Here is a 56,753-nt window from a genome sequence, read left to right on the forward strand (position 1 = left end):
CGGCTTCGTCTCCGCGACGGGACTCGAGCGGCTCCGGCACCTGCCGCGCTACCTCGCCGGCATCACCGAGCGCTTCGGCAAGATCGGCGAGAACGTCGGCCGCGACCGGGTCTGGCTGAACGAGGTGCAGGCGGCGCAGGAGCTCTACCGCTCCGCGGGCGGCACGATCCCGCTGCCGCCGCACGCGCCGGAGCGTCTCGTGCGCGCCCGCTGGCTGATCGAGGAGCTGCGGATCAGCTTCTTCGCGCAGAGCCTGGGCACCGTCGAGAGCGTGTCGCTGCAGCGGATCCGGAAGGTCCTCGCGGGCTGACCGGAGCCGCTGGCGGCCGGTTCGGCGGACGACGCCGGTGGGCCGCCGCGGGCCGCTAGTGTCGTCCGGTGGGCAGCTACACCGAACTCCTGAGAACTCCCGGCGTGGGTCGCATCATCGCGGCCCAGCTCACCGCGCGCTTCCCGTTCGGGATGCTCTCGCTCGCGTTCCTGCTGCATGTGGAGCGCGTGCACGACTCCTACGCCGCGGCCGGCCTGGTGCTCGGCTCGATGTCGATCGGCCAGGCGATCGCCGGCCCGCTGACCAGCCGCCTGATGGGGCGGCTCGGGATGCGGCGGGTGCTCACCGCCACCCTGATCGTCTGCGCGGCCGCGATCATCGCGATGGCGCTGCTGCCGCTGGAGATCTGGCAGTTCGTCGTCATCGGCTTCGTCGCGGGCCTCAGCATGCCGCCCGTGCAGCCGGCGGTCCGGACGATCTACCCGAAGATGGTGCCCAGCTCGCAGCTGACCCCGCTCTTCTCGCTCGACGCCTCGGCGCAGGAGATCATCTGGGTGCTCGGCCCGGTGCTGACGACGTTCGTCTCGATCCAGATCTCGACCGTCGCGGGCATCCTCACCGCCGCGTTCTTCCTCGTCGGCGGCGGCATCTGGTTCATCGCCTCACCCGAGGTGGGTCGGGTGCGCATCCCGCCCTCGCGTCGGAAGCTCGGCGTCGTCCTGACCAAGCCGCCGGTGCTGCTCGCGACCGTCGTCGGCTTCCTGCTGGTCGGCGCCTGCGCCGCGGTCGAGGCCGGTGTCGTCGCCGTCTTCGGCGAGGGCGGCGTGGAGTCGGGCGTCGTCCTGGCGGTCTTCGCGGCCGGCTCGCTCGTCGGCGGCCTCACCCTCGGCCACATCCCGATCAGCCGCTGGGCGACCGCGCGGCGGATGCTGATCGTCACCGTCGGCATGGGCCTCGCGGCGTTCTCGACCGATTTCTGGTGGCTCTCGATCACCCTGTTCCTGGCCGGCGTCGGCATCGCACCGGCCCTGGCCGCGCTCTTCACGATCACGGCCGCGAGCGTGAAGTTTTCGGACACGGCCGAGGCCTACGGCTGGGTCGGCACCGGGCAGCTGATCGGCGCGGCGCTCGGCTCGGCGATCGCGGGCGTGCAGATCGACCGGTCCGGCCCGACGGCCGCGATCGTGGTCGCCGCGGTGTTCGCCTTCGTCGGCTTCGTCGTCCCGGCGCTCGGCCGCCGCTTCCACCCGGACCTCCGCGGCCGCGACGCGAGCCCGCTGCCGGACACCGAGCCGGTGGAGCTGCCGACCTGAGTCGGCGTCCTCTGACGCTCTCGCGCGGAGGCGTCTCCCACTCGGCTCGGACCCCGCTCCCTTGAGGCTCCCAGGCGCGCCCCCCTAGGGTGGGGCTCGCACGAGACGGAGGGGCTGCCGATGGCACTGCGCGACGACGCGGAGGAACTCGTCCGCCAGCATCAGCGCGAGGCGGAGGAGGCGCACGTCCTCGACCCCTGGGCCGACCCCGAGACGCCCGAATGGGCCGGCGAGCTGGCCGCGGCGCTCTGGCAGGGCTCGTTCCGTCCCAGCCCCGTCTACTACCGCGCGGAGGACCCCTCGCACGCCTGGCGCGGACCGCATCCGATCCGGGTGCACCATCTCGGCTTCGGCTGGCAGATCACGGCCCGGCGGCTGCGGGCCGGCGCGATCGTGCCGAGCACCGTCGTCCTGCTCGAGACGGGCACGCTCTGGCTCGGTCTCGGGCCCGCCCGCCGACCGGGCCGCGGACTGCGCGCCCTCGGCGAGCAGGGCCTCGTCGACGGCCTCCAGCCCGGACACGACGACTACTTCGCCGTCCGCCGCTTCGTGCACACCAGCCAGGCCGCGCGCGACGACCGACGCCTCCTCTTCGGCGTCGCCGGCCTCGCCGCCCTGATCGAGGACACCGTCCGCGTCGGCCCGCACGGCGAGCTGCACTGGCACCTTTGACCCCTCCCGCGAGATGCCACTTGTGACCGGCTTTCGCGGCGTGTCGTGCGCACAAGTGGCATCTCGCGGAGGGGGAAGAATGGGGGGATGAGCGTTCCCCTTCTCCCCCTCAACGACGGGCGGGCGATCCCGCAGGTCGGGCTCGGCGTCTACAAGATCGGCGACGACGAGGCGGCCCGCACGGTCGCCACGGCGCTGGAGGCCGGCTACCGGCACGTCGACAAGGCGACCCTCTACGGCAACGAGCGCGGCGTCGGCGAGGGGATCCGCGCCAGCGGCCTCCCCCGGGAGCAGGTCTTCGTCACCACCAAGGTCTGGAACGACGACCACGGCTTCGACGAGACGCTCGAGGCCTTCGACCGCAGCCTCGAGTTGCTCGGCACCGACTACGTCGACCTCTACCTCGTGCACTGGCCGATCCCCTCGCGCGACCGCTACGTCGACACCTACCGCGCGCTGGAGCGGATCCGCCAGGAGGGCAGGGCGCGCTCGATCGGCGTGTCCAACTTCGCGATCGAGCACCTCGAGCGGCTGCTCGGCGAGACCGAGGTCGTGCCCGCGATCAACCAGGTCGAGCTGCACCCGCGGCTCCCTCAGGACGAGCTGCGCGCCTTCGACGCCGCGCACGGCATCGTGACCCAGGCCTGGTCGCCGCTGGCCCGCGGCCGCCTGCTCGACGAGCCCGTGCTCGCCTCGATCGCCGCGAAGCACGGCGTCTCGCCCGCGCAGGTCGTGCTGCGCTGGCACGTGCAGCTCGGAGTCGTCGTGATCCCCAAGTCGGTGACGCCCGCGCGGATCCGGGAGAACCTCGACGTGTTCGGCTTCGCCCTCGACGAAGAGGATCTGGCAGGAATCAGTGTCCTCGCGACCGGCGAGCGCACCGGCCGCGACCCGAGCCTCGACTGACGCGCCCTAGCCTGGCGGCATGACGACGCGAGCCCCGGAGACGAGAACCGCCCTCTTCCTGCACGGACTCGGCGGCGCCTCCGGCACCTGGTGGCGGGTCGCCGAGGCGCTGACCGGTGCCGGCTGGAGCGTGACGGCACCGGATCTGCGCGGGCACGGTGCGGGCGCCCGCGGCGGGTCGTCCCGGCACGACGACTACACCGACGACGTGCTCGCCCTGCGAGCTCCGTCCGGCACCTGGGACCTGGTGGTCGGCCACTCCCTCGGCGGAGCGGTGGCGGTGCGGGCGGCGGCGCGCGACACCGGCTGGGCCGCCCGGCTGGTGCTGCTCGACCCGGTGCTGCAGCTGCCGGCCGAGTCGCGGGCGGAGGTGCGCGCGGAGGAGCTCGCCGCCCTCACCGTCACCGCAGACGAGCTCGCCGCCGCCGAGCCGCACTGGGACGAGCGCGACCGCGCGGAGAAGCTCCGCGCCGCGCACGCCGCCGATCCGGCCGCCGTCGCAGCGACCGTCGACGACAACGACCCCTGGGACCTGCTCGCGGACGTCCCGACCCTGCGGGCGCCGGCGTTCGTGCTCGCGGGCGACCCGCAGGTGTTCACGTTCTTCCCGCCGTCCCTCGCCGCACAGGTCCTCCGCGCGAACCCGCGCATCCGCTACGCGGTGGTCGCCGGAGCCGGGCACAGCCCGCACCGCGACCGGCCCGCGGAGACGATCGCGATGCTCCGCGAGTGGGCCGAGAGCGACGCGACGGCCTGAGACGCGCTCCGGCCGCGGCCGGCCGCCCGTGTTTCCACCGGGTGACAAGTGCCGCGAAGGGGTGTCATTCGCGCGCGACCTGTGAATACGCTCGCAGAGGGCACCGCCGCTTCTCAGCACAGCGAGGGCGACGGAGGCCGTCGGTCCGACGGCCGCCGCCCTCGACGAAAGGGACCACCTGTGGCTACCACCACTGAAGACACCTCCGGCGCACGACGTCGGCGTCCGCTGCTCGGCTCGGCCGCGATGATCGGCGCCGGCGCGCTGGTCGCCGGCTTCGCCTTCGCTCCGGCGGCGAACGCCGTCGAGCCCGTCGACTTCGCCGATGCGGTGACCGTCGACGGCATCATGAACCACCTCGAGGCCTTCCAGGCGATCGCGGACGCCAACGACGGCAACCGCGCGATCGGCACCGAGGGCTACGAGCAGAGCGGCCAGTACGTCGAGGCCGTGCTGAAGGCCGCCGGCTACACCACCGAGCGCCAGGACTTCACCACCACCACCCAGACGATCGACGAGTTCTCGCTGACCACGACCCCCGCGGTCGAGGGCATCCCGATGTCGTTCACACCCTCCACCCCCGAGGGCGGCGTCACGGGCGAGCTGATCCAGCCGGTCGACCCGCTGGGCTGCGACGCGGACGCCTGGGCCGGGCTCGACGCGACCGGCAAGGTCGCCCTGGTCAGCCGCGGCACCTGCAGCTTCTCGGAGAAGTCGGCCGCCGCCGGCGCCGCCGGGGCGTCGGCCGTGATCATCTACAACAACGCTCCCGGTGAGGCGCTCAACGGCACGCTCGGCGCGCCCGACGACAGCTACATCCCGTCGGTCGGTGTGACGCTCGAGGAGGGCCAGTCGCTGATCGCGGCGCTGCCCAGCACGGCGACGCTGGTGATCGAGCAGACGACCACCGACACCGACACCTTCAACATCATCACCGAGACGCCCGGCGGCGACCACGACAACGTGGTCATGCTCGGCGCGCACCTCGACGGCGTGCCCGAGGGCCCCGGCATCAACGACAACGGCTCGGGATCGGCCACGCTCCTCGAGACCGCCGTCCAGCTCGCGGACGCGGGCGAGACCACCAACGCCGTGCGCTTCGCCTGGTGGGGCGCCGAGGAGGTCGGGCTCGTCGGCTCGTACACCTACGTCGACTCGCTCTCGGAGGAGGAGGCCGGCGACATCGCGACCTACCTGAACTTCGACATGGTCGCCTCGCCGAACTACGTCGTCTCGGTCTACGACGCGAACGAGTCCACCTACGAGGCCCCGGTCGAGGTGCCCGCGGGCTCCATCGCCACCGAGAAGGCGTTCACGGACTACTTCGACTCGATCGACCAGCCGTGGATCGACACCGCGTTCGACGGCCGCAGCGACTACGACGGCTTCATCTCCGCCGGCATCCCGGCCTCGGGCCTGTTCACCGGAGCGGACGACATCAAGACCGAGGAGGAGGCCGCGCTCTTCGGCGGCACCGTCGGCATCGCGCACGACCCGAACTACCACTCGGCCGGCGACGACCTGGCGAACATCAACCAGGAGGCGCTGGGCATCACCTCGAAGGCGATCGCCTTCGTGACCGCCTCGTTCGCCGAGGACACCTCCGCGATCGACGCCGAGAAGGACCCGACCACGCCGGAGCCGGAGCCCACCACCCCGCCGTTCGTGCTCCCCACCAAGGAGCAGGTCCTCGGGCTGATCGCCGCCGGCCTCTCGCCGCGCGAGATCGCGGCCGAGCTCGGCATCACCGAGGCGATCGCGCGTCCCTACGTGCAGCAGATCATCGACCGCTACGGCATCACCGACCGGGCGAGCGCTGAGCGCCTGATCCGCGAGTACCTCGCCGACCGCGGCGTGCTCATCGGCGCGTAGCCACCGCACCACCCGAGGCGTCCCGTTCCGGTCGACGCGTCCCGCTCCGGCAGGACGCCTCGACGGGGGCGGGACGCCTCACCCGTTCTCGGCGGGCCGCCGCCGACCCGGACCGCTCGCACTGAACGACGGATGTCGTTGATAGCCTCGCGAGCGATGGAGCCTTCCTGGATCGTCGTCGTGGCCGCGGGCGAGCGGACCGGCGAGCCCGCCGTCCGGCCGCGGCGCGTGTTCGCCGGCGTGATCGCCGTCGCCCTGCTCCTGATCCTCGGCATCAGCGCCCTCGACGTCCAGGCTGCGCGGACGCTCGCGGAGTCCGAGGCCGTCGCCGACGCCTCCGACACCGCCGATCTCCTCGCGGAGGTGATCGTCGAGCCGGCTCTCGCGGACGCCGTGCTCACCGGCGACGCGGCGGCGCTGGAGCTCGTCGACCGCGAGGTCCGGGCGCACGTGCTCGACGACTCCCTCGTGCGCGTGAAGCTCTGGGACCGCTCGGGCCGCATCCTCTACTCCGACGACCGGCGCCTGGAGGGGCGGACCTTCACCCTGGACGAGGACGATCTCGAGGCCTTCGCCGACGTCGCGGTGCACGCCGAGGTCTCCGACCTGCAGGCCCCGGAGAACGTGTACGAGCGCGACAGCGGACGCCTCCTCGAGGCCTACCGGACCGTGCGGACACCGTCGGGGACTCCGCTCCTGTTCGAGAGCTACTTCCGCTACGACGAGGTCGTCGAGCGCAGCGGCGAGCTCTGGCGCAGCTTCGCCGTCATCTCGATCGCGAGCACCGTGCTGCTGGTGCTCGTGCTGCTGCCGGTGCTCGCGCGCCTGCTCGCGCTGATCGGGCGGTCGCGGCGGAGTCGCGAGGCACTGCTGCAGCGCGCCCTCGACGCCTCGGCGGACGAGCGCCGGCGGATCGCGGCGACCGTCCACGACGGTGCCGTGCAGGACCTCGTCGCCGCCTCCTTCGCCGTGCACGGGCGGGCGGAGCGGGCCGAGGCGGACGGCGATCCCGCCCTCGCCGCGGATCTCCGCGAGGTCGCCGCGACCGTCCGCACCGGCCTCGGCGGTCTGCGGTCGCTGCTCGTCGACATCTACCCGCCGAGCCTCGCCGACGCGGGGCTCGCGGCAGCTCTGGAGGATCTCGCCGTCACGACCCGCGCGCGCGGACTGGACGTGGTGGTCGAGGCGCCGCCGCGCACCGGCCTGACCGCGGACGACGAGCGGCTCCTCTACCGGGTCGCGCACGAGGCGCTGACGAACGCGGTCAAGCACTCCGGCGCGCGGAGCGTCCTCGTCCGGCTGCGGCGCGCAGGCGATCGCACGGGCCGCTCGGTCGCGCTCGACGTCGTCGACGACGGGTGCGGCTTCGACGCGGCGACGGCGCTCGCGCATCCGGAAGCGGGACACCTCGGGCTGAGCATTCTGCGCGATCTCGCCCGCGAGCGCGGCGCCGAGCTGCGCCTCCTGACCGCTCCAGGCCGGGGGACGCACTGGCGACTGGAGCCGGCGCCGTGATCCGCGTCCTGATCGTCGACGATCATCCGCTCGTCCGCGCGGGCCTCGCCGCGCTGATCTCGACCGCGCCGGACCTGCTGCTCGTCGGGCAGGCGGGCAGCGGCGAGGAGGCGCTCGGATCGGCGGCGGAGTCCGCGCCCGACGTCGTCCTGATGGACCTGTCGATGCCGGGCATGGACGGCATCGAGGCGACCGCGCGGATGCTCGCCCTGCACCCGGCGATCCGCGTCGTGGTCCTGACCTCGTTCGACGACCGGGGCCGCGTCCTCGCCGCGCTGCGGGCGGGCGCCCAGGGGTACCAGCTCAAGGACGCCGACCCCGCCGTGGTGCTCGACGCGGTCCGCTCGGCGGCGGCGGGGCACGCCCCGCTGGATCCTCGGGCGGCCCGGGCTCTGCTGCCGGGCGGCGCCGGTGCCGCCCTGCCCGCGCTCAGCACTCGCGAGGAGCAGGTGCTGCGGCTGATCGCCTCCGGCCGAGCGAACAAGGAGATCGCGCGAGAGCTCGGGATCGCGGAGCGGACGGTCAAGGTGCACGTCGGGCACGCCTTCACGCGCATCGGCGTGCGCGATCGCACGAGCGCCGCGCTGTGGGTGCGCGACCACCTGCCCGGGTACTAGTACCAAGGTCCGATTGCCGCGCGGCGCGGCGCGGGCGAGGGTTGCCTCCTACCCGCACCGGCCCAGCGCCGGTCGACAGGAAGGCCACGATGTCCCCGCTCAGCAGAACCGCCCGCACTGCGGCGATCGCCGCGATCGCACTGCTCCTCACCGGCCTCGCGGCCTCGCCCGCGCAGGCCAAGACCTCGTCCGTCGGAGGCGACTACTCCGTCACCGTGAACGGCACCACCTACGACCCGGCCGCCGGCAAGGACGTGAAGCTCAAGGACGTCGCCGTCTCCGGGACCATCGCCGTGCGCGGCGTCAACAACCGCTTCGACCTCCGCGTGTCGACGCTGGGCGTCTACGACTACACGCTCACCGGCGCCCCCGACACGCAGCGGATGGTCACCTCGCCGACGGTGGTCTTCGCGTCCAAGGTGCCGACGCTCACCGCGGCGCAGCTCGCGGGCGCGCGGCTCGACTCGCTGGAGGTGAAGGACGACACCCTGGTGGTGATCCTCCGGACCGCGGCCGGCAAGCTCAAGGTGCAGGCGAAGGACGGCGCGCAGGGCGGCATCTTCCAGATGGAGCCCGAGTTCGCCGGGAACGTCGAGCTCGTGCACACACTCGGCCCCGGGCTGTTCTACTTCGTCAACAGCTTCACCGGCAAGATCAACTTCGGCATCGGAGTCGACGCAGTGACCCCGGCCCAGAGCGCGACGGGCTACCACTCGATGCTGCTCGGCAAGGACAGCCCGCAGGTCGCCACGAAGACCTTCCAGAGCGGCACGGTCACGAAGTGGACCGTCGCCTCGGGTGGCCGCCTCGGCGGGGTGCTCGGCGAGGACGCCGTCGAGCTCTCGCAGGGAGCGACCAACTGCACGAGCCAGTGCCAGGCGCAGAACCGCATCAACGGCTCGCTGCCCGTTCCGCCGGACCCCGTGAACCCGACCCCGATCGGCTGAGCCGACGCGGACGCCTCACGCGTTCCCTGCGTCCGCCTCCGGGCGGTCAGGCCCGCGTCAGGGGCGGCGGGCGCGGGCGAAGGCCTCCTCGACGTCCTCGTCCGGGTCGGCGAGGAGGCGGAGGGTCGCGAGGGCGTGGAAGCGACGGGGGTCCTCCTCCGAGCGCGCGGCGGCCTCGAGGACGGGGGCCGCGACGTCGCCGAGCATCAGCAGCGCGCGGGTGAGGGCGCGCTGGTCCGGGCGGTCGCGCTCGCCGAGGTGCTCCGCGAGCTGCCGGGCCAGCGCGGGCCGCTCGGAGTCCGGGGCGAGCCGGGCGGCGGTGCGCCAGGCCGCGTGCGCGACCGCGGGATGCTCGTCGTGCAGCAGCGCGGGTGTGATCGCCGGGAACGCGCGCGGATCGCCGACCTTGGACAGCGTGTGCAGCGCCTGGCTGCGGGCCTGCGGCGTCCCGGACTCGAGCTCGGGCAGCAGCAGGTCGACGGTGACCGCCGGATCGTGGCGGGTGAGCGCCCAGGTGAGCATCTCGCGCACGCCGAAGTCGGGCTCGACGGCGCAGCGGGCCACGAGCACCGGCGCGTACTCGCCGGCGGGCCGGGTGCCGGCGGTCATCGCCGCCTGCAGCCGGGACGACGCATCGGGGGCGGTCAGGGCGGCGCGGAGCCTGTCGGCGGGCCGGTTCTCGTCAGTCATCGCCGTCCATTCGACACCCGCCGCCCGAAAGGACGTCGAGTGCCCCTCCCCCTCCGCGCCGCGAGATGCCACTTGTGACCCGGTTCCTCGGCGTGTCGCGTGCACAAGTGGCATCTCGCGGGAGGGGCGGGGCTTCCCGCCGCGGTGGCGCACGGTGTTCACTGGGGCCATGCGAGCCATCTGGAAGGGCGCGATCACCTTCGGCCTGGTCAACGTGCCGGTGAAGATCTACAGCGCGACCGAGGACCACGACGTCCCCCTGCACCAGGTGCACGACAAGGACGGCGGCCGGATCCGCTACGCCCGCAAGTGCGAGATCTGCGGCGAGGTCGTCACCTTCGACCACATCGACAAGGCCTACGACGACGGCGAGCGCACGGTCGTGCTCACCAAGGACGAGCTGAAGGCGCTGCCGGAGGAGCGCGACCGCGAGATCGACGTCGTGCAGTTCGTGCCGAGCGAGCAGGTCGACCCGATCATGTTCGACCGCGCCTACATCCTCGAGCCGGACTCCTCCTCCCCCAAGGCCTACGTGCTGCTGCGCCGCACCCTCGAGGAGACCGACCGCACCGCGATCGTCGAGTTCGCCCTGCGGCAGAAGACCCGGCTGGCGGCGCTGCGCGTGCGCGGCAAGCTGCTGATGCTGCAGACGCTGCTCTGGGCCGACGAGGTGCGCGAGGTCGAGTTCCCGTCGCTCGAGGGCACCACCCGGATCGCCGCCCGCGAGCTGGAGATGTCCTCGCACCTGGTCGACTCCTACTCGGAGGACTTCGACGCGTCGAAGTTCCAGGACTCCTACCAGGCCGAGCTGCGCACCCTCATCGACGCGAAGATCGAGCAGGGCGACGCCCTCGACACCTCCGCCACCTTCGGCGAGAAGCCCGAGGAGGAGGGCGGCGGCGAGGTGCTCGACCTGATGGAGGCGCTGAAGCGCTCGGTGGAGCGCAGCCGCGGCGCGAAGGCGGGGGCGTCCGCGGACTCCGAGGAGAAGGCGCCGGCGAAGAAGCGGGCGACGAGGAAGAAGGCGGACGAGGACGCCTCCGCCGACGAGGGCTCGGCGCCGAAGAAGACCGCCGCCAAGAAGGCGCCGGCGAAGAAGAGCGCCGCGAAGACCGACGACGAGAAGGCCGCTCCGAAGAAGATCACCCCGAAGAAGAAGCCCGCCGCGAAGAAGGCGGCTTCGACGGCCGAAGCTGAGGAGGAGAAGGCGGCGTCCTGAGCCCGAGCGGCCCGGAGGATCGGCTCAGGCGAGCTCGTCCACGTCGTCGAGGTCGACCGCGACCGAGCTGACCAGCGCGAGCAGCGCCTCCGCATAGGCGTTCTCGGCGATCTCGTCCTCGAAGTCGCGCTGCTCGCCGGCGAGCTCGACGGTCACGGCGAAGCGCACCGGCCCGCCGTCCGCGACGCGGCGCAGCGAGCGGAACGTGCCGCGCAGCAGCTCGCGCAGCTGGTCCTCGCGCGGCAGCCAGAGCGAGTCGTCGAGCGCGACGGAGTCGAGCGCCCACTCGGTCGTGCCGTTGAAGCCGAGGACCGTGCCGGTCTCGTACTCGTGCGCCTCGATGGTCATGTCGCTCACGGTGAAGACGTCGCCGTCGAACCCCTCGCGCTCGATGCGGAAGCGGTCGCCGGTGACCGGTGCCCAGCGCAGCCCCGCGGTGCGCAGCGCCCTGGCCAGTTCGAAGGAGATCATCCCCCGATCATGGCGCGCGTTCCCGGACGGAGGCCGCGAAGACGGGACGGCGGCCCCGATGTCGGTGGGTGAGTTTACGTTCATGAAACGTCCGGTTCACAGGCCGGGCACCCGCACTGCATAGCGTGGCTCACTGTGCCCCTTTCAGGGGCGAGGGTCGCCGTCGACGTGCGGTGACGCACCACCGCTCCCCGGAGCGGCGATCGAGAGGACCACCATGCCCGACTCCCCCGCACTCCCCGCGCAGAGGCCCCGCGCCCGCGCTCCCCGGAGAGGCCTCGCGCTCGCGGCCCTCGCCGGCCTGGCCCTCGTCGCCTCGCCGCTGGTCGCCGCTCCCGCCACCGCCGCTCCGAGCGGGGACGAGCTGGTCATCAGCGAGGTCTTCGCCCGCGGCGGCTCGGCCGGCGCGACCTACAGCAACCGCTTCGTCGAGCTCTACAACCCGACCGGCGCCGACGTCGCGCTCTCCGGCCTCTCGCTGCAGTACCGCTCGGCCACCGGCACGGCGAACCCGACGACGACCGTCGCGCTCACCGGCACCGTCCCCGCCGAGGGCCACTTCCTCATCGCCGGCGCGAGCAACGGCACCAACGGCGCGCCGCTCCCCGCCGCCGACCAGACCGCGAACGGCCTCAACATCGCGGCCGCGGGCGGCACGCTCTTCCTGGTCGAGGGCACCGCGACCCTCGTCGCCCCGCCGATCGGCACCGCCGAGCAGCCCGAGGCGGTCCTCGACCTCCTCGGCTACGGCACCTCGAACACTTTCGAGTCGGCGGCCGCCACCGCGCCGACGCTGACCGAGTCGATCGCCCGCGCCGACACCGCGACCGGTGACACCGACTCCAACGCCGCCGACTTCACCGTCGGCGCGATGACCCCCGAGGCCGCCGGCGGCAGCACCCCGGAGCCGACGCCCGCGCCGACCGGGACGCCGACCCCGACCGCCCCGCCGACCACTCCGCCGACGACGCCGCCCACCACCGCGCCGACCGTCTCGATCGCGGAGATCCAGGGCACCGGAACCGCGTCCCCGCTCGTCGGGCAGACCGTCACCACCACCGGCGTCGTCACCGCGCGCTACGCGACCGGCGGCTACAGCGGCTACGTGATCCAGACCGCCGGCACCGGCGCGCAGACCACCGGCCGCACCGCCTCCGACGCCGTCTTCGTCTACTCCTCCGCCTCGGTCGGCGCGGTCGCGATCGGCGACAGCCTGCGCATCACCGGCGCCGTCAGCGAGTTCAACGGCCTCACCGAGCTCACCCCGACCTCGGCCGCGACCGTCGAGAAGCTCGGCACCCCGGCCGTCGCGCCGATCCCGGCCGCCGTCGGTCTCCCCCGCACCGTCGAGGAGCGCGAGACGCTCGAGAGCATGCTGATCGCCCCGCAGGGCGCGTTCACCGTGACCGACACCTTCGACCTCAACAGCTTCGGCTCCGTCGGCCTCGCCGCCGGCGACTCGCCGCTGCTGACCCCGACCGAGGTCGCCCGCCCCGGAACGCCCGAGCTGGCCGCGGTCGTCGCCGACAACGCCGCCCGCGCGATCGTCCTCGACGACGGCGCCTCGATCAACTTCCTCGGCGCCGCCGCGAACAAGGCGATCCCGCTGCCCTACCTCACCCCGACCGAGCCGATCCGCGTGGGCGCCCCGGCGACCTTCACGACCCCGGTCGTCCTCGACTACCGCAACGGCGGCTGGTCCTTCCAGCCGACGACGCAGCTGACCGTCGAGAACGCCGCGACCGTCCAGCCGGCGACCTTCGCGAACACCCGCGAGGCGGCCCCCGAGGCCGTCGGCGGCGACCTCTCGATCGCGTCCTTCAACGTGCTGAACTACTTCTCCACCACGGGTGACTCGATCACCGGCTGCACCTTCTACACCGACCGCGACGGCGACCCCGTCACGGTCAACAGCGGCTGCGACGCCCGCGGCGCCGCGAACGCGGACGACCTCGAGCGCCAGCAGGCCAAGATCGTCACCGCGATCAACAGCCTCGGCGCCGGCGTCGTCTCCCTCGAGGAGATCGAGAACTCGGCCAAGTTCGGCAAGCCGCGCGACGAGGCCCTCGCCACGCTGACCGCCGCGCTGAACACCGCCGCCGGCTCGGAGCTGTGGGCGTACGTGCCCTCGCCCGCCGCCCTCCCCGCGCTCGCGGACGAGGACGTCATCCGCACGGCCTTCATCTACAAGAAGGCCGTCATCGAGCCGGTCGGCGAGTCCGTCATCCTGAACGACGGCGTCGCCTTCTCCAACGCCCGCAAGCCCCTCGCCCAGGAGTTCCGCCTGATCGGCGACAGCGCCAGCGAGTTCGTCGCGATCGTGAACCACTTCAAGTCGAAGGGCTCCGGCTCCGGAGTCGACGCGGACCAGGGCGACGGCCAGGGCGCCTCGAACGCCTCCCGCGTCAACCAGGCCACCGCGCTCGTCGCGTTCGCCGACCGCCTGAAGACCGAGAAGGCGACGGACCTCGTCTACCTGCTCGGCGACTTCAACGCCTACTCGCAGGAGGACCCGATCCAGGTCCTGCGCGACGCGGGCTACATCGACCAGGGCGCGAAGGACGGGAAGTACTCCTACTCCTTCGACGGCGCGGTCGGCTCGCTCGACCACGTCTTCGCCTCCCCGGCGGCCGACGCGACCGTGACCGGTGTCGACACCTGGAACATCAACAGCGGGGAGTCGGTGGCGCTGGAGTACAGCCGCTACGACTACAACGCGACGATCTTCTACGACACCTCGGCCTACCGCTCGAGCGACCACGACCCGGTCGTCGTCGGGCTCGACCTGCCCGAGACCGCGCCGGCGACCGTGATCGACGTCGCGACCAGCGCGAAGACCACGCGCCTCGCCGTGCTCCGCACGCTGACGGTCACGGCCGTCAACAACGGCCCGGAGGCGGTCGCGATCGAGATCTCGACGCCCTACGGCACGCGGACGAAGAGCTCGGTGAAGCCCGGCCAGTCGTTCACGACCTCGTATCTCACCGTGCTCCGCCCGATCAAGGCCGGCACCGCGACGATCGAGGTCACCGCGAAGGACGGCACGGAGCGCACCTACCAGCAGGCGTACAGCGCCCGCTAGAGCACCGCGCACGACCGACCGCCGGGGCGGGCCCGCTGAGAAGCGGGCCCGCCCTCGTCGCGCCACCCCTGACGTCGCGCGGGTCCGGCTCCTAGAGTGCGGAGCATGCCCGAGGGAGACAGCGTCCACCGTCTCGCCGCCCGTCTGAGGCGGGCGGCGGACGGCCGCACCGTGGCGGACGGGGAGCTGCGCTCGGGCGACGCGGCCGGCAGCTCGCTCGAGGGCCTGCGGATCCTCGAGCACGACACCCACGGCAAGCACCTGCTCACCCGCTTCTCCGGTGATCTGACCCTGCACACCCACCTGCGGATGCAGGGCTCGTGGACGGTCACCTCACCCGGCCGCGCCGTCCCGCGGGCCGTGCAGAAGGACGTCCGCGTCCGGCTCCGGCTCGACGACGGGGTCACCCTCTGGGGCGTCGACCTCCCCGTCGTCGAGCTGCTGCCGACCCGCGACGAGGCACGCGCGGTCGGCCATCTCGGGCCGGATCCGCTCCGCGCCGACTGGAGCGCGGAGGAGGCCGTCGCCCGCCTCTCCGGCACACCGGAGCGGCCGGTCGTCGCCGCCCTGCTCGATCAGCGCCTGATGGCGGGCCTCGGCAACCTCTGGGCCAACGAGGTCTGCTTCCTCCGCGGGCTCTTCCCCTGGCGGCCCGTCGGCACCGTCGACGTCCGCGCCCTGGTCGCCACCGCCGCCCGAGGCCTGCGCGCGTCCGTCACTGTGCCCGGGATGTTCCAGACCACGACCGGCGACACCCGCCGCGGCGAGCGGCACTGGGTCGCGGGCCGCGCCGGCCGGCCGTGCCTGCGCTGCGGCACCACGGTCCTCGTCCGCGCCGAGGTCCGCGACGACCCGGAGCAGCGGCGCACCTGGTGGTGCCCGCACTGCCAGCCCGAGCTCCCCTGAGGCGGGCCGTGCCCTCGACCGCCCGCCTGCGTAGGCTGGGCGCAACGAGCGGAGGGGTGTCATGAGCGACAACGTCTGGGGGTCCCCGGACCCGTCGGCCCGGCGCGATCAGCCGTCGGCGACCGGGGTCGAGCGGAGCTCCGCAGCGCAGCCGCCCGCCGAGAACGCCGCCGAGAAGCCGGCGGAGGTCGAGCTCGCCCGCCCCGAGGACATCGAGCGGGCGCAGGCCGTCAAGGACCTCAAGCGCCGCCGCGACTTCGCCGGCTCGGTCGGCGGCTGGATGACCGTCTCCGCGATCAGCACCGGCGTCTGGTTCGCGACCGGCGCCGACGGCTACTTCTGGCCGATCTGGCCGATGCTCGGCATCGGCATCGGCGTGGCCAGCCAGGCGGCCGCCCTCTGGGGCCCGGCGAAGAAGGAGATCACCGAGGCGGACATCGCCGCCCAGATGCGCAAGCGCGAGCTCCGCGGCCGCTGACCCCCGACACGACGGAGGGGTGGATCTCGATACGCCCCTCCGGGGCTACTCGATCAGCATGATCTTCCTCCCGCGCCCCAGGTGACATCCCCTCGCAGACTCGCACCTCATACCGGCCGCGCCGCCGCTCCATGCTGGTCGAGCAGCCGCGCAGCGGCGTATCGAGACCCACCCACACGCAGCCCCGGCCCCACCCGGCACCCCCCTCCCAGGAGTCCCGTCGACCCCGGCTGCTAGGGTGCGTGTCGAGCGCGCCGACGTCCCGACGGCTGCGCTCACGGCACAGCGTGGCGCGCCGGACCCGAGGCGTGCCGCCTCCGGCACCGCCCACTGACGGTTTGGACACCCTTGGCCGACTCCTCCTCGCCCTCCTCCGCGCAGCCTCCCTTCGACGCGTCGCAGTTCCACGAGCTCCCGCCGAAGCGGCCCTCCCGCCGAGCCGTCGTGCTCGGCGCGGTCGGCGCCGGCCTCGGCCTCGTCGCCCTCGGCGGCGGCGGCTACGCCGCCTATCGCGCCCTGCAGCCCGACCAGCCCGGGGTCTCCGGCGAGCCGGGCACCCCGGCCGCCGAGCTCGACCTGCTGGCCGGCGTCCCGACTCCGACGCCCTCCTTCGGCCCGAACGGCACTCACTGGCCCTCGCGGACCCCGTGGTTCACCGGCGACGTCGACCTCGAGGTCGAGGTGGAGTGCTCCTGGTCGGCGATCAGCGAGGCCATCACCACGGCACTCGACACCGCGGGCCCTGCCGACACCGTCCGCATCCTCGTCGCACCGGGCGAGCTGCCCGGCGGCGGCGCCGGCTCGAGCTCGTCCCCGATGATGCAGGACATCGGCACGCTCGATCGCGACACCCGCGTCCTCGTCTACCCGCGCGACGGCTGGGGCACGGTCACCACCGCCAACTCCTGGCGCCTGCTCCGCGTCTACAACGTCGCGCTCGTCGGCATCGTCACCAACGGCGCCTTCCTCGCCTCCGGCTGCAGCAGCTCGGCCTTCGCGCGGATCACCACCAACGCCTACAACGTCTACGGCGTCGACGGCACCGACTTCACCGAGAACGTCGAGCTCGTCGAGGTGGTCGTCCCGGACGCCCAGCTCCGCGACGAGGACGTCTCGAGCATGCGCACCCCCACCGACGGCGCGGGCGGCCTCCGCCACATCTTCCGCATCGGCTGCTACACCGCCCCGGCGTACAAGGAGAAGGGCTCCGGCGCCCACACGGACACGGTGCAGTTCTCAGGCCAGGGCGGCAACTACTACGGCGACATCACGAGCATCGACTGCATCGACTTCGCCTCGACGAACACCGCGTTCCAGATCGGCTCGGCCGAGAACGTGCGCTACCAGCACTGCCTGGTCGTGGGAGCGGACGTCGTGAAGCGGGTCTTCCCGGTGCCGGACGAGGCCGACCAGGACGGCAGCTTCGGCGCCTCCAACGGCCCCGGCGTCGAGTTCGGCTGCTCGGCGCTCGACAGCACCTTCATCGGGCCGATGGGCGCCGCGACCTGGGCGTCGGTGACGAACTCGACCGCCGGCTACGAGACCAGCGGCGCGGCACCGAAGGAGGGCGAGTGGATCATCGACGAGTCGATCCTCGAGTGGAGCGCCGACGACGTGCACGAGCGCAGCCCGCAGGTGACGAGCGAGTACCTGGCCCAGATCTGGGCCTGACCGGCTGAGCACCGACCGTCCGACCACCTGGTCGCCTCACCGGCCGGGCGCCTGAGCGCGCGGCTGCCGGCGCTCAGCCCGCGTGCCGCCCGGCCCGCGCCGGACGCGTCAGCGCGACGAGCGGCGCCGGCACCGTGAAGAGCGGATCCCCCGGGATCAGCGCCAGCACCCGGCGGATCCCGAGCGAGAGCGCGACGATCGCCGCCGTGAGCACCAGCGGGTAGAGCAGCGCCGCCACCGGCTTCTCGAGCAGCCCCGTCAGCCAGGCGGCGTCCGGGTTCGCGACGAGCGACCACAGCCCGAGCAGCGGCACCTGCAGCAGGTAGATCGGCAGCGTCCGCCGTCCGATCGCCGAGCCGACCCGCGCCGCCGGCGCCCAGCGGCAGAGCAGAGCCGCGCAGGCCACGGCGAGCGGGATCGCGCTCGCGCTCACCACGAAGCCCGCGATCTGCCCGGCCGCCCCGTCGACGACGCGCCCGCCCACGACCGCCACCAGGAACACCCCGAGCGGCACGAGGAGCACCAGCACGCCCGGCCGCGAGAAGCGGCGCAGCTGCTCCGCCCCGAGGACGCCGAGCGCGAAGAAGACGAAGTTGGCCAGCAGCGCGTCGCCGAAGAGGATCACCCGCAGGTTCGTCGCGAGGAACCAGGCGGCGGTGCCGAGGAGCAGGATCCCCCACCACGGCACCCGCAGCGCCCGCAGCAGCACCAGCACGAGCGGGTAGAGCGCGAGCGCGAAGAGGAACCAGAGCGTGGTCGTCGGGAAGACGGACTGCAGGAGGACGCGGTCGAGCGAGTCGATCGAGTGCGGGAAGTCGGGGCGCGCGAGCAGGGCGAAGAACACGGCGTAGAGCACCACCCACACCGCGTAGAGGTAGTAGTTCGAAACGAGCCGCACCCGCGCGGAGCCGCGACGCCAGCCGCGCAGCAGACCGGACTGCGCGAGGAGCCCCGCCAGCGCGAAGAGGATCGGCATCCGGATGCGCCCGAGCGAGCCGCCGACCTGGTCCCAGAGCGCGGCGACCGAGGATCCCGGATCGGCGACGGTGGCGAAGCTCCAGATCAGGACGTGGAAGAGGACGACCGCCAGGACGCCGAGGCCGCGGGTCGTGTCGATCCAGGCGAGCCGCTCGCGCGCGACGAGCGCGTCCCCTGATCCCGTTGCCACGCGACCCAGTATGAGGGCTCGATGTGTCGCGGAAAACGCGACGTGCGGCGCGCGGCGTCGGTTCGCGGTGGCGGCTCGCGGCGTTCGGCCGCGCGCCGGCCGTCGGTTCGCGCCGTCAGCTCGCGCCGTCGAGCCGCCCGACCGCGGTGACCCGCACGACCGCGGCGCCCGCCTCGTCCGACTCCGCGAGATCGACCGTGGCGGAGATCCCCCAGTCGTGATCGCCGGCCGGATCGTCGAGGATCTGCCGCACCCGCCACTCGGTCGGCGTCTCGGTGACGAGCAGCATCTTCGGTCCGCGGGCGTCCGGCCCGATCCCGATCGAGTCGTGCTCGTCGTAGTAGTCGTCGAGCGCCTCACCCCAGGCGTCGGCGTCGAAGCCGGCCGCCGCGTCCAGCTCGCCGAGCGCCTCGTGGTCGTCCAGCGCCGCGAGCGTGACCCGCCGGAACAGCTCGTTGCGCACCAGCACCCGGAAGGCGCGCTGGTTCGCGGTCAGCCGGCGCGGAGCGGGCGGCACGATCGCCTGGTCGGCGGCGTGGAGGGCCGGGTTGACCAGCTCCTCCCACTCGTCGACCAGCGAGGAGTCGACCTGGCGCACCAGCTCGCCGAGCCACTCGATCAGATCGTGCAGCTCCTCGTTCTTGATCTCGTCCGGGATGGTCTGCCGGGCGGCCCGGAACGCGTCGGAGAGGTAGCGCAGCACGAGGCCCTCCGAGCGGGAGAGCTTGTAGAACGCGCAGTACTCGCCGAACGACATCGCCCGCTCGTACATGTCGCGCACGACCGACTTGGGCGAGAGCTCGAAGTCGCGCACCCACGGCTGCACGGCGGTGTAGGTCTCGAAGGTCGCCTCGAGCAGCTCCTGGAGCGGCTTCGGGTGCGTGACGCTCTCGAGCAGCTCCATCCGCTCCTCGTACTCGATGCCGTCCGCCTTCATCGCGGCGACCGCATCGCCCCTGGCCTGGAACTGCTGGGCGCCGAGGATCTGCCGCGGGTCGTCGAGCGTCGCCTCGAGCACCGAGATCACGTCCAGCGCGAAGGTCGGCGACTCCGGGTCGAGCACGTCGAACACGGCGAGCGCGAACGGCGAGAGCGGCTGGTTGAGCGCGAAGTTCGGCTGCAGGTCGACGGTCAGCCGGATGCGGACCACGCCGTCGGCGTCGACGATCTGCTCGACCACCTCCGCGGTGCGGAGCGTGCGGTAGATGCCCAGCGCACGTCGGGCCAGCTGCAGCTGCCGCTTCCACGGCTCGTGGTTGTCGAAGATCAGCGCGTGCACGTTCGCGAAGACGTCGCCGCCGCGCGCGATCACGTTGAGCAGCATCGCGGAGGTGATCGTCATGTGCGAGGTGAGCGTCTCGGGCTCCGCATCGACGAGCTTGCGGAAGCTCGGCTCGCCCCAGCTGACGAAGCCCTGCGGCGCGCGCTTGCCGACCCACTTGCGCCGCTTCTTCGGGTCGTCGCCCATCTTGTCGAGCGCCTTGCGGTTCTCCGACTCGTGCTCGGGCGCCTGCACCACCACGGTGCCCGCGGTGTCGTAGCCCGCGCGGCCGGCCCGCCCGGCGATCTGGTGGAACTCGCGGGCCGAGAGCTGGCGGCTCTTCACGCCGTCGTACTTGGTCAGTGCGCTGAGCAGCACCGTCCGGATCGGCACGTTGATCCCGACCCCGAGGGTGTCCGTGCCGCAGATCACCCGCAGCATGCCCTGCTGGGCCAGCTGCTCGACCAGGCGGCGGTACTTCGGCAGCATGCCCGCGTGGTGCACGCCGATCCCGAGCCGGAGCAGGCGCGAGAGGGTCTTGCCGAACGCGGTCGTGAAGCGGAAGCCGCCGATCACCTCCGCTATGCGGTCGCGGTGCTCGCGGGTGGCGATGTTCGCGCTGGTCAGCGCCTGCGCGCGCTCGAGCGCGGCGGCCTGGGAGAAGTGCACGATGTAGACCGGCGCCTGGTTCGTCGAGAGCAGCTCCTCGATCGAGTCGTGGATCGGCGCGATCTCGTAGAAGAAGTGCAGCGGCACCGGCCGCTCGACCCCGGTGACCGTCGCGGTCTCGCGCCCCGTCCGCCGGGTGAGATCCGCGGCGAGCGCCGTCACGTCGCCCAGCGTCGCCGACATCAGCACGAACTGCACGTGCGGCAGCGTCAGCAGCGGCACCTGCCAGGCCCAGCCGCGGGCCGGGTCGGCGTAGAAGTGGAACTCGTCCATCACGACCTGGTCGACGTCGGTCTCGGCGCCGTGCCGCAGTGCCAGGTTCGCGAGGATCTCGGCGGTGCAGCAGATGATCGGCGCGTCCGGATTCACCGAGGAGTCGCCGGTCACCATGCCGACGTTCGCGGCGCCGAAGACGTCGACCAGTGCGAAGAACTTCTCCGAGACGAGGGCCTTGATCGGCGCGGTGTAGTAGCTGCGCCGCCCGTTCGCCAGCGCGGCGGCGTGCGCCCCGATCGCGACCAGCGACTTCCCGGTGCCCGTCGGCGTCGACAGGATCAGGTTCGCCCCCGACGAGATCTCGATCATCGACTCGTCCTGCGCCGGGTACAGCGGGAGCCCGCGCGCCTCGGCCCACTCCGTGAACGCCAGGTACACCGCGTCGTCGTCGACGCGCCCGTCGGCGTCGGGCGTCGGCATCCGTTCGAGCAGCGTCAGACTCATCCCCCCATCCTCCCCGAGTTTCCTGCGCAGGCCAGCCGCGGCTCGAGTAGTCGCGCAGCGCCCCCTCCACGCCGGCCGAGTAGCCGCGCAGCGACCCTTCCATGCCGGCCGAGCAGCCGCGCAGCGGCGTATCGAGACCCACCCACCGGACGACGGTGGATCTCGATACGCCCTCTCCGAGGGCTACTCGATCAGCATGCTGATGCCGCTGAGCGGACGCGGAGCGGCCGTCCCTGCCGGATGAGCAGCCGCGCAGCGGCCCCTCCATGCTGGTCGAGTAGCCGCGCAGCGGCGTATCGAGACCCACCCACCGGACGACGGCGGATCTCGATACGCCCTCTCCGAGGGCTACTCGATCAGCATGCTGTTTCCAGCCGCTCAGCCGCGGAGCGGCGTAACGAGACGGCCCGCGGGTCAGGCGAGCGCGCGCTCGACGTACGGGCGCAGGTCGGCGGCGAGGCGCAGCTCGCCGGCGGCCTCGGCGTCGAGGAGGGTCCGCGCGTCGTCCGCGCGGCGCTCGACGAACCAGCGGCGCAGCGGCACGGCGCGCTCAGGGCGCGAGAGCAGCTCGATCGCGTCGCCGGCCTCGATGCTCCCCCGGTGCAGGACCCGCAGGTAGGCGCCGGTGCGCCCCTCGTCGGCGAAGCGCTTGACCCAGTGCGGCTCGCCGAGCACGCGCTGGAAGGTCGCGCACGGCGTCCGCGGCATCGTCACCTCGACCTCGACCTTCTCGCCGATCCGCCAGCGCTCCCCGATCACGGCGCCGATGAGATCCAGCCCCTCGACGCGCAGGTTCTCGCCGAACCGTCCGGGGGGCATCTCGTAGCCGAGCCGCTCCGCCCACCACTCGGCGTCTTCACGGGCGTAGGCGTAGAGGGCCTTCGCCTCGCCGCCGTGGTGCGCGCGGTCGGCCTGCACGTCGGCGTAGACGCCGAGATCGCGGATGACGACCGGCCCCTCGACGGGGCGCTTGTCGATGGCGGTCACGCCGACCAGGCCCGGGTCCGGGAGCAGGCGGTCGACGCGGCAGACGGCGAGGAGTCGGGGCATGCGGTCATGCTCTCACCGCACGGGCCTGCTCGCGCGCAGAGGCTCGCCGGTGGGCGATGCGCAGGTGCTCGCCGCGTAGGCTCGCCGGGTGCGCGCCGCCCTCCCCGCTCCCCGTTTCGATCCGCTCGTCCTCGACGGCCTCGCGGAGGGCTACGCCGGCGACACCGGCGCCCGGGAGCACGCGGAAGGCCTCCGCTTCGACGGCGTCGACCTCACCGGAGCGGACCTGACGGCCGCGTCCTTCAGCGAGTGCGTGCTCGACGGCGTGGTCCTCGAGCGGGCGCAGCTGCGGGCCGCCTCCCTCGTGGAATCGCGGCTCGAGCGGCTGGACGTGCCGGGGCTGTCCGCGCCCCGCAGCCGCTGGCGCTCGATCGAGCTCGCGTCCTCCCGGCTGGGCTCGGCCGAGCTCTACGAGAGCACCTTCGAGCAGGTCCGCATCACGGACTGCAAGCTCGGCTACGTCAACCTGCGCGGAGCGACCCTGCGCGACGTCCTCTTCGAGCGCTGCACGATCGACGAGCTCGACCTCGGCGGGGCCACCGGTTCGCGAGTGGCCTTCACCGACTGCGACGTCCGCTCCCTCGAACTGCCCGGCGCGAAGATCCAGGACCTCGACCTGCGCGGCGCCGAGCTGCACGTGCTCGGCGGTCTCGACGGACTCCGCGGCGTCGCGCTCACGGAGCTGCAGCTCAGCCTGATGCTGCCGCTGTTCTCCGAGCACTTCGGCGTGCGGATCCTCGGCTGAGGCGCACCGCCGGTCCTATGCGCGCCGTCGCCCGATCCGCCGGCTGAGCGCGCGGCGCCCGAGCAGGAACACTCCGAGCACGATCGACGTGACGACCACGAAGCTCAGCTGCACGCCCTGCCCGGAGAGCACCCGCAGCAGCATCCCGCCGGCCACGGTCACGACCCAGACCACGAGGCCGGAGACGAGGATGCGATCCGGCGTCCGCCAGGCGCGCGCGATCACCCAGCCCAGCAGCAGCGCCGCGAGGAAGGGCCAGAGCGTCACGAGGAAGCCCTCGAGCACCGAGTCGCCGTCGTGCGTCCGCCGCCCGATCAGCACGAAGACCGCGACGAGGAGGACGTCCACCGCCAGGCCGAGCCCGGCGCGGCGGGTCACGCCGGCTCCGTCACGAAGTCGATCAGCTGCTCGACCCGGCCGAGCAGCGCGGGCTCCAGGTCCTTGAAGGTCCGGACCTGCCCGAGGATGCGCTGCCAGGCGCGCGCGATGTCGGCCTGCTCGTCGTGCGGCCAGCCGAGCGCCTGGCAGATGCCCTTCTTCCACTCGATCGAGCGCGGGACGTCGGGCCAGCGCTCGAGGCCGACGCGGGCCGGCTTGACCGCCTGCCAGACGTCGACGAAGGGGTGCCCGACCACGAGGACGTGCGCGCCGTGCGGGCCGGCGGCGACCGCGTCGGCGATCCGCGACTCCTTCGATCCGCGCACGAGGTGGTCGACGAGCACGCCGATCCGCCGTCCCGGCCCGGGGGCGAAGGCTCGGACCAGCTCGTCGAGGTTGTCCACGCCCTCGATGTACTCGACGACCACGCCCTCGATCCGCAGGTCGTGCCCCCAGACCTTCTCCACCAGCTCGGCGTCGTGGCGGCCCTCGACGTAGATGCGGCTCGGCAGCGCGACGCGCGCCTTCGCGTCCGCGACGTGGAAGGAGCCGGAGGCGGAGCGCGCCCGGCCGAGGTTCGCGTCGCGCTTGAGGCCGGGCGCCTTGAGCGACACCGGCTTGCCGTCGATCAGGAAGCCGGGGCCGATCGGGAAGACGCGGACCTTGCCGAAGCGGTCCTCGAGCTTCACCATCCGCAGCTCCACGCCGACGACGGCGCCGACGAATCCGGAGGCGATCTCCTCGACCACGAGATCGCGCTCGGCCTCGACCACCGCGACCTCGACCGTGTTCTTCGCCCGCCAGTTCCCGGCGAGCACGTCCTGCCCGTACCTGTCCTCGTCCATCGCCTCGAGGGTAGCCCGCTGCTGCGGATGATCATCACTCTCGATTGCCCGAATGTATTGCGATGCGTTTATGGATCTGGTCCACTGGTCCTGGCCGCCGACCGGTGGCCGCGTTCCTCGAAAGGCAGCACCATGAGCAGCACCGACCTCCACGCCGAGCACGACCTCACCGAGCACCAGCACGGCGACGGCTGCGGCCACACCACCGTCCAGCACGACGACCACGTCGACTACGCGCACGGCACCCACCGCCACGCCCTGCACGGCGACCACTACGACGAGCACGGCGCCCACGCCGAGCACGTCGCCGCCGCCGACCAGTCCTGACCCGTTCGGCGGCATGCTGGTCGAGTAGCGCGAAGCGCGTATCGAGACCCACCCTCCAGACGACGGTGGATCTCGATACGCCCTCTCCGAGGGCTACTCGATCAGCATGAGCGAGCCGCCCATGCAGGACGGCAGGCGGCCCCGCCTGCCGGCGAGCACGATGCCGCCGCAGCCCTTGCATGCTGGTCGAGTAGCCGCGCAGCGGCGTATCGAGACCCCGCCGCCCGCGAGCATGACGCCGCGAGACCCCGCTCCCAGCCGCGGTGAGTAGGCTGACGGGGATACAACGTGCTCCGGGGTCGGTGAGAGTCCGAACCGGCGGTGACAGTCCGCGAGCCGCTGACCACTTCGGTGGGAGGCGGTTGACCTGGTGGAATTCCGGGACCGACGGTGAAAGTCCGGATGGGAGGCAGCACGAGCGTCGCGCGCGAGCGCGGCGCTGAACGACGGTGCCCGCGCACCGCCGCTCGCACCCCGGAGTTCGGCGACGAACGGAACCGGGAATGACGATCGACTTCGAGCACGCGATGCGCAGGGCGCTGGCCCTCGCCGAGCGCGGCCCCTCGCGCGGCGTGAATCCGCGCGTCGGCTGCGTCCTCCTCGCGCCCGACGGCACCGTGCTCGCCGAGGGCTGGCACCACGGCGCCGGCACCGCGCACGCCGAGGTCGACGCCCTCTCCGCCCTCGCCCCCGGCGCCGCGACCGGCGCCACCGCCGTCGTCTCCCTCGAGCCCTGCAACCACACCGGCCGCACCGGCCCCTGCAGCCGGGCCCTTATCGACGCCGGCGTCGCCCGCGTGGTCTACGCCGTCGGCGACCCCGGCGACCGCTCGGCCGGCGGCGGCGACACCCTGCGCGCGGCCGGCGTCGAGGTGATCGAGGGCGTCCTCGCCGAGGAGGCGGAGGAGTTCCTGCACGTCTGGCTCGCCGCGACCCGCCGCCGCCGCCCCTGGGTGACCCTCAAGTGGGCGTCCACGCTCGACGGCCGCACCGCCGCCGCCGACGGCAGCAGCCGCTGGATCACCGGCGCCGCGGCCCGCCAGCGCGTGCACGAGCAGCGCGCCGCCGCCGACGCGATCCTCGTCGGCACCGGCACGGTCCTCGCCGACGACCCGAGCCTCACCGCCCGCGGCGACGCCGGCGAGCTCCTCGCCGAGCAGCCGCTCCCCATCGTCGTCGGCATCCGCGCCGTCCCCGTCGGCGCCCGCGTCCTCGAGCACCCGCGCCCCCCGGTCCTCGAGCGCACTCACGACCTCGCCGCGGTCCTCGACCGCCTCTACGACGCCGAGATCCGCCACGTCTACGTCGAGGGCGGCCCGACGCTGGCCTCCGCCCTCGTCGCCGGCGGACTCGTCGACGAGTTCCTCGTCTACCTCGCCCCGGCGCTGCTCGGCGGCCCGCGCCTCGCCCTCGACGACCTCGGCGTCGCGAGCATCGCCGGCGCGCACCGCCTCGATCTCCGCTCCGTGGAGGTCCTCGGCGGCGACCTCCTCGTCACCGCCCGGCCGGGCTCCCCCGCCCGCCGGCAGCCCGCCCCGCAGAAGGAGTCCTGATGTTCACCGGAATCATCGAGGAGGTCGGCGTCGTCACGGCCGTCTCGGCAGGGACCGACGCGATCCGCCTGACCGTGCGCGGCCCGCTGGCCGTCGAGGGCGCCCGGCACGGCGACTCCATCGCGGTCTCGGGCGTCTGCCTCACCGTCGTCGACCAGTCGGCGGACGGCTTCACCGCCGATGTGATGGCGCAGACCCTGCGGATGTCCACGCTCGACGGCGTCGCGGTCGGCGACCCCGTCAACCTCGAGCGCGCGGCGCTGGTCGGCGACCGCCTCGGCGGCCACATCGTCCAGGGCCACATCGACGGCACCGCGACGCTGCTCGCGGTCACCCCCGGCGACGCCTGGCGCGTGCTGCGCTTCTCCCTCCCCGCCGAGGCCGCCCCGCTCGTCACCGACAAGGGCTCGATCGCGGTCGACGGCGTCTCGCTGACGGTCTCGGCGATCAGCCCCGCCACCGAGCCGGAGCAGTGGTTCGAGGTCTCGCTCATCCCCGAGACGCTCGCCGCCACCACCCTCGGCGCCCGCGCCGTCGGCGACCGCGTCAACATCGAGACCGACATCCTCGCCCGCCACGTCGAGCGGATGCTCGCGCTGCGGTCCGCCGCCGACGAAGGAGGCCGGGCATGAGCCTCGCCACGATCCCCGAGGCCGTCGCGGCCCTGCGCGCCGGCCGGCCGATCATCGTCGCCGACGACGAGGGCCGCGAGAACGAGGGCGACGTCATCGTCTCGGCCCAGCTCGCCAGCCAGGAGACGATCGCCTGGATGGTGCGCCACTCCTCCGGCTTCATCTGCGCGCCGATGACGAACGAGATCGCCGACCGCCTGGAGCTTCCGCTGATGGTCGTCGACAACGAGGACCCGCGCGGCACCGCCTACACGATCTCGGTCGACGCCGCCGACCGCCTCTCCACCGGCATCAGCGCGTCCGACCGCGCGCACACGCTCCGCGTGCTGGCCGACCCGGAGGCGACCCCGGCGCGACTGCACCGGCCCGGCCACATCCTGCCGCTGCGCGCCGTCGAGGGCGGCGTGCGCGAGCGCGACGGCCACACGGAGGCCGCCGTCGACCTGATGAAGCTCGCCGGGCTCGAGCCCGTCGGCGCCATCTCGGAGATCGTGGCCGAGGACGGCGAGATGATGCGCCTCCCCGGCCTGATCGCCCTCGGCGAGCGCGAGGGCGTGCCGGTGACCACGGTGGCCGCCCTGATCGCCTACCTCGAGGAGCACCACGCCGAGCTGGACGCCTCGAGCGTGGAACCCGCCCGGGACACCCCGCGGGTGATCTTCGAGGTCGAGACGACCGTGCCGACCACGCACGGGCCGTTCCGGCTGCGCGCCTACCGCGACCGCCAGACCGGCGCCGACCACGTCGCCGTCGTGGCGGGCGGCATCGGCGACGGCCACGGCACGCTCGTGCGGGTGCACTCCGAGTGCCTCACCGGCGAGGCCTTCGGCTCGCTGAAGTGCGAGTGCGGACCGCAGCTCGACGCCGCGCTCGACACGATCCAGCGCGACGGCGGCGTCGTGATCTACCTCCGCGGGCACGAGGGCCGCGGCATCGGCCTGATCAACAAGCTCCGCGCCTACCGCCTCCAGGAGGACGGGCTCGACACCCTCGACGCCAACCTCGCCCTCGGCCTGCCCGCCGACGCCCGCGACTACGGCGCCGCCGTCGGCATCCTCGAGGACCTCGGCGTCACCGACGTCCGCCTGCTCACCAACAACCCGGAGAAGGTGCGCCAGCTCACCGACCGCGGCATCACCGTGTCCGAGCGCGTGCCGCTGGTGGCCGGCGTCGGCGCCTTCAACCAGGGCTACCTCGCGACCAAGCGCGACCGGATGGGCCACTTCAGCGATCTCGACCCCCTCGTCGGACTCGACCCCCTCGACGCCGGACCCGCCGGCGCGACACCGAAGGAGTAAGCCATGGCCGGTAGCGGCGCCCCCACCACCTCCCCCGTCGACGGGAGCGGCCTCCGCGTCGTCGTCGTCGCGGGGACCTGGCACCAGCAGATCAGCGACGGGCTGATCGCCGGCGCGAAGGCCGCGCTCGACGAGTCCGGCGCCTCCTGGTCGCTCGTGCGCGTCCCGGGCTCGTTCGAGCTGCCGGTGGCCGCGAAGGCCGCCCTCGAGGCCGGCGCCGACGCGGTGGTCGCCCTCGGCGTCATCATCCGCGGCGGCACCCCGCACTTCGAGTACGTCTCGGACGCGGCGACCTCGGGGCTGACGAACGTCTCGATCCAGACCGGCAAGCCGGTCGGCTTCGGCGTGCTCACCCTCGACACCGAGCAGCAGGGCATCGACCGCGCCGGCCTGCCCGGTTCGAAGGAGGACAAGGGCCGCGAGGCGGCGGAGGCGGCGATCGCGACCGCGCTCGTCCTCCGCGAGCTGCGCGGCTAGCCGCGACCCCGCGCGCCGACGCCCCCCTTGTCGGGGGCGTCGGCGCACTTCGCGGAGAGGCGCTCTTGCTGAGAAGACCCGGAGTAAAGTGGACGGGTCGTCACGAGCGGCCCTACCCTCCCTCCCCCTCGGCCCCCGCGGCCCGCAGCGCCCGATCGACGCCGCCCCCGCCGGCACCGGGAGACCCCTCCACCGGAGCAGCCCTCTTCCATGTCTTCTTCCCGTACCGCAGCCGACGCTCCCGCCGCCGCCCCGCAGAACTCCCGGGGCCGGGTCATCCTGGCGAGCCTCATCGGCACCTCGATCGAGTTCTACGACTTCTACGCCTACGCGACGGCCGCCGTCCTGGTCTTCCCGTCGCTCTTCTTCGTCAATGAGGACCCGGCGGTCGCCCTCCTCGCCTCCTTCGCGGTCTTCGGCGTCGCCTTCATCGCCCGCCCGATCGGGTCGATCATCTTCGGCCACTTCGGCGACCGCGTCGGCCGCAAGGGGACCCTCGTCGCCTCGCTGCTCACGATGGGCATCGCGACCTTCCTGATCGGCTGCCTGCCGACCGCCCTCACGCCGGGCTGGGAGTTCCTCGCTCCGTTCCTGCTCGTCGTGATGCGCTTCTGCCAGGGCCTCGGCCTCGGCGGCGAGTGGTCCGGCGCCGCGCTCCTCGCGACCGAGAACGCTCCCGCGAACAAGCGCGCCATCTACGGCACGTTCCCTCAGCTCGGCGCCCCGATCGGCTTCATCGTCGCGAATGTGCTCTTCCTCGTGCTGGCGAGCACCATGAGCGACGAGACCTTCGCGGCCTGGGGCTGGCGCGTGCCGTTCCTCGCGAGCGCCGTGCTGGTGATCGTCGGCCTCTACGTGCGCCTCAAGCTCGTCGAGACCCCCGCCTTCCAGAAGGTCGTCGACAACGGCGAGGTGGCCAAGCTGCCGCTCGCCCGCGTCTTCAAGACCAGCTGGCGCCCGCTCATCCTCGGCACGTTCATCATGCTGGCGACCTATGTGCTCTTCTACCTGATGACCACGTTCACGCTGACCTACGGCACCACGCCCTCCGACGCGGCGACCCCGGGCCTCGGCTACAGCCGCAACGACTTCCTGATCATGCTGATCGTCGGCGTCGTCTTCTTCGGGATCTTCACGCTCGTCTCCGGCCCGCTGGCCGAGAAGTTCGGCCGCCGCCGCACGCTGCTCGTCGTCACCTCGGCGATCCTCGTCTTCGGCCTGCTCTTCGTCCCGCTGTTCAGTGGCGGCTTCGCCGGCGTGATGGCGGTGCTGATCCTCGGCTTCACGCTGATGGGACTCACCTTCGGCCCGATGGGCGCCGTCCTGCCCGAGCTGTTCCCGACCAACGTCCGCTACACCGGCTCGGCGATGTCGTACAACCTGGCGTCGATCCTCGGAGCGGCGCTCGCGCCGATCATCGCGGTGGCGCTCTGGCAGTCGGCCGGCGGCAGCACGCTGCTGGTGGGCCTCTACCTCAGCGGCGCGGCGGTGCTCACGCTCATCGCGCTGCTGCTCTCGAAGGAGACGCAGCACACGGCGTACCACGACAACGTGTCGTAGGACGCTCCTGCTCACCGCCTGTCCGGCCCGTCGGTTCCCCCGGCGGGCCGGACCCGTCTCCGGGCCCGTGCGAGAGGACGCGGCGCCGACCCTTCATGCTGGTCGACCCTTCATGCCGGTCGACCCTCCATGCGGGTCGACCCTTCATGCTGGTCGACCCTTCTCATGCTGGTCGAGTAGCCCCGCAGGGGCGTATCAAGACCCACCGTGGTCAGCAGGGCCGGTCCGCAGACTCGCGTTCTGACGCCGGCGGATCTCGAGACGCCCGCTCCGCCGGCTACTCGATCAGCATGGCGTCCCGTCCCGATCGAGGGCCGGTTCGCAGCCACGAAGGGGCAAGATGGACGGCGGTCCACAAGAAGTACGGCAAGGCGTGAGCGAGGACGAACGAGCGATGAGCAGCACCACGGAGAGCACGCGCGGCGGACGGCGGCCCCGCCGCGGCAAGGACGACGGACCCCGCGCCTCCTTCTCGCAGCTCGTCCCCTACCTGCTGGAGCACCGCGGCATCCTCTCGGTCGTGGTGGTGCTCAGCCTGTTCGGCGCCGCCGCCAGCCTCGCCCAGCCGCTCGTCGTCGGCCAGGTCATCACCCGCGTGCAGGACGGCCTCGACCTCGGCCCGCTGGTCTGGGCGCTCCTCGTGCTCGTCGTCGCCTCCGGCCTCATCTCCGGCTTCGCGCACTACCTGCTCCAGCGCACCGGTGAGGGGATCGTGCTCTCCAGCCGCCGCCGGCTCGTCGCGCGGCTGCTCCGCCTGCCGATCCGCGAGTTCGACGCCCGCCGCACCGGCGACCTCGTCTCGCGCGTCGGCTCCGACTCCACGCTCCTGCGTGCCGTGCTCACCCAGGGCCTCGTCGACTCGATCGCGGGCTCGCTGCTCTTCGTCGGCGCGATCGTCGCCATGGCGATCATCGACTGGGTGCTGCTGCTGATCATCGTCGTGGTCGTCGCCGTGGCCCTCGGCGCGGCCCTCACCCTCGGCCGCGGCATCCGCGTCGCCAGCCGGAAGGCGCAGGAGAAGGTCGGTGATCTCGCCGCCGCCGTCGAGCGCGCGATCAGCGCCGTCCGCACCATCCGCGCCGCCGGCGCCACCGACCGCGAGATCGCCGTCGTCGACACGCACGCGACCGAGGCCTACCGCCTCGGCATCCGCGTCGCGCACATCTCGGCGCTCGTCGTCCCGGTCGCCGGGATCGCGATGCAGGTCGCCTTCCTCGCCGTGCTGGGCGTCGGCGGGTACCGCGTCGCCTCGGGCGCGATCGACATCGCGCAGCTGGTGTCGTTCATCCTCTTCCTCTTCATGATGGTGATGCCGCTGGGCAACTTCATCGGCGCGATCACCTCGGTCAACTCGGCGCTCGGCGCGCTCGGCCGGATCCAGGAGATCATCGACCTGCCGATCGAGGGCGACGGCGAGCGCGACGGCGGCGGCCTCGGCCCGGGCGTCGCCGACTCCGCGATCGCCTTCGACGACGTCGTCTTCTCCTACGACGAGAAGGCACTCGACGCCGACGAGGACGCGCGCGACCGCACCGTCCTGCGCGGCGTCTCCTTCACCGTCCCGCGCGGCAAGCGCACCGCCCTGGTCGGCCCGTCCGGCGCCGGCAAGAGCACGATCCTCGCGCTGATCGAGCGCTTCTACGACCCCGAGGCCGGCGTGGTCCGGCTCGGCGGTGTCGACATCACCGCCATCGACCGCGACGCGCTCCGCGCGCAGATCGGCTACGTCGAGCAGGACGCGCCGGTGCTGGCCGGCACCCTCCGCGAGAACCTCGTGCTCGGCCGACCGGACGCCTCCGACGAGGACTGCCTGCGGGTGCTCGAGGCCGTGAACCTCACCGACGTGCTCGAGCGCAACCCGCTCGGCCTGAACGCCCCCGTCGGCGAGAGCGGCGTCATGCTCTCGGGCGGCGAGCGCCAGCGCCTCGCCATCGGGCGCGCGCTCCTCGCGGCCCCGCCGATCCTGCTGCTCGACGAGTCCACCTCGAGCCTGGACGGCCTCAACGAGCAGCGCCTGCGGCTCGCGATCGACTCCGTGGCCGAGAACCGGACGCTGCTCGTCATCGCGCACCGCCTGTCGACGGTCGTCGACTCCGACCAGATCGTGGTGCTGCAGAAGGGCGAGGTCGTCGGGATCGGCACGCACTCCGAGCTCGTCGAGTCGACGCCGCTCTACCGCGACCTGGCCAAGCACCAGCTGCTGGTCTGAGCGCGGCCCCCGCCCGGTCAGCGCGGCGGCATCCGCAGCGCGCCGTCGAGGCGGATCACCTCGCCGTTGAGCATCGGGTTCTCGATCACGTGGCGCACGAGCGCGGCGAACTCCGACGGCCTCCCGAGCCGGGCGGGGTGCGGCACCGCCTCGCCGAGGGCGGTGCGCGCCGCCTCCCGCAGCCCGGCGAGCAGCGGGGTGTCGAAGGTGCCGGGCGCGATCGAGACGACCCGGATCAGCGCGGCCGCCAGTTCGCGCGCCAGCGGCAGGGTCAGCGCGGCCACGGCGCCCTTCGAGGCGGCGTAGGCCGCCTGCCCGATCTGCCCCTCGAAGGCGGCGATCGACGAGGTGGTGACCAGGACCCCGCGCTCCCCCTCGACCGGCTCGCCCTCGGCGATCGCGGCCGCCGCGAGCCGCAGGACGTTCAGCGTGCCGACGGTGTTGATCCGCAGGACCCGCTCGAAGGCGTCGAGCGACAGCGGCCCGTCACGGCCGAGGAGCCGGCCCGGGGTGGCGACGCCGGCGCAGGTCACCGCGATCCGCAGCCCCTCGGCGGCCGTCACGGCCCGCTGGACGGCGTCGCCGTCGAGGACGTCGCCCGCGATCCGGAGGACCGACTCCGGCAGGTCGGCGCTGTCGAGCGCCGCCGGCAGGTCGAGCACCACGACCCGGGCTCCTGCGTCGGCGAAGGCTCGCGCGGTCGCGGCCCCGAGCCCCGAGGCTCCCCCGGAGACCAGCGCCGCGCAGCCCTCGACGCGCATCAGGGGGCGATCGTCGGGGCGGGCGCGTCGGTGGAGAGCGCCTCGGCGGAGCAGTCGGTGAGGGTGCGGTCGTAGTCGGCGATCGCCTCCTGCGCGGCCAGCCACTCCGTCTCGCTGAGCGAGCCGTCCGGCGCCGGAGGCCGCTCGTTGAGGCCGTAGCGTGCGAGGCACCGGGTGATCAGCTGGGAGACCTCATCACCCTCGGTCACCGCTCCGGTCGCGACGGGCGTCGGCTCGGTCGCCCGGATCGTCCGCGCGGGCGTGGCACCGGAGTCGGGCACCTCGGCCGGGTCCAGCGTGCAGCCCGCGAGCGGGGCCAGCAGCAGCACGGCCGCGACGGCCGACGGCAGGCGGGCGGCGCGGAGCCGGGAGCGCTCGGGCATGGACGACCTCGGGAGTGGATGACGGCGGAGGACGGCAGGGCGCCGGAGGAGCGGTGCCGGCCGGGTTCGTGGCGAGCGTAGCGCAGGCGCTCGGACCGGGGCGTCCGGGGTGCGCGGAACGACGGGCCGCGGCCCTGACGGGGGGTCAGGGCGCCGCGAGCGCCCACATCGCGACCGCACTCGCCGCCGCGACGTTCAGCGAGTCGATCCCGTGCCGCATCGGGATCTGCACCGCGACGTCCGCGGCGGCCAGCGCCTCCTCGGTGAGCCCCTCCCCCTCGGTGCCGAGCACGAGCGCGACCCGCTCCGGGGTGGCCGCCGCGAAGTCGCGCAGCGGCACCGCCTCCGGGGTCAGCGCCATCGCGGCGATCGTGAAGCCGGCCCCGTGCAGCAGCGCGCGCGTGCTCGGCCAGTCGCCGACCCGCGTCCAGGGCACCTGCAGCACCGTGCCCATGCTGACGCGGATCGCCCGGCGGTAGAAGGGGTCGGAGCAGCGCGGCGTCACCAGCACGGCGTCGGCGCCGATCGCGCCGACCGAGCGGAAGATCGCGCCGACGTTGGTCGGGTCGACCACGTTCTCGAGCACGACCACGCGGCGCGCGCCGGCGAGCAGCTCCGCGGGGTCGGCCAGCACCGGCCGGTCCAGCGCGGCGATCAGGCCGCGGTGCAGCGTGTAGCCGGTCAGCTCGGCCAGCAGCTCGCCGGGCCCGGTGAACACCGGCACGTCGCGGTCGCCGAGCAGCCGCTCGGCCTTCTCGACCGAGCCGCCGAGCGAGAGCACCGAGCGCGGCCGGTGCCCGGCGGCGAGCGCGCGCTCGAGCACCAGCGCCGACTCCGCGAGGTAGAGCCCGTGCGGGCCGCGGGCGTTCTTCAGCGCGACGTCTGTGGTGTGCGCGTAGTCGCGCAGCCGCGGGTCCTCGAGCGAGCGGACCTCGATCAGCTCCACGGATCAGGCGAAGGGGTCGGGGGTGAGCGTGTACTTGGTGCTGAGGTACTCGTGGATGCCCTCGAGCCCGCCCTCGCGGCCGAGCCCCGACTGCTTGACCCCGCCGAAGGGCGCCGCGGCGTTCGAGACGACGCCGACGTTCAGGCCCATCATCCCGGTGGCGAGCCGCTCGATCATCCGCTGGCCGCGGGCGAGGTCGCGGGTGAAGACGTACGAGACGAGTCCGAACTCGGTGTCGTTGGCGAGGGCGACCGCCTCGTCCTCGTCGCGGAACGGCACGATCGCGAGGACCGGGCCGAAGATCTCGGTGCGCAGGATCTCGCTGCCGGGCGCGACCCCCGCGAGCACCGTCGGCTCGTAGAAGTGCCCCGCTCCGTCGATGCCGTGCCCGCCGACCCGGACCTCGGCGCCGCGCTCGACGGCGTCCCGGACCAGCGAGGAGGCCTTCTCGACGGCGCGGTCGTCGATCAGCGGACCGATCGTGACGCCCGACTCGGTCCCGCGGCCGACGGTCAGCGCGCGGACGCGCTCCGTGACGCGGGCCGCGAACTCCTCGGCGATCGACTCGTGCACGAAGAAGCGGTTGGCGGCGGTGCAGGCCTGGCCGATGTTGCGGAACTTCGCGAGCATCGCGCCCTCGACCGCGCGGTCGAGATCGGCGTCCTCGAAGACGACGAACGGCGCGTTGCCGCCGAGCTCCATCGAGGTGCGCAGCACGCCCTCGGCCGCCTGCTGCAGCAGCGTCCGCCCGACCGGCGTCGAGCCGGTGAAGGAGAGCTTGCGCAGCCGCGGGTCCGAAAGGATCGGCTCCGACACCGCGCCGGCCGAGGAGGTGGTGACCACGTTGACGACGCCGTCCGGCACCCCCGCCTCCGCGAGCAGGGCGGCGAAGGCGAGCGTCGTCAGCGGCGTCAGCTCGGCCGGCTTCACCACGACGGTGCAGCCGGCGGCGAGGGCCGGGGCGATCTTGCGGGTCGCCATCGCGAGCGGGAAGTTCCACGGGGTGATCAGGTAGCACGGGCCGATCGGGTGCTGCGAGACGATCATCCGCCCCGTGCCCTCCGGGTTGACGCCGTAGCGACCCGAGATGCGCACCGCCTCCTCGCTGAACCAGCGGAGGAACTCGCCCCCGTAGGCGACCTCGCCGAGCGCCTCGGCGAACGGCTTGCCCATCTCCAGCGTCATCAGCAGGGCGAAGTCGTCCTTGCGCTCCTGCAGCAGGTCGAAGGCGCGGCGGAGGATCTCCGCGCGCTTCCGGGGCGCGGTCGCGGCCCAGGCCGGCCCCGCCTCGACGGCGGCGTCGAGCGCCCGCAGGCCGTCCTCCGGGGTCGCGTCGGCGATGGTGCGGATCACCCCGCCGGTGGCCGGATCCTCGACGTCGATCGTGCCGCCGCCCGAGCCGTCGACCCAGGCGCCGCCGATGAGCAGCTGCGACGGGACGCGGGCGAGCAGGGCCGCCTCGGCGGCGCTTCGAACGACGGAATCACTCACGAGAACACTCTTCCTGTGCGGATCGAGTCGCGCGGACCCCGCACGACGATGCTTCTCAGTCTACGACCGCCCCCGGACGCACCTCAGGAGCCGGTCGCCCCTGTGGACGACGGAGCCCCTGTGGAGGAGGGAAGCACGGTGGAGGAGACCTCGACGCGCACACCCGCCTCGGCCAGCTCGCGCAGCGCCGCGGCGCTCGCCTCGGGCGAGACCCCGGCGACGAGGTCGGAGAGCACGCGCACCTCCAGGCCGGCCGCGCGCGCATCGAGGGCCGAGGCCCGCACGCAGTAGTCGGTGGCGAGCCCGACGACGTCGAGCTCGGTCACGCCCAGGTGCTCGAGCAGCGCCGGCACCGGCGCGCCGTCGTCCGCGGTCCCCTCGAAGGCCGAGTAGGACGGGCGGCCCTGGCCCTTGCGGATGTGCACGTCGACCGCGTCGACAGCGAGCGCCGGGTGGTACTCCGCACCGGCCGTCCCCGCGACGCAGTGCACCGGCCAGGTGTCGACGAAGTCGGGCTGGGCGGCGAAGTGCCCACCGTTGTCGGAGTCGCCGTCGTGCCAGTCGCGCGAGGCGAGCACCGTCGTGTAGCGGCCGGCGATCGCGGCGAGGTATGCGGTGATCCCCTCGGCGACGCGGGTGCCGCCGGCGACGGCGAGGGCGCCCTCCTCGGTGAAGTCGTTCTGCACGTCGACGATCAGGAGTGCCGTGGTCATGGTGGTCCTCTCGGAGCGGGAGCAGTGGGGGCGGGTCGGTCAGGAGTCGGAGAGCGCGCCGCCGCAGCGGTAGACGCCGGTGACGAGCGTGTCGATGGCGGTCTTCGCCGAGTCGGAGACGTCGCCGAGCGCGTAGACGGCGAAGGTGAGCGCGGTGCCGTCCTGGGCGTCGACGACGCCGGCGAGCGTGTAGCCGGTGTCGATCCAGCCGGTCTTCGCGCGGACGGCGCCGTCGGCCACCGCGCTGTCGCCGGCGAAGCGGTCGGCGTAGGAGAGCGAGCCGGTGCGCCCCGAGACCGGGAGGCCGTCGAGGAGGACGCCGAGCTGCCCCTCCCTGGCGTGGATCTTCCGCAGCAGGCTCGTGAAGTACGCCGGAGCCACCGCGTTGTCGTCGCTGAGCCCCGAGCCGTCGACGATCGTGATCCCGGCCGTGTCCACTCCGTAGCCGGCGAGGCCCTGAAGGACGCCCGCCTGCTCGGCGCCGAAGTCGTTGCCCGAGCCCGTGCGGATCGCGACCAGCCGCGCGAGCATCTCGGCGATCGCGTTGTCCGAGACGAGCAGCATCTGCTGCACGAGGGTGCTCACCGGGGCCGACTCGACGGTGCCGAGCACCCGCGCTCCAGCCGGGGCGGTGCCGGTGCTCACCGTCGGCGAGCCGGACAGCTCGTCCGCGAAGGCGTCGCCCGCCCGGCCGATCGGGTCCTCGCCACGGCGGGAGGTGGCGGCGCTCGAGTCCGCCCGGTCGCCGTCGACCTGCAGGGCGGTGATCTCGGGCATGTAGCCGTCGGTCTGCTCCTTGCGGTTCCAGCTCGGCTGCCAGGTGTCGCCGGAGTAGAGCGAGGCGTCGAGCACGACCGAGGAGATCGTGGCGCCCGCGGTCGCCGGGTCGGCGTCCCAGGCGGCCTCGACCTGCGCGGCGAGGTCGTCGAGGTGCGCGGCGCCGGCGTAGACCGACTCCTGACCGCTCGGCAGGCGGCTCAGCGTGAGGTCTCCCCCGCCGACCAGCACGACGCTGCCGGGAGCGTCGCCCGCGACCACGGTCGTGGCGATCCGGGTGTCCGGGCCGAGGACGGCGAGCGCGCTGGCGGCGGTGAGGATCTTCAGGGCGGAGGCGGTGCGCGAGGCGGTCGTGCCGCCGCGGTCGAAGAGCACCTCGCCGGTCGCCGCATCGACGACCCGCGCCTGCATCGAGCCGAGGCGCGGATCCGCCGCGAGCTCGGCGACGGAGCAGGTGCGCAGCGCCTCGGCGGTCTCGGTGCCGGCGGGCCGGGCGGTCGGCGTCGGCGTCGCTGTGGCCGTCGTCGCGGCGGCGGGTGCCGAGGCGGTGGGCGCCGCGGAGGGAGTCGCCGTGCGGCCGATCGCCGTCCCGGCGCCGAAGGCTCCGACGCCCAGCAGCACGGCGACGACGGCTGCGGCGGCCACGAGGGCGCGCGGTCGGCGGCGGGGCGGGGTGTCGGTCATCCGGACCAGGGTAACGAACCGGGATCGACGGGGCCTGGGGGCCGGAGATACGGGGCGATGGCTGCACTCGCGGCTGCACCACGGGGAAAAAGGCGGAGCCGCCTGTCGGAATCGAACCGACGACCTTCTCATTACGAGTGAGACGCTCTACCGACTGAGCTAAGGCGGCGTGCTCGCGAGGCGCTGGCCCCGGACACGATTACACAGCATAGCCTGCTCGCGGGCCGGGGCGTGAATCCGGGCGCGGGGCCCGCCGGCTACTCGGCGAGCGCGCCGCGCAACTCCTCGAAGGAGTGCACGATGAGTCCCGGGAGCGCGTCGCGACCGTCGTGGTCGACCCAGCCGGCCCAGGCGTGCCGCATGGCGGCGAGGCCGAGCAGGGTGAGCATCCGGGCCCGGCTGCGCACCGCCTCGGCGTCCGTCCCGCCGCGGGTGAGGCGCTCGGCGACCAGGTCCTCGATCGCGAGCTCGAACTCCCGCATGCCGGCGATCTTGAGGCCGACGAGCTGCGGGTGCTCGCGGAAGAGGCTGCGCCGCAGCAGGTGCAGCTCGCGGTCCTCCTCCCCCGGGACCTCCGCCGCCGCGACGAAGACCGCCTGCAGGTCGACGAGGAGCGGCGCCTCGCCCGCCAGGAACGCGGCCGCGGTCTCGTCGGAGATCACCGGGAGGCCGCCGACCAGCGCGTCCTCCTTCGAGGCGAAGTAGTTGAAGAAGGTGCGCGTGGAGACGTCGGCCGTCCGCGAGACGTCCTCGATCGTGACGCGGTCCGGCCCGCGCTCGCTCGCGAGCCGCAGCACGGCGGTCTCGATCGCGCGCCGGGTCGCGAGGCGCTTGCGCTCCCGGAGTCCCGGCTGCTCCGGCGCGCCCCGGCGCTCCTGCTCGGTCAGCACTGCGGGTCCTCCTCGGGGACGACGCCCTCGAGCAGGTACGCGTCGACCGCGTCGTTCACGCACGAGTTCGACTTGTTGTAGGCCGTGTGGCCCTCGCCGTCGAAGGTCACGAGGTGCCCGTCGGACAGCTCCTCCGCCAGTGCCTGCGCCCAGACGTAGGGGGTCGCCGGGTCATTGGTGGTGCCGACGACGAGGATCGGGCCCGAGCCCTCCGCCGTGATCGGCGCCCGCGAGCCCTCGAAGGCGGCCGGCCACTCGCCGCAGAGGATGTCGCCGTAGGCGAGGTAGCGGCCGAGCGTCGGCGCCGCCGCCTCGAGCTCCGCGGCGTCCGCCCGCATCGACTCCGTCTCGGCGTCGTAGGCGTAGTCGACGCAGTTGATCGCGAGGAAGGCCTCGGTCGCGTTGTCGCTGTAGTCGCCGTCGGCCGTCCGGCCGTTGTAGGCGTCCGCGTACTGGAAGGCGATCTCCGCGCCGCCCTGACGCACGTCCGTGAGCATCTCGCTCAGCCCGCCCCAGGAGGAGGCGGAGTAGAGCGGGTAGACGATCGCGGTGAGCAGCGTGCTCGAGCCGAGCTGCCGGCCGTCCTGGGCGCGGATCGGCGAGGCGTCGACCCGCTCCAGCATCGCGGCGACCTGCGCCGTCGCCTCGTCGACCGTGCCGGTGAAGGGGCAGCCCTCGCCACCGAGGCAGGCGGTGAGATACGCGCGCAGGGCGCTCTCGAAGCCGATCGCCTGCTCGCGGACGACGTCGAGCGAGGTCGCGGCCGGATCGATCGCGCCGTCGAGCACGAGGCGGCCGACGCGATCGGGGAACAGGCCGGCATAGGTGGCGCCGAGGAAGGTGCCGTAGGAGTAGCCGAGGTAGTGCAGCGCCTGGTCGCCGAGCGCCGCCCGCAGCACGTCGAGATCGCGGGCCGCGCTGGTGGTGCCGACCTCGGGCAGCAGCGCTCCGCTGCGCTCCTCGCAGGCGGCGGCGAAGGCGGCCGAGGCGGTGCGCTGGGCGGCGATCCACTCGTCGCTGCCGCGCTCGCCCGGGACGATGTCGTAGAGGTAGGAGTCGAGGCCGGCGGCGTCGAGGCAGGACACCGCGGTCGAGGCGCCGACGCCGCGCGGGTCGAAGCCGACCACGTCGAAGCGGGCGGCGAGCTCGTCGTCCACGGCGAAGTCCAGGCTGTCCCGGATGAGGTCGACCCCGGACCCGCCGGGCCCTCCCGGGTTGACCAGGAGGGAGCCGATCGCGTCCCCGCCCGTCGCCGGGTGGCGGACCAGGGCGATCGAGGCGGTCTCGCCGGCCGGGGCGTCCCAGTCGAGCGGCACCGTCGCGTCGGTGCACTGCATGCCCTCGCCGCAGTCGTCCCAGACCAGGACCTGGCCGTAGTACTGCTCGAGATCGGCGTCGACCGCCTGCGGGGCGGGCGTCGAGGTGCGCTCGGGCGAGGGTCCGGGAGCGAAGCAGCCGGAGAGCAGCGCGACCGCGGCGCCGACCGCGGCGAGCGCCGACCAGCGGCCCGGGCGCCTCACGCGGCCACCGGGCGCCGCGCGGCGACCACGAGCATCGCCTCGAGGGCGAGGACGGGCGAGACGTTCGCGTCGATGCGCTGCCGGGCCTCCGCCACGGCGTCGAGCACCGCGAGCGTGCGCTCGGGGGCGGTGGCCGAGGCGAGTGCCGTCATCTCGCTCCGCACCTCCTCGTTGATCACGCCGCCGGGGGCGCCGAGCTGGAGGCGCACGACGTCGCGGTAGAGCGAGAGCAGGTCGACGAGGATGCGGTCGAGGCCGTCGCGGAGGCTGCGCGTCGCCCGGCGCTTCTGGTCCTCCTCGAGGGTGCGCAGCTGCGAGCGGAGCTGGGCGGGGATCGTGCCGCCGGGCTCGACGCCGAGCGAGCGCAGCGCCTGCTGGCGCTCGACCTCGTCGCGCTCGAGCGTGTAGGCCTTCGCGTCCTCGGTGGCGACCTCGATCATCCGCGCGGCACCGAGCACCGCGTCGGACACCCCGCGCAGACTCAGCGCGATCCGGAGGGTCTCCTCCCGCCGCTCGCGGGCGTTCGCATCGGTCGCGAGCCGGTGCGCCATGCCGATGTGGCTCTGGGCCTGGCGGGCGGCGCGCTCCGCCGTCTCCACGTCGACGCCGTCGCGGCGCTCGAGCAGGCCGGCGACGTCCTCGACGCTGGGGACGCGCAGGCGCACGGAACGGACCCGCGAGCGGATCGTCGGCAGCAGGTCGGCCTCGCTGGGCGCGCAGAGGATCCAGACGGTGCGCTCGGGCGGCTCCTCGAGCGCCTTCAGCAGGACGTTCGAGGTGCGCTCGCTCATCCGGTCGGCGTCCTCGATGACCATCACCCGGTAGCGCGAGACCGACGGCGAGTACTGAGAGGACGAGACGAGACGGCGCACCTCCTCGATCGAGATGATGACGCGCTCGGTGGCGAGGACCGCGAGGTCGGGGTGCGAGCGGGCGGCGACCTGCGCGCAGTCCGGGCACTCGCCGCAGCCACCGCGGCGGCAGAGCAGTGCGGAGGCGAACGCGTAGGCGAGGTTCGACCGGCCGGAGCCGGGCGGCCCGGTGATCAGCCAGGAGTGGGTCATCGAGGTCGACTCGTGCCCCCTCTCGTCACGGGGGGTCGAGGCGTCGCGCAGGGCGCCGATGGCGCGCTCCTGGCCGACGAGCTGGCTCCAGACGGTCACGGATCCAGGCTAACCGCGAGGTCCGACAGCGGGCCGCGCGCCCTGGGGACCGGCGCTGAGCATCGGCTCGACGCGGGCGCGGACGGCTGCGGCGAGCTCCTCGACGGGACGACTCGCGTCCAGGACGAGGAAGCGCTCCGGGTCGTCCGAGGCGAGGTCGAGGAACGCCTGCCGGACGCGGCCGTGGAACTCGGCCTTCTCCGCCTCGAGCCGGTCGTAGCGGGTGCGCGCGGCGTCCAGCCGGGTGCGGGCGACGACGGGATCGAGGTCGAGCAGGACGGTGAGGTCGGGGCGGAGGTCGCGGGTCGCCCACTCCGAGAGGGAGCGGACCTCCGCGGCGTCCAGCACCCGGCCGGCGCCCTGGTAGGCGACGGAGGAGTCGATGTAGCGGTCCTGGACGACGACCTCGCCCCGCTCGAGCGCGGGCCGGACGAAGGTGCCGATGTGCTGCGCGCGGTCGGCGGCGTAGAGGAGCGCCTCGGCCCGCGGATCGATCTCGCCGCGGTGGTGCAGCACGATCTCGCGGATCTGCACGCCCACCTCGGTGCCGCCCGGCTCCCGGGTGCGCCGCACGGTCTCACCGCGCGAGCCCAGCCACTCCTCGAGCAGCCGGGCCTGCGTGGTCTTGCCCGCGCCGTCCCCGCCCTCGAGGGTGACGAACAGCCCGGTCACGACTCCGTCGAGCCCGTCGCCTTCGCCGCAGTGCTGCGGGCGCGGGTGGTGGCCGGCTTCTTCGCGGCGGTGGTCTTCGCCGCCGTGGTCTTCGCCGCCGTGGTCTTCGCCGCCGTGGTCTTCGCGGCGGTGGTCTTCGTCGCCGTCGCCTTGGCCGCCGTCGTCTTCGCCGCGGGCTTCTTGGCCGGGGCGCGCTTGGCCGGGGCCTTCTTGGGCGCCGGACCCTTCGCCCGCTTGTCGGCGAGCATCTGCACCGCCTGCTCGAAGTCGATCTCCTCGATCGGCTGGCCCTTGGGGATCGTGACGTTGGTCTCGCCGTCGGTCACGTAGGCGCCGAAGCGCCCGTCGCGGATCCGGATCGGCTTGCCGCTGACCGGGTCGGCCTCGAACTCCGCGAGGGCGCTCGTGGCGCGCTTCGCGCCGTACTTGGGCTGGGCGAACACCTCGAGCGCGGTCGGCAGGTCGACCTCGAAGATCTGGTCCTCGCTGGTGAGCGAGCGGCTGTCCGTCCCCTTCTTCAGGTACGGGCCGTAACGGCCGTTCTGCGCGGTGATCGGCTCACCCGACTCCGGGTCCTCGCCGACGGTGCGCGGCAGGTCGAGCAGGCGCAGAGCGGTCGCGAGGTCGACGGTCGCGACGTCCATCGACTTGAAGAGGGAGGAGGTGCGCGGCTTGACCGCGGCCGCCTTCTTCGCGCCGCGCTTCGCAGCAGGAGCGGAGACGGGCTCGACGACCTCACCGGTGGCGGGGTCGGCGGTGGTCTCGGGCTCCGGGTCGACCTCGGTCACGTACGGGCCGAAGCGGCCGTCCTTGACCACGACGGTCTTGCCCGAGTCCGGGTTGCTGCCGAGCACGCGGTCGGTCTGCACGGGAGCGTCGACGAGCTCCTGCGCCTTCGCGGGCGTGAGCTCGTCCGGGGCCAGCTCGAGCGGCAGGTTGACCCGGCGCGGCGTCTCCTGCCCCTCCTCCTGGGCGACCTCGAGGTAGGGCCCGTACTTGCCGATGCGCAGGGTGATGTCGTCGGTGATCCGGACCGAGTTGATGCTCTTCGCATCGATCTCGCCGAGGTTGTCGACGACGTGGCGCAGGCCCGGCTGGTCGCCGCCGCCGAAGTAGAAGCGGTTCAGCCAGTCGACCCGGTCCTCCTCGCCGCCGGCGATGCGGTCGAGGTCGCCCTCCATCGCGGCGGTGAAGTCGTACTCGACGAGGTCGGAGAAGAACTCCTCGAGCAGGCGCACCACCGAGAAGGCGATCCAGTTGGGCACGAGCGCCGTGCCGCGCGGAGTGACGTAGCCGCGATCGACGATCGTCGTGATGATCGAGGCGTAGGTCGAGGGGCGCCCGATCCCCAGCTCTTCGAGCGACTTGACGAGGCTCGCCTCCGTGTAGCGCGGGGGCGGCGAGGTCTCGTGGCCCTTGGCCTCGACCTCGGCGACGACGAGGCTCTGGCCGACCTCGAGCACGGGCAGCTTGGCGTCCTTCTCGTCGCGGGCGCCGTGGCGCTCCTCGTCGCGGCCCTCCTCGTAGGCGAGCAGGAAGCCGCGGAAGGTGATGACCGTTCCCGAGGCGGTGAACTCGGCGGTGCGCTCGGTGTCGCCGGCCGGGTTGGCGAGCAGGGTGACCGTCGCGGTCGAGCCCTTGGCGTCGGCCATCTGCGAGGCGACGGTGCGCTTCCAGATCAGGTCGTAGAGGCGGTGGTCGTTCCCGCGGAGGGTGCCGGCGAGCTGGTCCGGGGTGCGGAAGGTCTCGCCCGCGGGGCGGATCGCCTCGTGCGCCTCCTGCGCGCTCTTGTTCTTGCCGGAGTAGAGGCGCGGCTTGTCGGGGACCGTCTCGGCTCCGTAGAGCGAGGCCGCCTGCGAGCGGGCGGCGTTCAGCGCCTGCTGCGAGAGGTTCGGCGAGTCGGTCCTCATGTAGGTGATGAAGCCGTTCTCGTAGAGCGACTGCGCCACGCTCATCGTCTGGCGCGCCGAGAAGCGGAGCTTGCGCGCCGCCTCCTGCTGGAGCGTCGAAGTGGTGAACGGGGCGGCGGGACGCCTCGAGTAGGGCTTGGACTCGAGGTTCGAGACGCGGACGAGCGTCTTCGGGTCGCGCAGCGCGTCGGCGAGGGCACCGGCGGAGGCCTCGTCGAGGACGGTGACGTCCCCCTTCAGCTGACCGCGGTCGTCGAAGTCGCGGCCGCTGCCGATCCGCTTGCCGTCCAGGCGCGCCAGGCGCGCGTCGAACGCCGCCGAGGCGTCGGCCTCGGGGGCGAGGACCGTGGCGAGGTCCCAGTAGGAGGCGGAGACGAAGGCGAGACGCTCGCGCTCGCGGTCCACGACGAGGCGCGTGGCGGCGGACTGCACGCGCCCGGCGGAGAGCCCCGGCCCGACCTTGCGCCAGAGCACCGGCGAGATCTCGTAGCCGTAGAGGCGGTCGAGGATGCGGCGGGTCTCCTGCGCGTCGACGAGGGAGGTGTCGATGTCGCGGGTGTTGTCGCGGGCCGTCTGGATCGCGTCCTTGGTGATCTCGTGGAAGACCATCCGCTTCACGGGGACCTTGGGCTTGAGCTCCTCGAGGAGGTGCCACGCGATGGCCTCGCCCTCGCGGTCCTCATCCGTTGCGAGGAAGAGCTCGTCGGCGTTCTTCAGCGCGCGCTTGAGGTCGGCGACCGTCTTCTTCTTCTGATCGGAGACGACGTAGTAGGGCTCGAAGCCGTTGTCGACGTCGACGGAGAACTTGCCCAGCCCGCCCTTCTTGAGCTCGGGCGGCAGGTTCTTCGGCTCGATGAGGTCGCGGATGTGCCCGACGGAGGCGAGCACCTCGTAGCCCTCGCCCAGGTACTGGGCGATGGTCTTGGCCTTCGCCGGCGACTCGACGATCACCAGCTTCTTCGTGCCGGACACAGTTCTCCTCGATTGATGCTGTCGGATCGGACGCTCAGCGAGTCCGACGGGTCCCCTTCGGCGGGGAGGCGGTGCGCGGCGTCCGCAGGAGGAACGACGATCCGTTCGCGTCGGCTTCGGGGCGCCCGACAGGCACACCATACACACTGACTCGGGGCGTCCCTCGCCGTCGTCCGCTCGCCGCGCGCTGGGAGCACTCCGGCCGCCGCCCGGGAATCCGCCGAATCGGGAGGACCGCACCCGGTGACGGATCGCGGCGATCGGCGCATGATGAGGGGCATGGCAACGACGCACACCACCTCCGCTCCGACCACCTCCGCCTACACCGCGAAGTTCCTCGACGGGCCGCTCGAGGGCAAGACGCTCCGCCGCTCCTACGGCGAGGCGACGGCCCCGGCGGGCCGCCTCGAGATCCCGGCCGCCCGCGAGGGCACCCGCTACCTCTATCTCCTCGCCGGCGCTCTCGAGCACGACGAGGGAGCGGGCGCGCTGCCCACCGCGGCGGCCTACCGCTACCTGCGGGTCAGCGCCGACTGAGCCCCGGTCCCACCGGGCGGGTCGGACACCGGCGACCCGACCGAGCGCGGGAGCGCGCTGCCGTTGCGCCCCGGGCGCGGCGAATGCCGTCGCCGCCGTCCCCGGCGCGGGAGGAGCATCACGGCGGCGGCCCGGCGCGCGACCGGGCGGGGAGCGCGAGCGGCCCGACGGACACGACGACCTCGACGGTCGCCACTCCTCCCTCCACCGCGCAGCCCGCGACGGTCGCCGTCATCGCCCCCGCGACGCGCTCGGCCGCCCCGCACGGCTCGCCCGGCAGCAGACCGGAGGCGACGTCCGCCGCGGCGAGCGCCGCCGCGTCCGCCGTGGCCACGGCCCGCTGGTGCCCCGCGACTCCCCCGCAACCGGCGAGCACGGCCGCGGTCACGAGGATCGTCCCCGCGACGACGCCGACCGCGACGACCGCCGCCGAGCCGTCCTCCCCTGCGCGGTCCGGCTCCGGCCAAGGGATCACCGCCCTCCGCCCAGCGCGCAGGACCGGACCGAGACCGGCAGCTCCAGCGCCGGCAGCGGCCGGAGCCGCGCGGCGACGTCCACGCAGACGAGCCCGCCGTCCGCGGAGGTCGCGACACTCGCTCCCGCATCGACCCGCGCGACGGGCCGACCCGGATCGTCCCCCCGCGCCAGCGACCGGGCGCCGTCCGCCGCGGCGTCGACCAGCCGGACGTACTGCGCCGAGGCCGCCACCGAGCCGAGGCAGAGCGCCAGCACGACCACCACCGCCGGCAGCACGACCGCCAGCTCGGCCGTCGCGGAGCCGTCCTCGCCTCGTCGCCCATCGGCGACCAGGTCCACTCTCGTCGCTGCACGGGCACCACCCGGGCACCGCACCGCTCATCCCCCCGAGGTGAGCGCCCGGGTGACCAGGTCCGTGAGGATCCCGCGCACCTCGTCGCCCTTGAGGATCACCACCAGCAGACCCGCGAAGCCGACCGCGGCCATCGTCGCGATCGCGTACTCGGCCGTGGCCGAGCCCTCCTCGTCGCGCCATCCGCTCAGCGGCCCCGCCTCCCAGGCAGGGCCCGGGAAGCGCTCCCGCCCGGCACCGCCCCGCACTCGTCCGATCGTCCCCGCACCGCTGCTCCGACTGCCGTTCATCCGCTCGCTCCGTTCGTCGTCACTGCCCCCACTCGAGGATCGCCGAGCCCGGAGCGGGTCGGGGTGGGGGAGCTCGCGAACGGTGGACAAGAGGAGAGAGGAGCGGCCTGTGGAGAGCTCCCGCGGGACCGCTCACCGCTGCCCCGCGAACGTCGAGAGCAGCACCGAGATCATCATCGGAGCCACGCCCAGCAGGAGGAACGCCGGCAGCACGCAGACTCCGAGCGGCAGCAGCAGCGTCACACCGAGCCTCGCCGCCCGCTCCCGCGCCTCGGACGCGGCCCGCACCCGCGCCAGTGCCGCCTCGCTGCGCAGCAGCCGGCCCGCGGGAACCCCCGCCGCGCTCGAGAGCGCGAGCACGGGCTCCGCCGCAGCCAGCGCGGGCGGCCCCGACGCGAGCCCGCACTTGGCGAGCGCCGCCAGCACCCGCTCCCGCCCGCCACCGATCGACCCCCCGCCCGCGAGCGCGACCGCGAGCAGGTCGAGCGCCAGCCCCGGTGCCGGGTCCCCCGGGCCGGCGCCGCGGACGAGCCGGCGCGTCCACGCCACGGCACCGAGCATCAGCCCGAGCCCGCCCACCAGGCAGGCGAATCCCGGCACCGTCCCGATCAGCACGCCCAGCACATCGAAGCCCAGCAGCGTGCCGAAGCCGAGCGCCACCAGCGGCAGCCCGCCGACCACCCGGCTCGTCGCGAGCGGCCCCGCCAGGGCGACCTCGATGTCCCGCCGCGCCCGGCCGAGCTCCCGCAGGGAATCGGCCAGCTCGGCGAGGGCCGCGGCGATCGGCGCTCCGGAGTCCGCGGCCACCCGCCAGCAGGCGGCCAGGGCCGCCCAGGCCGTCTCCTCGCCGCCATCACGCGAACCCCGTGCCGCGCTCTCCCTGCGACGAGGTGCGCGCTCCGCGGTCCGCCGCTCCTCACCTCGGCGGGAGGCGGGCACACCCCGCAGGAGCGCCGCCGTCACGTCCCCGCCGCGCGCCGCCTCGACCGCCACCGCGCGCAGCAGCCGACGACGTCGCGCGGCACCCGCCGCCTCCGAGTCGTCCGACGCCGCGAGGTGCGCCAGCGCCGACGCCGGCGCGACGCCCGCCGCGAGCAGCACCGAGAGGCGGTGCACCACGGCCGCCACCTCGTCGACCCCCGCCCCGCGCTTCACGTCGAGGCCCGCTGCGGTACGGCGCCCTCCTCGATCCGGAGCCGCCCGGCGTGATCGAGCCGGAAGCAGCCCGAGGCCGCGAGCCGGCGCCGGCCGCCCCGCCGCTCGAGGTGCAGCACCAGATCGATCGCGCTGACCGTCTGCCGCGCGACCGCCTCCGGGCCCATGCCCGCGAGCGAGCCGAGCGCCTCCAGCCGGGCGGGCACGTCGGCGAGCGAGTTCGCGTGCAGGGTCCCCGCTCCGCCGTCGTGCCCGGTGTTCAGCGCCGAGAGCAGATCGCGCAGCTCGACGCCGCGGCACTCGCCGAGGACGAGCCGGTCCGGCCGCATCCGCAGGGCCTCGCGGACGAGGCGGTCGAGGCCGACTCCGCCCGCTCCCTCGAGGTTCGGCTGGCGCGCCTCCAGCGAGACGACGTGCGGATGCGCGGGCCGCAGCTCCCCGACGTCCTCGATCACGACCAGGCGCTCGTGCGGAGGTGCGCAGCCCAGGAGGGCGCCGAGGAGCGTGGTCTTGCCCGATCCGCCGGCACCGGTGACGAGGAGGTTCCAGCGCGCGGTGACGGCCCGCCGCAGCAGGCCGCGGCCCGCGTCGTCGAGCATCCCCGCCGCGTGCAGCTCGTCGAGACTCCAGGCGTCGGCCCGCGGCACGCGCACCGAGATCAGCGTCCCCGCGGTCGCGACCGGCGGCAGCACCACGTGCACGCGGACCCCGTGCTTCAGCCGCACGTCCACGCACGGGCTCGCCTCGTCGACGTGGCGTCCGCCGGCCGCGACCAGCGACACCGCGAGCCGTCGCGCTCCTGCCGCGTCGAGCGTCCACGTCGGCTCTCGCACTGCGCCCCCGCCGCGGTCGACCCAGAGGCCCGAATCCCCGTTGACGAAGAGGTCGGTCACCGCCGGGTCGGCGGCGAACGGCGCGAGCAGGCCGAGCGCCGCCGCCGCCGGACGGACCGGCGCGGCCCGCAGTGCCTCGCCGTCGTCCTCACCCGGCGGGCGAGGTGCGTCCGGGCGGTAGGCGGCGGGAACGAGCGGGACGAAACCGGTGGTCATCCGGGAACGCTAGGAGCGCGCGCCCTCCGGTGGCGCGCCGAGGACCGCATCGGTGGACGGCAGGGCCGAGGACGCCCCTGGGGAGGAGCGACGAGCTCGGGATCGGCGTCGTTTCCGCGAGCCGGAGGTCCAGCAGCCGGAGCTCGGGCACGCGATCCGAGACCCGGCACGCTGAAACCGGCCGATCGGGCGTGCCGGATGTGTTTCCGCGAGCCGGATCTCCAGCAGTCGACACTCGGGCACGCGATCCGTGCTCCGGCACGCCGAAATCGGCCGATCCAGCATGCCCAGCGTGTTCCGGCGAGCCGAAGGTGCAACCGGCCGATGCGGCCCGGCCGTGCGGATCCTCCGGGGAGCGGGACGCTCGACCAGCGGAGGGAAGAGAAGGGGGCGGCACCCATTGGGGGGAACAGGTGCCGCCTCGGCGGCGCTGGATTGGGGGGAATCACTCGCGCCGCTGAGCCGAAGTTCATTCGGCCGTATGCAACGTTAGGGCACGGAGGCGATTTCGCCAAGTCGGATCCGCGTTCTGAGCCGACTCTTCACGAAACCCCGCCGGACGGTCAGCTTCGCGTCGCCCCCTCCCCACCCGAGAGCCGGACGCTACGGTGGTCCGGAACCGACCACGCCGGCCGGCGCACGTCGCACTCGCGAAGGAGCGAATCGCAGATGTCCACACCCCTCGACGCGTCCGGGGCCGCAGGCTCGAGCGCCATCGACAGCCTCCAGCAGGAGACGCGCCGCTTCCCGCCGCCCGCCGAGTTCGCCGCCGACGCCGCCGCGACCGCCGGGAAGGCCGAGCAGGCCGCCGCCGACCGCCTCGCCTTCTGGGCCGACCGCAGCCGCGAGCTGCTGCACTGGCACCGGCCGTTCACGCGCACCCTCGACTGGAGCGAGCCGCCCTTCGCGCGCTGGTTCGACGACGGCGAGCTCAACGTCGCCTACAACTGCCTCGACCGGCACGTGCTGGCCGGTCACGGCGACCGCGTCGCGATCCACTGGGAGGGCGAGCCCGGCGACAGCCGCGACCTGACCTACGCCGAGCTCACCGCCGAGGTGAAGCGCGCGGCCAACCTCTTCACGAGCCTGGGCGTGCAGGCCGGCGACCGCGTCGCGATCTACCTGCCGATGATCCCCGAGGCCGTCATCGCGATGCTCGCGGTCGCCCGGCTCGGCGCCGTGCACTCGGTCGTCTTCGGCGGCTTCAGCGCCGAGAGCCTGCGCGCGCGGATCGACGACGCCGAGGCGAAGCTCGTCGTCACCGCCGACGGCGGCTGGCGCAAGGGCTCGGTCTTCCCGCTCAAGCCCGCGGTCGACGCGGCGCTGGCGCTGGACGGCGGCGCGTCGAGCGTCGAGCACGTCCTCGTCGTCCGCCGCGGCGGCAACACCGTCGAGTGGAGCGCCGGCCGCGACCTGTGGTGGCACGAGGAGATCGTCGCGGTGGACGCCGACCACGTCGCGCGGCCGTTCCCCGCCGAGCAGCCGCTGTTCATCCTCTACACGAGCGGCACGACCGGGAAGCCGAAGGGCATACTGCACACCAGCGGCGGCTACCTCACCCAGGTCGCGTACACCCACCGCACGGTCTTCGATCTCAAGCCCGAGACCGACGTCTACTGGTGCACCGCCGACGTCGGCTGGATCACCGGGCACAGCTACGTGGTCTACGGACCGCTCGCGAACGGCGCCACCCAGGTGATGTACGAGGGCACGCCCGACACCCCGCACGCCGGACGCTGGTGGGAGATCATCGAGAAGCACGGCGTCACGATCCTCTACGCCGCCCCCACGGCGATCCGCACCTTCATGAAGCTCGGCCGGCAGATCCCGCAGCGCTTCGACCTCTCGAGCCTCCGCCTGCTCGGCTCGGTCGGCGAGCCGATCAACCCCGAGGCCTGGATCTGGTACCGCGACGTCATCGGCGGCGGCCGCGCCCCGATCGTCGACACCTGGTGGCAGACCGAGACCGGCGCGATCATGGTCTCGCCCCTGCCCGGCGTCACGACCCTGAAGCCGGGCTCGGCGCAGGTCCCCGTCCCCGGGATCTCGATCGACGTCGTCGACGACTCCGGCGCCCCGGTCGGCGCGGGCTCCGGCGGGCTGCTGGTCATCACCGAGCCCTGGCCGTCGATGCTGCGCGGCATCTGGGGAGACCCGGACCGCTACGTCGAGACCTACTGGTCGAAGTTCGGCGACCGCTACTTCGCCGGCGACGGCGCGACGCTCGACGAGGACGGCGACCTGTGGCTGCTCGGCCGCGTCGACGACGTGATGAACATCTCCGGCCACCGCCTGTCGACGGCCGAGATCGAGTCGGCCCTCGTCTCGCACCCGGTGGTCGCGGAGGCGGCCGTGGTGGGCGCGGCGGACGAGACCACCGGCCAGGCCGTCGTCGCCTTCGTCATCGCCAAGGCGAGCCAGGCGGAGGCGCTCGCCAGCGGCCACGACGAGCTCGAGGCGACGCTCAAGGCGCACGTCGCCGAGCACATCGGCGCGATCGCCCGGCCGAAGCGCATCTTCATCGTGCAGGAGCTGCCGAAGACCCGCTCCGGCAAGATCATGCGCCGGCTCCTGCGCGACGTGGCCGAGGGCCGGGCCGTCGGCGACACGACCACGCTGGCCGACACGCAGGTGATGGCCGTCATCTCCTCCGCGGTCGCCGCCGACGACTGAGCCGCCGAGGGCCGAGCCGCCCGGAACGCCGAAGGGCGCCGCCTCCCGAGAGGGGAGAGCGGCGCCCTTCGGCGTCGAGCCGGGACCCGGTTCAGGCGAAGGCGACGATCAGCTCGACCTCGACCGGTGCGTCGAGCGGGAGCTCCGCCACGCCGACCGCCGAGCGGGCGTGCCTGCCCGCCTCGCCGAAGATCTCGCCGAGCACCTCGGAGGCGCCGTTGATGACGCCGGGCTGGCCGTTGAAGCCGGGAGCGGAGGCGACGAAGCCGGTCACCTTGACGATCCGGGTCACGCGGTCGAGCGAGCCGATCACGTCGGCGATCGCGGCCAGCGCGTTCAGAGCGCAGACGCGCGCCAGGTCCTTGGCGACCTCGGGATCGACGCCCGCGCCGACCTTGCCGGTCGCGGGCAGCGCGCCGTCGACGAAGGGGATCTGCCCGGCCGTGAAGACCAGGTTCCCCTCGACGACGGCCGGGATGTAGGCGCCGGCCGGCACCGCGACCGCGGGGAGCTCGATGCCCAGCTCGGCCAGGCGATCGGCGATCACGCGCCGACCTCGGCGACCGGGCGCTTGAGGTAGGCCACGAGCCCGCCCTCGGGACCGGTGACGATCTGGACCAGTTCCCAGCCCTCGGAGCCCCAGGTGTTCAGGATCGCGGTGGTGTTGTGGATCATCAGCGGCGTCGTGATGTATTCCCAGCGGGGGACGGACATGGCTCTCCTCGTGAGGCAGGGGTGCGGATGCCGGGCGCACCGCACCCGGAGGAGTCGGTGCCGGCGGGTCGAGCGCCGCGTCCGGTGTCAGGAGCGGCGGTTACGCTGATTCTATGTCGGGGGCAGTCGGGAACAGGGTCGTCACGTCCATCGGCGCCGCGGTCGGAGGACTGGTCGGGATCGTCGCCATGAGCGTCGTCGCCGGAGTCCTCGTCGCGGCGTCGGTCACTCCGGCGATCGCGCTCGGCGGGATGGCCGCGAACAACACGGTCACCATGTTCGACAACCTCCCGGGCTACCTCGAGATCGGCACGCTCGCCGAGAAGAGCGACGTCTACGCGAAGGGCGCGGACGGCCAGGACGTGCTCCTCGCCTCGTTCTACGCGCAGAACCGCGTGGAGGTCGGCTGGGACGACATCTCCCCCTTCGTCAAGGACGCGGTCGTCGCCTCGGAGGACCCGCGCTTCTACGAGCACGGCGGCATCGACCTGCTCGGCACGATCCGCGCCGCGGCCACGGTCGCCTCCGGCGGCAACGTGCAGGGCGGCTCGTCGATCACGCAGCAGTACGTCAAGAACGTGCTCGTGCAGAAGGCGGAGGCGCTCTCGGATCCGATCGAGCGGGACGCCGCCTACCGCGAGGCCACCGAGACCACGGCCGAGCGCAAGGTCGCCGAGATGCGGCTCTCGATCGGGCTCGAGAAGGAGTACCCGAAGAACGACATCCTGCTCGGCTACCTCAACATCGCGCTCTTCGGCGGCACCGTCTACGGCATCGAGGCGGCTGCGCGGTACTACTTCGACACCAGTGCCCGCGACCTCACCCTCGCGCAGTCCGCCGCCCTGATCGCCATCGTGAACAACCCCGAGAAGTTCCGCTTCGATCGCCCGGACGACCCGGCCAACCTCGCGGTGGAGGGCTACCCCGAGACGCTCAACCGCCGCAACTACATCCTCACGCGGATGGGGATCGAGTCGAAGGTCACCCCCGAGCAGATCGGCGAGGCCGCCTCGACGCCGGTCGTCCCCGTGATCACGGAGCCGAGCACCGGCTGCCAGACCGCCGGAATCGCGGCCTACTTCTGCGACTACGTGACCTGGGTGATCAAGAACGACGACGCCTTCGGCGCCAGCCAGGACGAGCGCGACGCGACCTTCAAGCGCGGCGGCTACCAGATCTACACGACCCTCGACTCCGATCTGCAGGAGGCCGCGGTCGCCGCCACCGAGGACTGGGTGCCGAAGTCGATGGCCCGGGTGAACATCGGCAGCGCGAGCGTCTCGGTCGAGGTCGGCACCGGGCGCATCCTCGCGATGACGCAGAACAAGGACTACTCGAACGACCCCGATGTCAGCGGCGCCAACTACACCAGCGTCAACTACAGCACCGACTTCGGCTACGGCGGCTCGAGCGGCTTCCAGGTCGGCTCGACCTACAAGGTCTTCACCCTCGCCGAGTGGCTGCAGGAGGGCCGCGCGCTGAACGAGACCGTCGACGGCACCCGTCGCGCGTACACGACCTTCCGCGACAGCTGCGAGCCCGACGGCACCTACTACGGCGAGCCCTGGGACCCCAAGAACGACGAGGGCGGCAACGGCGGCGTCTACTCCGCGCTCGACGCCACCAAGGGCTCGATCAACACCGGCTTCGCCGCGATGGCGCAGCAGCTCGACCTCTGCGGCATCCGCAACACCGCGCTCGCGATGGGCGTGCACCGCGCCGACGGCACCGAGCTGCAGAAGTTCGCGCCGACCATCCTCGGCACCAACGAGATCGCGCCGCTGACGATGGCGACCGCGTTCGCCGGCTTCGCGAACAAGGGCAGCGTCTGCACGCCGATCGCGATCGACCGGATCGTCGACCGCGGCGGCGCCGATGTCGCCCCGCCGGCGAGCACCTGCACGCAGGGGATGTCCGAGGAGGTCGCCGCGACCGCCGACTTCGCCCTGCAGCAGGTGATGACGGGCGGCACCGGCCGGGCCTCCGCGACCGGCACCGGCGTCCCGCACATCGGCAAGACCGGCACCACCGACAACGCGGTGCACACCTGGATGGTCGGCGCCAGCACCGAGGTGGCCACGGCGACCTGGGTCGGGAACGTCAGCGGCTTCACCTCGATGCGCGGCTTCAGCCTCAACCGGGTCAACGCCGGTCAGGTGCGCCACCAGATCTGGCCGCGGATCATGCGCGTCGCCGATCAGAAGTACGGCGGCTCGGCCTTCCCCTCGCCCCAGCAGTCGCTCGTCGACGCGCCCCAGCAGGCGGTGCCCGAGGTGACCGGCCAGAACCCCGCCGCCGCCGCCGCGCGCCTGCGCGAGCTCGGCTTCGTCGTGACGGTCGACCCGAACCGCGTGCCGTCCGATCGACCCGCGGGCTCGGTCGCGCAGACGAACCCGCCGGCCGGCTCCCGCCTCTCCCGCGGGGCCCCGATCGCACTGCAGATCAGCGCCGGTCCGTCCACCCCGCCGCCGCGCGGCTGACGCCGGGTCGTCCCCCGGGCCGGGTCGGGCAGACTGTACGCGGCCGCTCCCGCAGCCCCGCCCCGACGAGAGAAGGATCCATGACCGGACGCAGCAGCGCTCGCCCCCTCACCACGGCCCTCGCGGCCGTCGCCGCCGTCGGGAGCGCCGCCGCCGTCTGGGGCATCGCCGTCGAGCGGACGATGTTCACGGTCCGCCACGAGTCGGTGCCCGTCCTGCCCGCGGGCTCCGCACCGCTCCGGATCCTGCACTTCTCCGACCTGCACATGGCGCCGTGGCAGACGAAGAAGCAGGACTGGCTGCGCTCGCTCACCGCCCTCGCCCCCGACCTCGTCGTGGGCACCGGCGACAACCTCGGGCACCGCGACGGCGTCCTCGGCATCCGCCGCGCACTCGAGCCCTTCGCCGGCGTGCCCGGCGTCTTCGTCCACGGCTCGAACGACTACTTCGGACCCCGGGTGAAGAACCCGCTGCGCTACTTCCGCGGCCCGTCGAAGAACCCCGCGCGCAACGCCAGCGACCTCGACACCGCAGCGCTGACCGGATTCTTCACGGAGGAGCTCGGCTGGCAGGACCTCAACAACACGGCGCACGCCCTCACCGTCCGCGGCACCCGCGTCGAGCTCTTCGGCGTCGACGACCCGCACATCGGCCTGGACCGCATCGACCTCGTGGCGGGCGCCGTGGACGAGCTGCGGGCCTCTGCCGAGGAGCCGGCCGGCGTGAGCATCGGCGTCGCGCACGCGCCCTACCAGCGCGTCCTGGATGACTTCGTCGCGCGGGGGGCGGAGGTGATCCTCGCGGGCCACACCCACGGCGGTCAGGTCTGCGTGCCCGGCTTCGGCGCGCTGGTGACCAACTGCGACATCCCCCGCGACAAGGTCTCCGGCTTCTCCACCTGGGACAACGGCCTGCACAGCTCCTTCCTCAACGTCTCCGCCGGAGTGGGCACCTCGATCTACGCGCCGGTGCGCTTCGCCTGCCGCCCCGAGGTCAGCCTGCTGACGCTCGAGCCGGTGGCCTGAGCGGTCCCGCTCGAGGAGTCCCGCGCGAGGCGCCGCGACCGGTGTCCGACACCGCCGCGGAAATCGGCTACTATTGACGAGGCTCGTGAGCGGTTCACCGCGAACAGTCCACCGGGGTGTGGCGCAGCTTGGTAGCGCGCCTCGTTCGGGACGAGGAGGTCGTGGGTTCGAATCCCGCTACCCCGACCGGTGAGAAGCCCGGCCAGGATCGATGATCCGGCCGGGCTTCGTCGTTCCGCGGTGCGGACGGACAGAGCGATGTCGCGGTGCGGACGGACAGGGCGACGCCGCGGTCCGGACGGACGGACGGCGCCAGAGTGCCGATGTTCCGACGCCAGGGCCCTCGGAGCCCGACGCAGCCGGGAAGACTGAAGCGCTCTCGCCGTCGCTGACGACGCGCTCCCTCCCGTCGCCGCAGCGACCCTCGCCGAGACGAGAACCGTGCCTCGACCCCCGACCCGGCTCACCGTCGTCGTCGCCCTCGCCTACGCGCTGGTCCTGGCCGCCGTGGTCTTCTGGCCGACACCGGTCGACGGCGGGCACGCCGGCGAGCTGAAGCAGGTCCTCGCGCAGCCCCGCGCCCAGAGCCTCGGGCTCCTCGGCTACGGCGGGATCGAGGCGACGGCGAACGTGCTGCTCTTCGTCCCGCTCGGACTGCTCGCGGCGCTGCACCTCCGCGGGCACCGGGCGTGGCTCGCCGTCCTGCTCGGCGCTGCGACCAGCGCCGCCGTGGAGACCGTGCAGCTCCTGATGCTGCCCCAGCGCCACGCGGACGTGCACGACGTGCTGGCGAACACCGCGGGCGCCGCGATCGGCGCGGTCCTCGGCGTCGTCCTGCGC

The 56,753-nt window shown here is 73.3% G+C and carries 52 protein-coding genes, 2 tRNA genes and 1 riboswitch (2 of these 55 running past the window's edge); of the genes, 28 read left to right on the forward strand and 26 right to left on the reverse strand.

Annotated elements, in window-relative coordinates; genetic code table 11:
* From hrpA to MT353_RS17555, 9 genes are all read left to right on the forward strand, one after another.
* On the forward strand, positions 1 to 310 hold the end of the coding sequence (gene hrpA / locus MT353_RS17515) for an ATP-dependent RNA helicase HrpA (RefSeq protein ID WP_243625456.1). The gene continues 3,605 nt to the left of window position 1, outside the view; 310 of the gene's 3,915 nt are visible here — the last part of the coding sequence; its start codon lies off the left edge, out of view; the stop codon is at positions 308 to 310.
* Positions 311 to 378: 68 nt separating this feature from the next.
* Positions 379 to 1,584, forward strand: a complete 1,206-nt coding sequence (locus MT353_RS17520) for an MFS transporter (protein WP_243625457.1) — start codon at positions 379 to 381, stop codon at positions 1,582 to 1,584.
* Between the two features lie 120 nt (positions 1,585 to 1,704).
* Positions 1,705 to 2,256: a hypothetical protein gene (locus tag MT353_RS17525; protein WP_123447651.1), complete on the forward strand. Its 552-nt coding sequence runs from the start codon at positions 1,705 to 1,707 to the stop codon at positions 2,254 to 2,256.
* Between the two features lie 87 nt (positions 2,257 to 2,343).
* A complete protein-coding gene (locus tag MT353_RS17530) occupies positions 2,344 to 3,162 on the forward strand; it encodes an aldo/keto reductase (protein WP_243625458.1) in 819 nt (272 codons plus the stop codon).
* 19 nt (positions 3,163 to 3,181) lie between these two features.
* Positions 3,182 to 3,919, forward strand: coding sequence for an alpha/beta fold hydrolase (locus tag MT353_RS17535; protein WP_243625459.1), 738 nt, complete (start codon positions 3,182 to 3,184; stop codon positions 3,917 to 3,919).
* 180 nt (positions 3,920 to 4,099) lie between these two features.
* A complete protein-coding gene (locus MT353_RS17540) occupies positions 4,100 to 5,791 on the forward strand; it encodes a M28 family peptidase (protein WP_243598476.1) in 1,692 nt (563 codons plus the stop codon).
* Between the two features lie 156 nt (positions 5,792 to 5,947).
* Complete coding sequence (locus tag MT353_RS17545; RefSeq protein ID WP_243598475.1) at positions 5,948 to 7,306, forward strand: ATP-binding protein; 1,359 nt, start codon at positions 5,948 to 5,950, stop codon at positions 7,304 to 7,306.
* Complete coding sequence (locus MT353_RS17550; RefSeq protein ID WP_133963068.1) at positions 7,303 to 7,923, forward strand: response regulator transcription factor; 621 nt, start codon at positions 7,303 to 7,305, stop codon at positions 7,921 to 7,923. The genes MT353_RS17545 and MT353_RS17550 overlap by 4 nt, the downstream gene beginning before the upstream one ends.
* Positions 7,924 to 8,012: 89 nt before the next feature.
* On the forward strand, positions 8,013 to 8,870 hold the full coding sequence (locus MT353_RS17555) for a hypothetical protein (RefSeq protein WP_243615891.1): 858 nt from the start codon (positions 8,013 to 8,015) through the stop codon (positions 8,868 to 8,870).
* 57 nt (positions 8,871 to 8,927) lie between these two features.
* Here the strand turns inward: MT353_RS17555 and MT353_RS17560 are convergent, their stop codons facing one another.
* Positions 8,928 to 9,560, reverse strand: coding sequence for a HEAT repeat domain-containing protein (locus MT353_RS17560; protein ID WP_243625460.1), 633 nt, complete (start codon positions 9,558 to 9,560; stop codon positions 8,928 to 8,930).
* Between the two features lie 169 nt (positions 9,561 to 9,729).
* On the opposite strand from MT353_RS17560, the gene MT353_RS17565 reads away from it, so the two are divergent.
* Positions 9,730 to 10,779, forward strand: coding sequence for a Ku protein (locus MT353_RS17565; protein ID WP_243598471.1), 1,050 nt, complete (start codon positions 9,730 to 9,732; stop codon positions 10,777 to 10,779).
* A gap of 24 nt (positions 10,780 to 10,803) precedes the next feature.
* On the opposite strand, the gene MT353_RS17570 is transcribed toward MT353_RS17565, so the two are convergent.
* On the reverse strand, positions 10,804 to 11,250 hold the full coding sequence (locus MT353_RS17570) for a hypothetical protein (protein WP_133963064.1): 447 nt from the start codon (positions 11,248 to 11,250) through the stop codon (positions 10,804 to 10,806).
* A gap of 217 nt (positions 11,251 to 11,467) precedes the next feature.
* Here MT353_RS17570 and MT353_RS17575 point away from each other — a divergent pair, with 217 nt between their 5' ends.
* The 4 genes from MT353_RS17575 to MT353_RS17590 all read left to right on the forward strand — a co-directional run bounded on the left by MT353_RS17575 (position 11,468) and on the right by MT353_RS17590 (position 17,387).
* Positions 11,468 to 14,332: an ExeM/NucH family extracellular endonuclease gene (locus MT353_RS17575; protein ID WP_243625461.1), complete on the forward strand. Its 2,865-nt coding sequence runs from the start codon at positions 11,468 to 11,470 to the stop codon at positions 14,330 to 14,332.
* A gap of 105 nt (positions 14,333 to 14,437) precedes the next feature.
* Positions 14,438 to 15,238, forward strand: coding sequence for an Fpg/Nei family DNA glycosylase (locus MT353_RS17580; RefSeq protein ID WP_243625462.1), 801 nt, complete (start codon positions 14,438 to 14,440; stop codon positions 15,236 to 15,238).
* A gap of 61 nt (positions 15,239 to 15,299) precedes the next feature.
* Positions 15,300 to 15,716: a 2TM domain-containing protein gene (locus MT353_RS17585; protein ID WP_243598468.1), complete on the forward strand. Its 417-nt coding sequence runs from the start codon at positions 15,300 to 15,302 to the stop codon at positions 15,714 to 15,716.
* 348 nt (positions 15,717 to 16,064) lie between these two features.
* Positions 16,065 to 17,387 (forward strand): hypothetical protein, encoded by a 1,323-nt coding sequence (locus tag MT353_RS17590; protein ID WP_123705176.1) that lies wholly within the window; start codon positions 16,065 to 16,067, stop codon positions 17,385 to 17,387.
* Positions 17,388 to 17,460: 73 nt separating this feature from the next.
* Here MT353_RS17590 and MT353_RS17595 read toward each other — a convergent pair whose 3' ends face one another.
* From MT353_RS17595 to MT353_RS17605, 3 genes are all read right to left on the reverse strand, one after another.
* Positions 17,461 to 18,555, reverse strand: a complete 1,095-nt coding sequence (locus MT353_RS17595; protein ID WP_243625463.1) for an acyltransferase — start codon at positions 18,553 to 18,555, stop codon at positions 17,461 to 17,463.
* Between the two features lie 115 nt (positions 18,556 to 18,670).
* Positions 18,671 to 21,205: an RNA helicase gene (locus MT353_RS17600; RefSeq protein WP_243625464.1), complete on the reverse strand. Its 2,535-nt coding sequence runs from the start codon at positions 21,203 to 21,205 to the stop codon at positions 18,671 to 18,673.
* 414 nt (positions 21,206 to 21,619) lie between these two features.
* A complete protein-coding gene (locus MT353_RS17605; protein ID WP_243598465.1) occupies positions 21,620 to 22,255 on the reverse strand; it encodes an MOSC domain-containing protein in 636 nt (211 codons plus the stop codon).
* Positions 22,256 to 22,343: 88 nt separating this feature from the next.
* Between MT353_RS17605 and MT353_RS22040 the strand changes: the two genes are divergently transcribed.
* Positions 22,344 to 23,000, forward strand: coding sequence for a pentapeptide repeat-containing protein (locus tag MT353_RS22040; protein WP_243625465.1), 657 nt, complete (start codon positions 22,344 to 22,346; stop codon positions 22,998 to 23,000).
* Between the two features lie 15 nt (positions 23,001 to 23,015).
* On the opposite strand, the gene MT353_RS17615 is transcribed toward MT353_RS22040, so the two are convergent.
* Positions 23,016 to 23,378 carry a DUF3054 domain-containing protein gene (locus MT353_RS17615; protein WP_243625466.1) on the reverse strand — a complete coding sequence of 121 codons (363 nt, stop codon included), beginning with the start codon at positions 23,376 to 23,378 and terminating at the stop codon, positions 23,016 to 23,018.
* Positions 23,375 to 24,223 (reverse strand): DUF3097 domain-containing protein, encoded by an 849-nt coding sequence (locus MT353_RS17620; RefSeq protein WP_243598462.1) that lies wholly within the window; start codon positions 24,221 to 24,223, stop codon positions 23,375 to 23,377. The genes MT353_RS17615 and MT353_RS17620 overlap by 4 nt, the downstream gene beginning before the upstream one ends.
* Before the next feature lie 132 nt (positions 24,224 to 24,355).
* Here MT353_RS17620 and MT353_RS17625 point away from each other — a divergent pair, with 132 nt between their 5' ends.
* The 7 genes from MT353_RS17625 (at position 24,356) to MT353_RS17655 (ending at position 32,279) form a co-directional block, all read left to right on the forward strand.
* Entirely contained in the window at positions 24,356 to 24,550 is a 195-nt protein-coding gene (locus MT353_RS17625) for a zinc transporter permease (protein WP_123447667.1), read from the forward strand.
* Positions 24,551 to 24,835: 285 nt separating this feature from the next.
* A riboswitch (FMN riboswitch) is annotated at positions 24,836 to 24,969 on the forward strand.
* A gap of 84 nt (positions 24,970 to 25,053) precedes the next feature.
* Complete coding sequence (ribD, locus tag MT353_RS17630) at positions 25,054 to 26,103, forward strand: bifunctional diaminohydroxyphosphoribosylaminopyrimidine deaminase/5-amino-6-(5-phosphoribosylamino)uracil reductase RibD (protein WP_243625467.1); 1,050 nt, start codon at positions 25,054 to 25,056, stop codon at positions 26,101 to 26,103.
* Positions 26,103 to 26,735, forward strand: coding sequence for a riboflavin synthase (locus MT353_RS17635; protein ID WP_132437687.1), 633 nt, complete (start codon positions 26,103 to 26,105; stop codon positions 26,733 to 26,735). The genes ribD and MT353_RS17635 overlap by 1 nt, the downstream gene beginning before the upstream one ends.
* The gene (gene ribA / locus MT353_RS17640; RefSeq protein ID WP_243625468.1) at positions 26,732 to 28,033 is read left to right on the forward strand and encodes a GTP cyclohydrolase II; all 1,302 of its coding nucleotides are present in this window, start codon (positions 26,732 to 26,734) and stop codon (positions 28,031 to 28,033) included. Before MT353_RS17635 ends, ribA begins: the two co-directional genes overlap by 4 nt.
* A 3-nt stretch (positions 28,034 to 28,036) precedes the next feature.
* Positions 28,037 to 28,510, forward strand: coding sequence for a 6,7-dimethyl-8-ribityllumazine synthase (gene ribH, locus MT353_RS17645; protein ID WP_123447670.1), 474 nt, complete (start codon positions 28,037 to 28,039; stop codon positions 28,508 to 28,510).
* Between the two features lie 210 nt (positions 28,511 to 28,720).
* Positions 28,721 to 30,070, forward strand: coding sequence for an MFS transporter (locus MT353_RS17650; protein WP_123705187.1), 1,350 nt, complete (start codon positions 28,721 to 28,723; stop codon positions 30,068 to 30,070).
* Between the two features lie 394 nt (positions 30,071 to 30,464).
* A complete protein-coding gene (locus tag MT353_RS17655; protein ID WP_243625469.1) occupies positions 30,465 to 32,279 on the forward strand; it encodes an ABC transporter ATP-binding protein in 1,815 nt (604 codons plus the stop codon).
* Between the two features lie 17 nt (positions 32,280 to 32,296).
* Here the strand turns inward: MT353_RS17655 and MT353_RS17660 are convergent, their stop codons facing one another.
* From MT353_RS17660 to topA, 12 genes are all read right to left on the reverse strand, one after another.
* Positions 32,297 to 33,040 (reverse strand): SDR family NAD(P)-dependent oxidoreductase, encoded by a 744-nt coding sequence (locus tag MT353_RS17660; RefSeq protein WP_243625470.1) that lies wholly within the window; start codon positions 33,038 to 33,040, stop codon positions 32,297 to 32,299.
* On the reverse strand, positions 33,040 to 33,423 hold the full coding sequence (locus MT353_RS17665; protein ID WP_243625471.1) for a hypothetical protein: 384 nt from the start codon (positions 33,421 to 33,423) through the stop codon (positions 33,040 to 33,042). The genes MT353_RS17660 and MT353_RS17665 overlap by 1 nt, the downstream gene beginning before the upstream one ends.
* A gap of 145 nt (positions 33,424 to 33,568) precedes the next feature.
* Complete coding sequence (locus MT353_RS17670; RefSeq protein ID WP_243625472.1) at positions 33,569 to 34,369, reverse strand: RNA methyltransferase; 801 nt, start codon at positions 34,367 to 34,369, stop codon at positions 33,569 to 33,571.
* Positions 34,370 to 34,372: 3 nt separating this feature from the next.
* Positions 34,373 to 35,860, reverse strand: coding sequence for an NAD-dependent succinate-semialdehyde dehydrogenase (locus MT353_RS17675; RefSeq protein ID WP_243625473.1), 1,488 nt, complete (start codon positions 35,858 to 35,860; stop codon positions 34,373 to 34,375).
* A gap of 83 nt (positions 35,861 to 35,943) precedes the next feature.
* Positions 35,944 to 36,573, reverse strand: a complete 630-nt coding sequence (locus tag MT353_RS17680; RefSeq protein WP_243625474.1) for an isochorismatase family protein — start codon at positions 36,571 to 36,573, stop codon at positions 35,944 to 35,946.
* 39 nt (positions 36,574 to 36,612) lie between these two features.
* Positions 36,613 to 38,034 carry a D-alanyl-D-alanine carboxypeptidase/D-alanyl-D-alanine-endopeptidase gene (dacB, locus tag MT353_RS17685; protein WP_243625475.1) on the reverse strand — a complete coding sequence of 474 codons (1,422 nt, stop codon included), beginning with the start codon at positions 38,032 to 38,034 and terminating at the stop codon, positions 36,613 to 36,615.
* Between the two features lie 96 nt (positions 38,035 to 38,130).
* A tRNA-Thr gene (locus MT353_RS17690) sits at positions 38,131 to 38,203 on the reverse strand.
* 88 nt (positions 38,204 to 38,291) lie between these two features.
* Entirely contained in the window at positions 38,292 to 38,924 is a 633-nt protein-coding gene (locus tag MT353_RS17695; RefSeq protein ID WP_166674151.1) for a TetR/AcrR family transcriptional regulator, read from the reverse strand.
* The gene (locus MT353_RS17700) at positions 38,918 to 40,444 is read right to left on the reverse strand and encodes an alpha/beta hydrolase (RefSeq protein WP_243625476.1); all 1,527 of its coding nucleotides are present in this window, start codon (positions 40,442 to 40,444) and stop codon (positions 38,918 to 38,920) included. Before MT353_RS17700 ends, MT353_RS17695 begins: the two co-directional genes overlap by 7 nt.
* The gene (locus MT353_RS17705) at positions 40,441 to 41,607 is read right to left on the reverse strand and encodes a DNA polymerase III subunit delta' (protein ID WP_243625477.1); all 1,167 of its coding nucleotides are present in this window, start codon (positions 41,605 to 41,607) and stop codon (positions 40,441 to 40,443) included. The genes MT353_RS17700 and MT353_RS17705 overlap by 4 nt, the downstream gene beginning before the upstream one ends.
* Before the next feature lie 9 nt (positions 41,608 to 41,616).
* Complete coding sequence (gene tmk, locus MT353_RS17710) at positions 41,617 to 42,279, reverse strand: dTMP kinase (RefSeq protein ID WP_243625478.1); 663 nt, start codon at positions 42,277 to 42,279, stop codon at positions 41,617 to 41,619.
* Positions 42,276 to 45,161, reverse strand: coding sequence for a type I DNA topoisomerase (topA, locus tag MT353_RS17715; protein ID WP_243625479.1), 2,886 nt, complete (start codon positions 45,159 to 45,161; stop codon positions 42,276 to 42,278). Before topA ends, tmk begins: the two co-directional genes overlap by 4 nt.
* A gap of 279 nt (positions 45,162 to 45,440) precedes the next feature.
* Between topA and MT353_RS17720 the strand changes: the two genes are divergently transcribed.
* Complete coding sequence (locus MT353_RS17720) at positions 45,441 to 45,698, forward strand: hypothetical protein (RefSeq protein ID WP_123447682.1); 258 nt, start codon at positions 45,441 to 45,443, stop codon at positions 45,696 to 45,698.
* Positions 45,699 to 45,816: 118 nt separating this feature from the next.
* Here the strand turns inward: MT353_RS17720 and MT353_RS17725 are convergent, their stop codons facing one another.
* The 5 genes from MT353_RS17725 to MT353_RS17745 form a co-directional block, all read right to left on the reverse strand.
* On the reverse strand, positions 45,817 to 46,173 hold the full coding sequence (locus MT353_RS17725; protein ID WP_243625480.1) for an Rv3654c family TadE-like protein: 357 nt from the start codon (positions 46,171 to 46,173) through the stop codon (positions 45,817 to 45,819).
* Positions 46,170 to 46,514: a TadE family type IV pilus minor pilin gene (locus MT353_RS17730; RefSeq protein WP_243625481.1), complete on the reverse strand. Its 345-nt coding sequence runs from the start codon at positions 46,512 to 46,514 to the stop codon at positions 46,170 to 46,172. Before MT353_RS17730 ends, MT353_RS17725 begins: the two co-directional genes overlap by 4 nt.
* A gap of 39 nt (positions 46,515 to 46,553) precedes the next feature.
* A complete protein-coding gene (locus MT353_RS22045) occupies positions 46,554 to 46,817 on the reverse strand; it encodes a DUF4244 domain-containing protein (RefSeq protein WP_308197536.1) in 264 nt (87 codons plus the stop codon).
* 132 nt (positions 46,818 to 46,949) lie between these two features.
* On the reverse strand, positions 46,950 to 47,972 hold the full coding sequence (locus MT353_RS17740) for a type II secretion system F family protein (protein WP_243625482.1): 1,023 nt from the start codon (positions 47,970 to 47,972) through the stop codon (positions 46,950 to 46,952).
* Entirely contained in the window at positions 47,969 to 49,021 is a 1,053-nt protein-coding gene (locus tag MT353_RS17745) for a TadA family conjugal transfer-associated ATPase (RefSeq protein ID WP_243625483.1), read from the reverse strand. Before MT353_RS17745 ends, MT353_RS17740 begins: the two co-directional genes overlap by 4 nt.
* A 669-nt stretch (positions 49,022 to 49,690) precedes the next feature.
* Between MT353_RS17745 and acs the strand changes: the two genes are divergently transcribed.
* Positions 49,691 to 51,694 (forward strand): acetate--CoA ligase, encoded by a 2,004-nt coding sequence (gene acs, locus MT353_RS17750; RefSeq protein WP_243625484.1) that lies wholly within the window; start codon positions 49,691 to 49,693, stop codon positions 51,692 to 51,694.
* 91 nt (positions 51,695 to 51,785) lie between these two features.
* Here acs and MT353_RS17755 read toward each other — a convergent pair whose 3' ends face one another.
* Positions 51,786 to 52,241, reverse strand: a complete 456-nt coding sequence (locus MT353_RS17755) for a RidA family protein (protein WP_243598444.1) — start codon at positions 52,239 to 52,241, stop codon at positions 51,786 to 51,788.
* Positions 52,238 to 52,408, reverse strand: a complete 171-nt coding sequence (locus tag MT353_RS17760; protein ID WP_165909148.1) for a hypothetical protein — start codon at positions 52,406 to 52,408, stop codon at positions 52,238 to 52,240. The genes MT353_RS17755 and MT353_RS17760 overlap by 4 nt, the downstream gene beginning before the upstream one ends.
* Positions 52,409 to 52,521: 113 nt before the next feature.
* On the opposite strand from MT353_RS17760, the gene MT353_RS17765 reads away from it, so the two are divergent.
* The 4 genes from MT353_RS17765 to MT353_RS17780 all read left to right on the forward strand — a co-directional run.
* On the forward strand, positions 52,522 to 54,888 hold the full coding sequence (locus tag MT353_RS17765; RefSeq protein ID WP_243625485.1) for a transglycosylase domain-containing protein: 2,367 nt from the start codon (positions 52,522 to 52,524) through the stop codon (positions 54,886 to 54,888).
* A gap of 80 nt (positions 54,889 to 54,968) precedes the next feature.
* The gene (locus MT353_RS17770; protein ID WP_243587526.1) at positions 54,969 to 55,913 is read left to right on the forward strand and encodes a metallophosphoesterase; all 945 of its coding nucleotides are present in this window, start codon (positions 54,969 to 54,971) and stop codon (positions 55,911 to 55,913) included.
* Positions 55,914 to 56,025: 112 nt separating this feature from the next.
* Positions 56,026 to 56,099: transfer RNA gene (locus MT353_RS17775), tRNA-Pro, on the forward strand.
* 255 nt (positions 56,100 to 56,354) lie between these two features.
* Positions 56,355 to 56,753, forward strand: the 5' portion of a protein-coding gene (locus MT353_RS17780) for a VanZ family protein (protein ID WP_243625486.1). It continues 87 nt past the right edge of the window; the window shows 399 of its 486 coding nt (coding positions 1-399); the start codon lies at positions 56,355 to 56,357; its stop codon lies beyond the right edge, outside the window.

It is taken from the genome of Rathayibacter sp. VKM Ac-2927 (assembly GCF_022815525.1).
GTDB classification, from domain to species: domain Bacteria; phylum Actinomycetota; class Actinomycetes; order Actinomycetales; family Microbacteriaceae; genus Rathayibacter; species Rathayibacter festucae.

What these genes read in the sequence shown, in the direction of transcription:
- MT353_RS17525 (WP_123447651.1), top strand. Translation starts at nt 1,705, where the DNA reads ATGGCACTGCGCGACGACGCGGAGGAACTCGTCCGCCAGCATCAGCGC.
- MT353_RS17530 (WP_243625458.1), top strand. Translation starts at nt 2,344, where the DNA reads ATGAGCGTTCCCCTTCTCCCCCTCAACGACGGGCGGGCGATCCCGCAG.
- MT353_RS17535 (WP_243625459.1), top strand. Translation starts at nt 3,182, where the DNA reads ATGACGACGCGAGCCCCGGAGACGAGAACCGCCCTCTTCCTGCACGGA.
- MT353_RS17545 (WP_243598475.1), top strand. Translation starts at nt 5,948, where the DNA reads ATGGAGCCTTCCTGGATCGTCGTCGTGGCCGCGGGCGAGCGGACCGGC.
- MT353_RS17555 (WP_243615891.1), top strand. Translation starts at nt 8,013, where the DNA reads ATGTCCCCGCTCAGCAGAACCGCCCGCACTGCGGCGATCGCCGCGATC.
- MT353_RS17560 (WP_243625460.1), bottom strand. Translation starts at nt 9,560, where the DNA reads ATGACTGACGAGAACCGGCCCGCCGACAGGCTCCGCGCCGCCCTGACC.
- MT353_RS17565 (WP_243598471.1), top strand. Translation starts at nt 9,730, where the DNA reads ATGCGAGCCATCTGGAAGGGCGCGATCACCTTCGGCCTGGTCAACGTG.
- MT353_RS17570 (WP_133963064.1), bottom strand. Translation starts at nt 11,250, where the DNA reads ATGATCTCCTTCGAACTGGCCAGGGCGCTGCGCACCGCGGGGCTGCGC.
- MT353_RS17575 (WP_243625461.1), top strand. Translation starts at nt 11,468, where the DNA reads ATGCCCGACTCCCCCGCACTCCCCGCGCAGAGGCCCCGCGCCCGCGCT.
- MT353_RS17580 (WP_243625462.1), top strand. Translation starts at nt 14,438, where the DNA reads ATGCCCGAGGGAGACAGCGTCCACCGTCTCGCCGCCCGTCTGAGGCGG.
- MT353_RS17585 (WP_243598468.1), top strand. Translation starts at nt 15,300, where the DNA reads ATGAGCGACAACGTCTGGGGGTCCCCGGACCCGTCGGCCCGGCGCGAT.
- MT353_RS17600 (WP_243625464.1), bottom strand. Translation starts at nt 21,205, where the DNA reads ATGAGTCTGACGCTGCTCGAACGGATGCCGACGCCCGACGCCGACGGG.
- MT353_RS17605 (WP_243598465.1), bottom strand. Translation starts at nt 22,255, where the DNA reads ATGCCCCGACTCCTCGCCGTCTGCCGCGTCGACCGCCTGCTCCCGGAC.
- MT353_RS17620 (WP_243598462.1), bottom strand. Translation starts at nt 24,223, where the DNA reads ATGGACGAGGACAGGTACGGGCAGGACGTGCTCGCCGGGAACTGGCGG.
- MT353_RS17625 (WP_123447667.1), top strand. Translation starts at nt 24,356, where the DNA reads ATGAGCAGCACCGACCTCCACGCCGAGCACGACCTCACCGAGCACCAG.
- ribD (WP_243625467.1), top strand. Translation starts at nt 25,054, where the DNA reads ATGACGATCGACTTCGAGCACGCGATGCGCAGGGCGCTGGCCCTCGCC.
- MT353_RS17635 (WP_132437687.1), top strand. Translation starts at nt 26,103, where the DNA reads ATGTTCACCGGAATCATCGAGGAGGTCGGCGTCGTCACGGCCGTCTCG.
- ribA (WP_243625468.1), top strand. Translation starts at nt 26,732, where the DNA reads ATGAGCCTCGCCACGATCCCCGAGGCCGTCGCGGCCCTGCGCGCCGGC.
- ribH (WP_123447670.1), top strand. Translation starts at nt 28,037, where the DNA reads ATGGCCGGTAGCGGCGCCCCCACCACCTCCCCCGTCGACGGGAGCGGC.
- MT353_RS17650 (WP_123705187.1), top strand. Translation starts at nt 28,721, where the DNA reads ATGTCTTCTTCCCGTACCGCAGCCGACGCTCCCGCCGCCGCCCCGCAG.
- MT353_RS17655 (WP_243625469.1), top strand. Translation starts at nt 30,465, where the DNA reads ATGAGCAGCACCACGGAGAGCACGCGCGGCGGACGGCGGCCCCGCCGC.
- MT353_RS17660 (WP_243625470.1), bottom strand. Translation starts at nt 33,040, where the DNA reads ATGCGCGTCGAGGGCTGCGCGGCGCTGGTCTCCGGGGGAGCCTCGGGG.
- MT353_RS17665 (WP_243625471.1), bottom strand. Translation starts at nt 33,423, where the DNA reads ATGCCCGAGCGCTCCCGGCTCCGCGCCGCCCGCCTGCCGTCGGCCGTC.
- MT353_RS17680 (WP_243625474.1), bottom strand. Translation starts at nt 36,573, where the DNA reads ATGACCACGGCACTCCTGATCGTCGACGTGCAGAACGACTTCACCGAG.
- dacB (WP_243625475.1), bottom strand. Translation starts at nt 38,034, where the DNA reads ATGACCGACACCCCGCCCCGCCGCCGACCGCGCGCCCTCGTGGCCGCC.
- MT353_RS17720 (WP_123447682.1), top strand. Translation starts at nt 45,441, where the DNA reads ATGGCAACGACGCACACCACCTCCGCTCCGACCACCTCCGCCTACACC.
- MT353_RS22045 (WP_308197536.1), bottom strand. Translation starts at nt 46,817, where the DNA reads ATGAACGGCAGTCGGAGCAGCGGTGCGGGGACGATCGGACGAGTGCGG.
- MT353_RS17745 (WP_243625483.1), bottom strand. Translation starts at nt 49,021, where the DNA reads ATGACCACCGGTTTCGTCCCGCTCGTTCCCGCCGCCTACCGCCCGGAC.
- acs (WP_243625484.1), top strand. Translation starts at nt 49,691, where the DNA reads ATGTCCACACCCCTCGACGCGTCCGGGGCCGCAGGCTCGAGCGCCATC.
- MT353_RS17760 (WP_165909148.1), bottom strand. Translation starts at nt 52,408, where the DNA reads ATGTCCGTCCCCCGCTGGGAATACATCACGACGCCGCTGATGATCCAC.
- MT353_RS17765 (WP_243625485.1), top strand. Translation starts at nt 52,522, where the DNA reads ATGTCGGGGGCAGTCGGGAACAGGGTCGTCACGTCCATCGGCGCCGCG.
- MT353_RS17770 (WP_243587526.1), top strand. Translation starts at nt 54,969, where the DNA reads ATGACCGGACGCAGCAGCGCTCGCCCCCTCACCACGGCCCTCGCGGCC.